Annotated in this window: 54 protein-coding genes (1 of these 54 running past the window's edge); 45 read left to right on the forward strand and 9 right to left on the reverse strand. The window is 39.6% G+C overall.

What is annotated here, in order from left to right; translation table 11 throughout:
- The first annotated feature begins 415 nt into the window (after nt 1-415).
- The 19 genes from E6139_RS08350 (at nt 416) to rsgA (ending at nt 25,860) form a co-directional block, all read left to right on the forward strand.
- Nucleotides 416-3,172, forward strand: coding sequence for an SHIRT domain-containing protein (locus E6139_RS08350; protein ID WP_316402602.1), 2,757 nt, complete (start codon nt 416-418; stop codon nt 3,170-3,172).
- A 496-nt stretch (nt 3,173-3,668) separates the two neighbouring features.
- Nucleotides 3,669-6,143: a LuxR C-terminal-related transcriptional regulator gene (locus E6139_RS08355; RefSeq protein WP_316402603.1), complete on the forward strand. Its 2,475-nt coding sequence runs from the start codon at nt 3,669-3,671 to the stop codon at nt 6,141-6,143.
- 409 nt (nt 6,144-6,552) lie between these two features.
- Complete coding sequence (locus E6139_RS08360; RefSeq protein ID WP_316402604.1) at nt 6,553-9,351, forward strand: leucine-rich repeat protein; 2,799 nt, start codon at nt 6,553-6,555, stop codon at nt 9,349-9,351.
- 70 nt (nt 9,352-9,421) lie between these two features.
- Nucleotides 9,422-11,893: a LuxR C-terminal-related transcriptional regulator gene (locus tag E6139_RS08365; protein WP_316402605.1), complete on the forward strand. Its 2,472-nt coding sequence runs from the start codon at nt 9,422-9,424 to the stop codon at nt 11,891-11,893.
- Nucleotides 11,894-12,062: 169 nt separating this feature from the next.
- The gene (locus tag E6139_RS08370; protein WP_316402606.1) at nt 12,063-13,010 is read left to right on the forward strand and encodes a LacI family DNA-binding transcriptional regulator; all 948 of its coding nucleotides are present in this window, start codon (nt 12,063-12,065) and stop codon (nt 13,008-13,010) included.
- A 40-nt stretch (nt 13,011-13,050) separates the two neighbouring features.
- A complete protein-coding gene (locus E6139_RS08375; protein ID WP_316402607.1) occupies nt 13,051-13,431 on the forward strand; it encodes a VOC family protein in 381 nt (126 codons plus the stop codon).
- Between the two features lie 527 nt (nt 13,432-13,958).
- On the forward strand, nt 13,959-14,987 hold the full coding sequence (locus tag E6139_RS08380; RefSeq protein WP_316402608.1) for a phosphate/phosphite/phosphonate ABC transporter substrate-binding protein: 1,029 nt from the start codon (nt 13,959-13,961) through the stop codon (nt 14,985-14,987).
- Between the two features lie 18 nt (nt 14,988-15,005).
- Nucleotides 15,006-15,758, forward strand: coding sequence for a phosphonate ABC transporter ATP-binding protein (gene phnC, locus E6139_RS08385; protein WP_316402609.1), 753 nt, complete (start codon nt 15,006-15,008; stop codon nt 15,756-15,758).
- Nucleotides 15,759-15,766: 8 nt separating this feature from the next.
- Nucleotides 15,767-16,561 (forward strand): phosphonate ABC transporter, permease protein PhnE, encoded by a 795-nt coding sequence (phnE, locus tag E6139_RS08390; protein WP_316402610.1) that lies wholly within the window; start codon nt 15,767-15,769, stop codon nt 16,559-16,561.
- Nucleotides 16,561-17,448 carry a PhnE/PtxC family ABC transporter permease gene (locus E6139_RS08395; RefSeq protein WP_316402611.1) on the forward strand — a complete coding sequence of 296 codons (888 nt, stop codon included), beginning with the start codon at nt 16,561-16,563 and terminating at the stop codon, nt 17,446-17,448. Before phnE ends, E6139_RS08395 begins: the two co-directional genes overlap by 1 nt.
- A gap of 34 nt (nt 17,449-17,482) precedes the next feature.
- Complete coding sequence (locus tag E6139_RS08400; RefSeq protein ID WP_316402612.1) at nt 17,483-17,914, forward strand: phosphonate C-P lyase system protein PhnG; 432 nt, start codon at nt 17,483-17,485, stop codon at nt 17,912-17,914.
- Between the two features lie 2 nt (nt 17,915-17,916).
- Nucleotides 17,917-18,483 (forward strand): phosphonate C-P lyase system protein PhnH, encoded by a 567-nt coding sequence (phnH, locus tag E6139_RS08405; RefSeq protein WP_316402613.1) that lies wholly within the window; start codon nt 17,917-17,919, stop codon nt 18,481-18,483.
- Complete coding sequence (locus tag E6139_RS08410; RefSeq protein ID WP_316402614.1) at nt 18,484-19,575, forward strand: carbon-phosphorus lyase complex subunit PhnI; 1,092 nt, start codon at nt 18,484-18,486, stop codon at nt 19,573-19,575. It abuts the gene before it with no gap.
- Nucleotides 19,575-20,411 (forward strand): alpha-D-ribose 1-methylphosphonate 5-phosphate C-P-lyase PhnJ, encoded by an 837-nt coding sequence (locus E6139_RS08415; RefSeq protein WP_316402615.1) that lies wholly within the window; start codon nt 19,575-19,577, stop codon nt 20,409-20,411. The genes E6139_RS08410 and E6139_RS08415 overlap by 1 nt, the downstream gene beginning before the upstream one ends.
- Nucleotides 20,408-21,259, forward strand: coding sequence for an ATP-binding cassette domain-containing protein (locus tag E6139_RS08420; protein ID WP_316402616.1), 852 nt, complete (start codon nt 20,408-20,410; stop codon nt 21,257-21,259). Before E6139_RS08415 ends, E6139_RS08420 begins: the two co-directional genes overlap by 4 nt.
- 15 nt (nt 21,260-21,274) lie before the next feature.
- Entirely contained in the window at nt 21,275-22,456 is a 1,182-nt protein-coding gene (phnM, locus tag E6139_RS08425) for a phosphonate metabolism protein PhnM (protein WP_316402617.1), read from the forward strand.
- A complete protein-coding gene (locus tag E6139_RS08430) occupies nt 22,434-23,192 on the forward strand; it encodes a phosphonate C-P lyase system protein PhnL (RefSeq protein ID WP_316402618.1) in 759 nt (252 codons plus the stop codon). Before phnM ends, E6139_RS08430 begins: the two co-directional genes overlap by 23 nt.
- 38 nt (nt 23,193-23,230) lie before the next feature.
- Nucleotides 23,231-24,061, forward strand: coding sequence for a PHP domain-containing protein (locus tag E6139_RS08435; RefSeq protein WP_316402619.1), 831 nt, complete (start codon nt 23,231-23,233; stop codon nt 24,059-24,061).
- Between the two features lie 458 nt (nt 24,062-24,519).
- Nucleotides 24,520-25,860 carry a ribosome small subunit-dependent GTPase A gene (gene rsgA, locus E6139_RS08440; protein ID WP_316402620.1) on the forward strand — a complete coding sequence of 447 codons (1,341 nt, stop codon included), beginning with the start codon at nt 24,520-24,522 and terminating at the stop codon, nt 25,858-25,860.
- 41 nt (nt 25,861-25,901) lie between these two features.
- On the opposite strand, the gene E6139_RS08445 is transcribed toward rsgA, so the two are convergent.
- Complete coding sequence (locus E6139_RS08445) at nt 25,902-26,318, reverse strand: Lrp/AsnC family transcriptional regulator (protein WP_316402621.1); 417 nt, start codon at nt 26,316-26,318, stop codon at nt 25,902-25,904.
- Between the two features lie 142 nt (nt 26,319-26,460).
- Between E6139_RS08445 and E6139_RS08450 the strand changes: the two genes are divergently transcribed.
- Together E6139_RS08450 and E6139_RS08455 are read left to right on the forward strand one after the other, a co-directional pair.
- Entirely contained in the window at nt 26,461-27,051 is a 591-nt protein-coding gene (locus tag E6139_RS08450; protein WP_316402622.1) for a DJ-1/PfpI family protein, read from the forward strand.
- Between the two features lie 91 nt (nt 27,052-27,142).
- Nucleotides 27,143-27,607, forward strand: coding sequence for a VOC family protein (locus E6139_RS08455; RefSeq protein ID WP_316402623.1), 465 nt, complete (start codon nt 27,143-27,145; stop codon nt 27,605-27,607).
- A 291-nt stretch (nt 27,608-27,898) separates the two neighbouring features.
- Here the strand turns inward: E6139_RS08455 and E6139_RS08460 are convergent, their stop codons facing one another.
- A complete protein-coding gene (locus tag E6139_RS08460) occupies nt 27,899-28,507 on the reverse strand; it encodes a PadR family transcriptional regulator (protein ID WP_316402624.1) in 609 nt (202 codons plus the stop codon).
- A gap of 29 nt (nt 28,508-28,536) precedes the next feature.
- Complete coding sequence (locus E6139_RS08465) at nt 28,537-28,908, reverse strand: hypothetical protein (protein ID WP_316402734.1); 372 nt, start codon at nt 28,906-28,908, stop codon at nt 28,537-28,539.
- A 171-nt stretch (nt 28,909-29,079) separates the two neighbouring features.
- Here E6139_RS08465 and E6139_RS08470 point away from each other — a divergent pair, with 171 nt between their 5' ends.
- Both E6139_RS08470 and E6139_RS08475 read left to right on the forward strand, forming a co-directional pair.
- A complete protein-coding gene (locus E6139_RS08470) occupies nt 29,080-29,892 on the forward strand; it encodes a MerR family transcriptional regulator (RefSeq protein ID WP_316402625.1) in 813 nt (270 codons plus the stop codon).
- Nucleotides 29,893-29,962: 70 nt separating this feature from the next.
- Nucleotides 29,963-31,009, forward strand: coding sequence for a BtrH N-terminal domain-containing protein (locus E6139_RS08475; protein WP_316402626.1), 1,047 nt, complete (start codon nt 29,963-29,965; stop codon nt 31,007-31,009).
- 47 nt (nt 31,010-31,056) lie between these two features.
- Here E6139_RS08475 and E6139_RS08480 read toward each other — a convergent pair whose 3' ends face one another.
- Nucleotides 31,057-32,532: a helix-turn-helix domain-containing protein gene (locus E6139_RS08480; RefSeq protein WP_316402627.1), complete on the reverse strand. Its 1,476-nt coding sequence runs from the start codon at nt 32,530-32,532 to the stop codon at nt 31,057-31,059.
- A gap of 176 nt (nt 32,533-32,708) precedes the next feature.
- Between E6139_RS08480 and E6139_RS08485 the strand changes: the two genes are divergently transcribed.
- A complete protein-coding gene (locus tag E6139_RS08485; RefSeq protein WP_316402628.1) occupies nt 32,709-33,440 on the forward strand; it encodes a TraX family protein in 732 nt (243 codons plus the stop codon).
- 19 nt (nt 33,441-33,459) lie between these two features.
- Entirely contained in the window at nt 33,460-33,936 is a 477-nt protein-coding gene (locus tag E6139_RS08490) for a GNAT family N-acetyltransferase (protein ID WP_316402629.1), read from the forward strand.
- 157 nt (nt 33,937-34,093) lie between these two features.
- Here E6139_RS08490 and E6139_RS08495 read toward each other — a convergent pair whose 3' ends face one another.
- Nucleotides 34,094-34,483, reverse strand: coding sequence for a helix-turn-helix transcriptional regulator (locus E6139_RS08495; protein ID WP_316402630.1), 390 nt, complete (start codon nt 34,481-34,483; stop codon nt 34,094-34,096).
- 254 nt (nt 34,484-34,737) lie between these two features.
- Between E6139_RS08495 and E6139_RS08500 the strand changes: the two genes are divergently transcribed.
- The 9 genes from E6139_RS08500 to E6139_RS08540 all read left to right on the forward strand — a co-directional run bounded on the left by E6139_RS08500 (nt 34,738) and on the right by E6139_RS08540 (nt 43,429).
- A complete protein-coding gene (locus E6139_RS08500) occupies nt 34,738-35,322 on the forward strand; it encodes a PepSY domain-containing protein (protein WP_316402631.1) in 585 nt (194 codons plus the stop codon).
- Between the two features lie 162 nt (nt 35,323-35,484).
- The gene (locus E6139_RS08505; RefSeq protein ID WP_316402632.1) at nt 35,485-36,102 is read left to right on the forward strand and encodes a TetR/AcrR family transcriptional regulator; all 618 of its coding nucleotides are present in this window, start codon (nt 35,485-35,487) and stop codon (nt 36,100-36,102) included.
- A gap of 6 nt (nt 36,103-36,108) precedes the next feature.
- Nucleotides 36,109-37,209, forward strand: a complete 1,101-nt coding sequence (locus tag E6139_RS08510; protein WP_316402633.1) for an alpha/beta hydrolase family protein — start codon at nt 36,109-36,111, stop codon at nt 37,207-37,209.
- A gap of 353 nt (nt 37,210-37,562) precedes the next feature.
- Nucleotides 37,563-38,384, forward strand: coding sequence for a PRD domain-containing protein (locus tag E6139_RS08515; RefSeq protein WP_316402634.1), 822 nt, complete (start codon nt 37,563-37,565; stop codon nt 38,382-38,384).
- Nucleotides 38,385-38,489: 105 nt separating this feature from the next.
- Nucleotides 38,490-39,254, forward strand: a complete 765-nt coding sequence (locus E6139_RS08520; protein WP_316402635.1) for a carbohydrate deacetylase — start codon at nt 38,490-38,492, stop codon at nt 39,252-39,254.
- 18 nt (nt 39,255-39,272) lie between these two features.
- Nucleotides 39,273-40,688, forward strand: coding sequence for a PTS transporter subunit EIIC (locus tag E6139_RS08525; protein WP_316402636.1), 1,416 nt, complete (start codon nt 39,273-39,275; stop codon nt 40,686-40,688).
- Between the two features lie 14 nt (nt 40,689-40,702).
- The gene (locus E6139_RS08530; protein WP_316402637.1) at nt 40,703-42,031 is read left to right on the forward strand and encodes a maltose-6'-phosphate glucosidase; all 1,329 of its coding nucleotides are present in this window, start codon (nt 40,703-40,705) and stop codon (nt 42,029-42,031) included.
- A 13-nt stretch (nt 42,032-42,044) separates the two neighbouring features.
- Nucleotides 42,045-42,503: a PTS glucose transporter subunit IIA gene (locus tag E6139_RS08535; protein ID WP_316402638.1), complete on the forward strand. Its 459-nt coding sequence runs from the start codon at nt 42,045-42,047 to the stop codon at nt 42,501-42,503.
- A 68-nt stretch (nt 42,504-42,571) separates the two neighbouring features.
- On the forward strand, nt 42,572-43,429 hold the full coding sequence (locus tag E6139_RS08540) for a GRP family sugar transporter (protein WP_316402639.1): 858 nt from the start codon (nt 42,572-42,574) through the stop codon (nt 43,427-43,429).
- A 59-nt stretch (nt 43,430-43,488) separates the two neighbouring features.
- On the opposite strand, the gene E6139_RS08545 is transcribed toward E6139_RS08540, so the two are convergent.
- The 3 genes from E6139_RS08545 to E6139_RS08555 form a co-directional block, all read right to left on the reverse strand.
- Nucleotides 43,489-43,941 (reverse strand): VOC family protein, encoded by a 453-nt coding sequence (locus tag E6139_RS08545; protein ID WP_316402640.1) that lies wholly within the window; start codon nt 43,939-43,941, stop codon nt 43,489-43,491.
- Nucleotides 43,942-44,054: 113 nt separating this feature from the next.
- On the reverse strand, nt 44,055-44,258 hold the full coding sequence (locus tag E6139_RS08550) for a helix-turn-helix transcriptional regulator (protein WP_316402641.1): 204 nt from the start codon (nt 44,256-44,258) through the stop codon (nt 44,055-44,057).
- Nucleotides 44,259-44,261: 3 nt separating this feature from the next.
- Nucleotides 44,262-44,903, reverse strand: a complete 642-nt coding sequence (locus E6139_RS08555; protein ID WP_316402642.1) for a DUF3796 domain-containing protein — start codon at nt 44,901-44,903, stop codon at nt 44,262-44,264.
- A gap of 481 nt (nt 44,904-45,384) precedes the next feature.
- On the opposite strand from E6139_RS08555, the gene E6139_RS08560 reads away from it, so the two are divergent.
- From E6139_RS08560 to E6139_RS08575, 4 genes are all read left to right on the forward strand, one after another.
- Nucleotides 45,385-47,259, forward strand: coding sequence for a glucose PTS transporter subunit IIA (locus tag E6139_RS08560; RefSeq protein WP_316402643.1), 1,875 nt, complete (start codon nt 45,385-45,387; stop codon nt 47,257-47,259).
- A 21-nt stretch (nt 47,260-47,280) separates the two neighbouring features.
- Complete coding sequence (locus tag E6139_RS08565) at nt 47,281-48,000, forward strand: glucosamine-6-phosphate deaminase (RefSeq protein ID WP_316402644.1); 720 nt, start codon at nt 47,281-47,283, stop codon at nt 47,998-48,000.
- 23 nt (nt 48,001-48,023) lie between these two features.
- Nucleotides 48,024-48,869, forward strand: coding sequence for a PRD domain-containing protein (locus E6139_RS08570; RefSeq protein WP_316402645.1), 846 nt, complete (start codon nt 48,024-48,026; stop codon nt 48,867-48,869).
- Between the two features lie 525 nt (nt 48,870-49,394).
- Nucleotides 49,395-49,952, forward strand: a complete 558-nt coding sequence (locus E6139_RS08575) for a TetR/AcrR family transcriptional regulator (protein WP_316402646.1) — start codon at nt 49,395-49,397, stop codon at nt 49,950-49,952.
- Nucleotides 49,953-50,092: 140 nt separating this feature from the next.
- On the opposite strand, the gene E6139_RS08580 is transcribed toward E6139_RS08575, so the two are convergent.
- Complete coding sequence (locus E6139_RS08580; RefSeq protein ID WP_316402647.1) at nt 50,093-50,533, reverse strand: Lrp/AsnC family transcriptional regulator; 441 nt, start codon at nt 50,531-50,533, stop codon at nt 50,093-50,095.
- Between the two features lie 305 nt (nt 50,534-50,838).
- On the opposite strand from E6139_RS08580, the gene E6139_RS08585 reads away from it, so the two are divergent.
- The 7 genes from E6139_RS08585 to E6139_RS08615 all read left to right on the forward strand — a co-directional run.
- On the forward strand, nt 50,839-53,157 hold the full coding sequence (locus E6139_RS08585; protein ID WP_316402648.1) for an ABC transporter permease: 2,319 nt from the start codon (nt 50,839-50,841) through the stop codon (nt 53,155-53,157).
- A gap of 14 nt (nt 53,158-53,171) precedes the next feature.
- Nucleotides 53,172-53,927, forward strand: a complete 756-nt coding sequence (locus E6139_RS08590; RefSeq protein WP_316402649.1) for an ABC transporter ATP-binding protein — start codon at nt 53,172-53,174, stop codon at nt 53,925-53,927.
- A 75-nt stretch (nt 53,928-54,002) separates the two neighbouring features.
- Nucleotides 54,003-54,692, forward strand: a complete 690-nt coding sequence (locus E6139_RS08595) for a response regulator transcription factor (RefSeq protein ID WP_316402650.1) — start codon at nt 54,003-54,005, stop codon at nt 54,690-54,692.
- The gene (locus E6139_RS08600; RefSeq protein WP_316402651.1) at nt 54,679-55,587 is read left to right on the forward strand and encodes a HAMP domain-containing sensor histidine kinase; all 909 of its coding nucleotides are present in this window, start codon (nt 54,679-54,681) and stop codon (nt 55,585-55,587) included. Before E6139_RS08595 ends, E6139_RS08600 begins: the two co-directional genes overlap by 14 nt.
- Nucleotides 55,588-55,617: 30 nt before the next feature.
- Nucleotides 55,618-55,920, forward strand: coding sequence for a DUF6506 family protein (locus tag E6139_RS08605; protein WP_316402652.1), 303 nt, complete (start codon nt 55,618-55,620; stop codon nt 55,918-55,920).
- A 306-nt stretch (nt 55,921-56,226) separates the two neighbouring features.
- Nucleotides 56,227-57,411 (forward strand): PLP-dependent aminotransferase family protein, encoded by a 1,185-nt coding sequence (locus tag E6139_RS08610; protein ID WP_316402653.1) that lies wholly within the window; start codon nt 56,227-56,229, stop codon nt 57,409-57,411.
- 129 nt (nt 57,412-57,540) lie between these two features.
- A protein-coding gene (locus E6139_RS08615; RefSeq protein WP_316402654.1) for a GNAT family N-acetyltransferase crosses the window boundary here: on the forward strand, nt 57,541-57,671 show its beginning. It continues 619 nt past the right edge of the window; the window shows 131 of its 750 coding nt (coding positions 1-131); its start codon is at nt 57,541-57,543; the stop codon falls past the right edge of the window.

Raw genomic sequence — 57,671 nt, forward strand, 5'->3', positions numbered from 1 at the left:
GATTGCCTCCTGGGTATGTTTTTAGTGGTTAAAAACATTGTACCGTAAAGAGGCGTTCATATGGCCTTTTTGCTTTTACACAATTATATGGACTTTATCTATTTTGGATAAAGAGAAAGCTAAATAAAAGTTACTATTATCAAAAAGATAAATTTAATTTAAAAAAATAGAACTTATAAAAAACAACAAACTAAGCCCTTTATATCAAGGCTCATTTTTTCATACTATAAATCGAGGAAGATTCAGATTTCTTGAATCCTTATACTGACGGTGAAGGAAGGATAAATATGAAAAAGCGAGGGTGATGATGATGAGAGAAGGAAAAGCTAGAAAAAAACATTTGTTTATAATTAACAATTTATTGGTCATTTTTGTCATGACTATTCAAATACTCCTTTTCACAGGTGTAGAAGTGATGGCCAATAATAATAGGACAGATGAAACACGGAGTTCAGTCAAACTGGAATGGGAGTCCAATTCAAGTCAGCAAGCTGAAAAAGCCGCAGTAAGAAAGAAAAAGAAGACTAAATCAAACAGTCATACTTCGGATGATAAAGATGAAGAAATTAGTGGATATTCAGAGCAAGAAAAAAGGTACACAGCTAGTAAAACGTTAAAAACAGACAGTTCTGCTGATAAAAAAGTACCCAGCCAAGCTTCAGATGAAAAAGACTCAAGTGATATAAAGGAAACACTCAAGTATATGAAAGAAGATCCTCCTTTAGAAGAAAACTTTATAGCTGAAAAGCTCAAATTTTCCACAATGTCATCCGTGGTGGAAGAACTGACTGTTAATGGGGCTCTTTATCGTTGCTGGTCGGATGGAAAGGCCGGGCTAGTCAATGGAAATGGGATTGCTCAAGGAATATTTACTGTTCCAAACTCAGTTGGCGTAGCCGGAAGAAATTATGACGTGGTTCATATTTATAAAGAAGCATTTGAGGGCAACACTAAAATAACTGGGCTACAATTCAATGCAAATTCAAATATAGAGTTAATTGAAGAAGCTGCGTTTTTCAATTGTCCGAATTTGGCAGGAACAATCTCGTTTGCAAATTGTCCTAAGCTAAAAACGCTCCAAAAACAGGCTTTTAGTGGTTCTCCAAAAATAACGGGAATCACTTTCGGGGCTAACTCAGCTATGCACACTGTTGGTGAATATGCTTTTCGGAATTGCGATGGACTAGAAGGTAAAACTGTCACTATTCCCGATAGTATGAGGAATATGGGTTATTATGCCTTTGTTAATGATACGAATAGGTATAAAGAACTATTGCATAAAAAAATTGCTAAGTTGACAGGGTCACTTCCTAATTTGGAGGTCGCTTCAATTCCATTACCAGAAGAAGCAAAGCAGTACGAGAGCAAAGTGGATAGCACGGAAGACAAGACATTATTACATAAGGGTGCTAAATGGACAAACGAAGATCGTACGACGGCTGAAATTCGGTTGGACTATGGCTATAACTATGATCGATTGGCAAATCTAGATATTGTATTTGTAGTAGACAATAGTGGATCAATGACTTATCCAACACCAGTAAAGGATGCTAACGGAGTTCTACACAATTTTCCACAAGCGTTCCTGACTGAAGATATTCTAGGTGATGCGGCAAAGATGCTCTTAGAAACGGATAAGTCTGGATATGATAATCGGATGTCATTAGTTGCATTTGGTGGAGGAAATACACCAATTTATAAAACGGGCTTTCTAACAACTTCTACAGAAATAAAAGATCAATTACGAAAGTATCCCGTGACGAAGCATGAAATGACGAACTATAACGCAGGGCTACAGGGTGCTATCGATGTTTTGACAGCGGCAAAAGATCCGAATCGTTCTCAAGCAGTCATATTCTTAAGCGATGGTGCTCCATCAGACGGAAATACAGGGATTAGTCAGGCTGACAAGTTGAGAGAGCAAGGAATCAATGTCTATCCTATTGCCATGTATTTTGAAAAAGAAATGTCACCACAATCATTAAAAGATATTTCTTATGACAAAAAGACCACCTATATTGCCAATGATACTGAATCCTTTGAAAAAATCATGGCTGAAGTAATTGAGGATGTCGTAAATCATGCGGAGCCTTTGGATGTCCAAATCGAGGACATCCTCTCCGACAAGTTTGAGGTTCAGACGGGGAATGATGATCTGGATTATGAATTGTCACCAGATGGAGGCAAGGTCACACGTCAAGGACAAAAGATAACTTGGAATTTGGAAGGCTGTGCGCAAGGTGTTGCTCATACGTTAAAAATCAAAGTAAAAGTCAAAAAAGGAACGGAATTGTCTGCAACTGGCGTATTAGCGACGAATGACTCTATGGGGGCTACAAATGGAAGTATTGAGTCGGAGGAACAACCGCAACTGGATCGATATTTGGCTCATCATCGCTTTGAAAATGATGCTGATCCAAATGCGAGTCTGCCAGAGGAAGTGATGGAAATACTTCCAGGCACAAAGGGTGGATATGGAAAAGGTCAAAGAATTTTAGCGACAAGCATTGGTCAAAGTGAGGTAAAAACGAAAGATGGACGAACCTGGAAGTTTGTTGGCTGGGACGAAGACGATAAAACAATTGTCGATAGGGATGTCACTTTTGTTGGTAAATGGAAATTTACTGGGTATGATTTTAGCTTTATCAAACTAGATAACGACGGTCAGGGACTGCAGGGAGCTGAATTCAGTTTATATGCGTGGAAAGGTATCAATGATCCGAAAGATAGTGACTTAGCCATCGCAGAAACGATTGCAGCTGGTAAATGGAAACTGCTTGATACGAAGGACAGTCAGCAAAATGGGCGTGTTGATTTCTATGTTCCAGCGGAAGAAGGAAAATACTTCCAACTAGTGGAGACGAAAGCTCCGACTAGCTATGCGCGGCCGCAGGGGCAGTGGCGCTTCACCTTCGATGTAACGGGCTACATTGAAAACAATCAATTGGTTGGTATTGGCGGACAGAACAATGCGTTGCCGCCGCCTTTTGAAGTCATTCAAGAAGGTGATTTCAAAGGATTTCTTGCAGTGAAAAATGAAGCTGTCGAAGGTCAATTGCCGGCAACAGGCGGGGAAGGACTAGTGACCTTCACAAAAAAAGCCACCACCATATGTTCTTTTGGCTTGGTACTGTGCTGCCTATATCTGTTCATCAACAAAAAGAAAAGCTAAACCTTTAAAAAGAAAGTAACTTGATTTGCACTAACTTGTTGCTTTCTTTTTCTCTTTATCAAGAATTTAGGAATGAGAATAATAGAACCTGTAAAGCAAGGTTCTTGGGACCTTCCTACAAATCGAGGAAGATTCAGATTTTTTGACTTCGTATACTAATATTATAGAAGCAATCAGAACAGGAGAGTGAGAAAAGTAGAAAACCTGATTAATAAAATACAAAAAACAAATTGATCTCTAGAATAGAAAAATTGATCTTTAGTTAATGACACGTATCCACTAATAACTCAATCATCAGTAAAAAAACAGATAAAAGATAATTAGATAAACTTTCTTTTAAGTACATATGTTATCAGCCATTGAGGAGTAATTTTGTGTAGACACGATGTTTTTTTTTAGAGAAAATGGAGTATGTAAATAATTATTTTGTTATATATCTACTGATTTAAATTATAACCATTAACAGTTGCTATTTTCAAAAGAAAGGGGAGAGACGATGAAACTAGTAGAAATCCATAAACAGAGAATTGCTTCATTGCTGGATGAAGGATTAAAGAATCCTGTTGTATTAATCGAGGCCCCCCATGGCTATAGTAAGCGTGAGCTTGTTTATCAATATGTTCTGGAAAGAAAGGTCAATTTTGCTTGGTTGCGTCTGCGCCAAATGGACAATTGGTTGTTTTTTAACTGGAAACATTTGATTAAGGAACTAAATAAAACTCTGGCTAAGCACGAGGGTGACGATGTTAAGTTGGATCAACCGGCATCAATCGGGCAAATCCCTGAGTTTATAGACGGGTTTGAAAAAGCGTTGGTTAATAGTCTGCCGATCGTACTGGTAATCGATGATTACAGCATTCTGAAGGATGAACAAGTTTGCTTTTTCTATGAAAGCTTGATCGAAGCAAACATCTACAATTTGCATTTGCTGATCATTAGCAGTGAAAAAATTGCGTTAGAGGATCATTGCTCGAAAAGTAGCATAAAATGCTTTTTTATTGGAAAAGATGAACTGAAACTCACACCGTTGGAAACGAAGGAGTATTTCGCGAGCAATCAAGTATGTTTGACCATCCAACAAGCAGAAAAACTAACTGATAAATGGCAGGGCTGGCCGCTGCCGATCTTGATGCTGGCAAAAGATCATCGTGGCATCGCTGAGCTGGAAGAAAGTCCTACCGATAAAGTACAACTGTTATTCTTTTTCCATTATTTTAACAGCTATTCAAAAAAAGTCAGAAACATGCTGGTACGGATGTCGTTGATCATGGAAACACCATTGGAGGTTTTCGATTTTTTGGAAGAGGATGAAAAGAAAATGATCGAGAATAATCCTTTAATTTATTGCGATACCGTCAATGGAATCTTCACCCTACAAATTGATTATAAGAAATTTTTGGAGAGTCGTCAGATATTGTTAAGTGAAGAAGAGAAGCTGGACACTTACCAGAAGACTGGACTGATTTTTATTGAGCGGGAGCAGCTCGAGGATGCTATCCCGCTATTGATCCAAGCCACCGATTATGATCGTGCAATTGATCTGATTTGGCAGCTGTTGAATCAATACATTGATTTCTCCAGAATTCAATTTCTCTTTCAGCAATCGAGTCAGCTACCGCAGGTTTATTTGTCTGAACATCCACGAGCTATTTTACAGCAGGCATGTCTGCTGATCTTTCTTGGCGAGCAAAAAAAAAGTCAAAGCCTTTTGCATTCACTTATTAAATCTTTTGACTCAGGAAAATTTCAAGACAGTGAAGTAGTCGGTGAGGCTTATTATCTGCTGTTTCAAATTGCACGGATGGATGGAATCGAAAACATCGTTGACTACGCTCAATCAGCTAGTCATTATTTACCAAACGGTACTCGTTATTGGAAAGATCCTGTGGCGGTCCTGATCAAAGCGTTAAAAATTCGTTTTCCAGCCTATGATGAAGACCAACCTAATCAGCTGTCAATGGCAAAAGAAACTTTCAAGACAATCAATCCATATATGACTAAGATATATGGTGGCAAAAATGTTCATTTGGACCTGCTTTGTGAAGCTGAAATAGATTTTTACACGTATCGACTAAAAGATGCACGAATCAAACTGCTGGAGTTATTACATTTAGCTGAAAAAGAGCAGATCATCGAAATGGTTCTTTTGGTTCGGCAGTATCTATTGCGAATCGATCTGCTAAAGGGGAATTTGACTGGAGCAGATGAACAGATGAGTCAGATCGAAGCGTTGATCAAAGAAGGAGAGCGGTATCAATATAATGGTTTCATGGCTCGTTCAAAAAGTATGATGGCCCTGTGTTTGCGTGATCCCGACAATGTCCATATTCGCATCAAAAAAAATTCCATCAAGCAAGAATCAAAATGGGAGCTTACGCGGAATGGTTTGACGCAGGCCCGCTATTTAATCCATGATCATCGCTATGAAGACGGGATCGCTTTGCTGAATTATCTTCAAGACGCTTATGGTCCATATGATGGCTATTGGATGGCGATCCTGTATGTGAAGATTTTTCGTGCGATTGCTTATGCACGGATTGGGAGACAAGATCTGGCGATAGGCGACCTTCATGACGCGTATCGCATGACCAAAGGGTACAATGTCATCACTCCTTTTATTGAAGGTGAAGTAGATATGCGGTATCTGATTGATATTGCAAGAGAAGAGGCTGCAGACCGATTTGATAAAGAATGGTTGGATACCATCTTTACGAAAGCAAATAATCTTTCACGGCAAATCACGCAACAGCGCAAACAAAAGCATGCAGCTGAAAAGACGATCGAGTTAACACCGCGAAGGATTGAGATATTGCAGGACCTGTCCAAGGGATTGACTGCAATCGAGATCGCTGATAAAAGGAATATCAAAGAAAGCACTGTACGCACACACATTAAAAATATCTGTAATGATCTTGGTGCAATCAATCGGACCAATGCCGTCCAAATAGCCGCATCTAAAGGAATAATTTAAATAACAAAAAAGGAAAAGAATCTCACGCTGGATTCTTTTCTTTTTTTACGTAGATTTGAGAAAAACTTAAGGAATAAATAGCTTCTTTTTGTAACTATACTTAAGAGTCTAAGTCATTGATTTAGTAATATTACTGTTCTTGTTAATCATGGTAAGAGCCTTTTTAATTGTAAGTCTTTCAAAAGGTTAAATAATTAATAAAAAAACATTATTGTGACTAATTAAACTACTTTGTTGTCAAAAACGAATTTTTATTTAAAAAAAAAGAATAGATAAATAATGTGATTATAAAGCCTTCTCAAGAAAAAAATAATAGATCGTCACCCGAATGGATGAAGAGATTACATTACTATTTTTTTATACTGTCATTAGAAAGGAATAAAAATTGAAAGAGAGAAGGGGATGAAAAATGAAACAAAAAAAGAGAAATAGAAGATTTTTCGAGTCTTTTCTCGTAGTGGCGGCAGTGATACTGGCTGCCCAAATATTACTTTCTTTTCCATTAGAGACTTTAGCAAAAAAGACGACCTCGACAAGTACGGAGAGCATCTATTTACTAGATAATAAAGCAGACTCCGCATTAACTGAAAAGGGAGTAAATGGTTCGAAAAAAGGAATCATATTACAAAGAGAGCAGTCGAAATCTACAAAAACCGAGAGTGAAGAATCGAAAAGTTCAAAAAAAGAAGAATCAACTGGAACCTCAGAAACAAAAGAAAGTAATACAAAGGAAAGTACGAAAGAAGAGAACAAAGAAAAAAGCAGTAAAAATGATATCTCTTTATTTGCAGTAAGCGAGCCCACAGATTGGAATTATGGAGGATTAAAATATCAACTTTGGCCTGATGGAAATGCTGGAGTTAAAGGTTTTAGTGGTAGTCCGACAGCGACAGTTACGATACCGCCCACTGTTTATTACAATGGAACGACTTATAAAGTGGTAGATATTTACGAATATGCCTTCTATAACCTGACTCAAGTTACAAAACTAACTTTTCAAGCAGGAAACAATATTCGAAGTATACATAAATTCGCATTTGCTAATACAAAATTGACAAGCATTGATCTCTCAAACTGTCTTAATTTGTTGGAAATTCGAGATGAAGCTTTCTCTGGTTGTCGACAAGCTACTTCATTAAAATTTCCTACTGGAGCAAAATTATGGGAAATCGGGGTACAGGCTTTTCGTAACTGTGATGGTTTACATAAGAAAGTTTTGACAATTCCCGATACGGTAAGAAGCATTAAAGGTGGAGCCTTTATGCTGGACACTGGATTCTCTTTCGGAGAAGTTCACCATAAAAAGGTCGCAAGTGTAACAGGAGACCTTCCTAGCTTAGAAGTTGAACCTGTCGACTTGCCAGAAGAAGCGAAGACTTATGAAAGTAAAGTAGATAGTAGTCAAGATAAAACATTGCTGCACAAGGCTGCAAAATGGACAAATGAAAAACGAACAACCGCCGAAATCCGTATAGATTATGGATACGACTTTGATCGTATAGCAAATTTAGATATTATTTTTGTAATAGATGGTAGTTCTTCGATGACAGCCCCAACTAGGGCAACAGATTCACAGGGAGTTGAGTATTCGTATCCCCGGGGATTTTTGACCGATGATATTGTTTATGATGCCTCGAAGATGCTGATGGATAAGAAAATGAATGGGTATGATAACAGAGTAGCACTGGTTGGTTTTGAAGAGTCAGACACTCCGATATTCAAAAGTAATGGATTTATTGACAATTCGGATGATGTTAAACAGTTTATCATTGAAAATAATGCCATTACTAACGGATTTACAAACTATAACGCTGGTTTGCAGGGAGCGATTGATATTCTGGATCAATATCAGACTGAAGGTCGCACACCAGCGATAATTTTTCTGAGCGATGGAAACCCAGATCCGAGTCACTTAAATGGTATTACACAAGCCAATGCATTGAGGGCTAGAGGTGTGAACGTCTATCCAGTAGCAATTTATACAGGCGGTACTGTTACACAAGCGTTAAAAAACATCTCCTTTGATGGAGAGACTGCTTATATCGCTGATGATACTGAAGCTTTTGAAAAGATCATGAAGGAAGTTTTGTATGATGTCATCAATCATGCGGAACCGCTAGAGGTTCAGATCGAGGATGTTCTGTCAGAAGAATTTGAACTTCTGACTGGTGGACAGGCAGATTTTGATATTTCCCCAGATGGCGGACAAGTTAGTGTAAACCCTAATGGTCGAAAGTTTACTTGGGACCTGAGAGGTTGTGCTCAAGGAGTCGCCCATACGTTAAAAATCAAAGTCAAAGTCAAAGAGGGAACAGAACTAACGGCAACGGGTGTCTTGGATACAAATGATTCGATGGGAGCAACAGATAATAGCATTAGATCTGTCGAGCAACCTAAGCTGGAACGTTACTTAGCTCATCATCGCTTTGAAAATGCGGATGATCCGAACCTATCATTACCAAGTGAGGTGATGGATCTGCTACCTGGAACAACAGGAGGCTATGGGAAAACTGAAGAGGCGACGGCAAGCACGATAAATCCAACCGAAGTTAAAACGGCAGATGGTCGTACCTGGAGATTTGAAGGATGGGATACTAACAAAAAGGAGATTGTAGATGGTGATGTGACTTTTGTTGGGAAATGGAAGTTTATCGGCTATGATTTTAGTTTTATCAAGCTAAACGATGAGTATCAAGGCTTGGTAGGGGCAGAATTTAGCTTGTATGCTTGGAAAGGAGCGAATGATCCGACCGATAGTGATTTAGCCAATGCGGAATCCATCGCGGCTGGGAAATGGAAACTGCTCGATACGCAGGTCAGTCAGAGTAATGGTCGTGTGGATTTCTATGTGCCAGCTGAAGAAGGTAAGTTTTTCCAATTAGCTGAGACCAAAGCACCAACTAGCTATATGACACCTCAGGGTCAGTGGCGCTTTACTTTTGATAATAACGGCTATATCACAAATAACACGTTAACTGGCATTGGTGGTCAAAATAATAATCAGCCGCCGCCATTTGAGGTGATTCAAGCAGGAGAGTTTAGCGGATTCCTAGGAGTCCATAATGAAGCTTCTGGTGGACAATTACCTGCGACCGGCGGATCGGGAACTCGATCAGCATTTACTATTAAAGCAATTGCATTGTGGGTGATCGGAACTATATTTAGCGGCATATTCTTATTTATCAATAGAAGAAAAAAAGCAGCTTAAACTGCGCAAACTTAAGCTTCCCCATTGATCTTATGCTAAAATAAAACTAGAGGAAGGTGGTTTTTTACAAGTGGATAATCAGCGTAAAAAAAGAATAGATGCTTTAATCGAAAAAGGCTTAAAAAAACAGGTAGTCTTAATTGAAGCTGCTCCTGGATATGGCAAAAGTGAGTTAGTACGCCAATTTTTGAAAGAAAAAGCGATTGACTATTCTTGGTTGCGCTTAAGGCAGATGGACAATTGGTTGTTTTTCAACTGGCAACAGCTGATTAAATCTTTAGTAAAAATATTGCCTATGTCTCAAAAATTTCTGCAATTAGAAGTACCTACAACAGTCGGTCAGATTGCTGAATTAATCGAACTGATTAAACAATTCGGCAACAAGAGACGAGTGCTGGTGATTGATGATTATAGTATTTTACAGAACAACCATATTCAGTTTTTATATGAAAGCTTGATCGAAGCTAATTTTTCCAGCTTGAGCTTGATTATCATCAGTAGTCGAAAAACGAATCTTTCAGCAGTCTGTAATCATAGTAATGTCGATTATTTAAGTATCAACGATCAGGATCTGTGTTTCACACCAGAAGAGACCAGACAGCTTTTCGAGGATAATCAATATGAATTTTCTCTTCAACAATTAAATGGAATCAACGAGCGATGGCACGGATGGCCGTTAGCGCTGTTAACAGTAGTTGACGATAACCTACCACTTGAAAAAATCTTGTCAAAGTCCAACCCATTGAAACCAATCAACGAGTTATTCTTTACACAGTTCTATGAAAATTACCCGAAGTCAATCAGGAGTGCATTAATCAAATTATCATTGCTGGAAAAAATTCCGCTAGAGCTTTTATCCGCATTACAGTTGTCTGATGAGGAAAAAGAGATCATTAAGCATAATCCATTCATCTCTCATGAACTTGAATCAAATGGCTTAGTTCTTCATAATGCCTATAATGATTTTTTAAAGGAATGGCAAAATCTACTAACGGAAGAAGAACGGCGAGAAGTTTTTAAATTTGGCGCTGAGATTTTTAGTCAACGTGACCAATCGGAAGAGGCATTGCCGCTTTGTTTGGAATGTGGAGATTATGATTTGGCTATCACACTGATCTGGAAAATGCTCTCAATGTTTTCAGATTTTTCAAAAGCACAATTTCTTTATCATTATATTATGCAGATTCCTACAAGTTATTTTGCTCTTCGTCCAACCGCAGAGTTATTACAAATATATCTGCTTTGCTTAATGAATGAAGTAGGAAAAGCTGAAGAACTATTGAAACCATTGATTGAGCGGATGGAAAAAATGGAAAATTTAGATACAGAGATTTTAGGAGAGTGTTACTTTTTACTTTCGCAAATAGAACGTATGAACGGTGACGACCATCATATAGAATTGCTGCGTCTTGCTAGTTCTTATTTACCCAATGGTAGTCAAATTTGGGGGGATCCGATCCCAGTGCTTTTGAAGGCTCCTTGGGTCCGATTTTCACATCACGCTGGCAGTTCAACGAACAAATTAGAAAAGACGAAGCAATTTTATGAAGAAGCTAACTCATATTATACCAAGATTTATCGCGGAAAGAATACTCATATAGAAAAGGTCAGTGCTGCCGAAATTGCTTATTATCACTATGATTTAGAGGAAGCACGTGTGAAGTTGTTAGAAATACTTTACGAGAATGAATTTAAGGAGGCTTATGAGGCTCAATTCTTGGCTCGATACTATTTAGTAAAGATCGCTCTGTTACAGGGAAATCTTGATGAAGCGAATAGACAAGCCAAAATGATTTACAATGTGATTCAAAAATTCAAACTCTACCAATGCAATGGCTTTTATGCACGGGTGATGGGCTTGATTCAGCTCTACTTAAACAACCTGAAGGAAATGCCCATAAGAATTGTCAATAATACGCTTGATGAGGCTGCTAGATGGGAAGTTACTCGGAACGGTCTGATACAATCAAGGTATTTGATCCAGAAAGAAGAATATAATGAAGCATTGGCCTTACTTAATTTTTTAGAGCAAGCATACAAGGTCTATGACGGTATATGGATGAATACGATCTATGTAAGAATTCTTAGGGCTATTACTTACTTGAAGCTGGGAGATACTTCGGCAGCGATAAAGGATATGCTCGTTGCTTATGAGATGACTTACGAGAACAACCTTGTAACTCCATTTATTGAATTTGGTAGTGATACGCAGCATCTTATTCAGCTTATTCGTGATGAGTGCCCGGATCAGGTCGATATGGAGTGGTTGGATTATATTTATACTAAATCGAATAGTTTTTCTAGGCGAGTAAAGCAAATAAGAAAGCAGAAAATGATTGAAGCAAGTAGTATTCAATTAACTTCTCGGCGCAAGGAAATATTGAAAGATATCGTTGAAGGCCTTTCGGTTAAGGAGATTGCAGACAAAAGAGAGATATCTGTAAATACGGTGAAAACGCATATTAAAAATATTTACACGGACTTGGGTGCTGCGAATCGCTCTGATGCCATACGAATCGCCCTGTCGAAGAAGATTGTCTAGTAATAATTGTTGAAGAAATGTTTTATAAGCATCGCAGGACTATTAAAATTAGCTGCGGTGCTTTTTTTGTGATGAAAAAATTGAAAAAGATGATTGACATGGGACGCGTCCCATAGTTTATATTCTATGTAGAGGAAGTAAGGTATGATAATGGGAGGAGGGGATTCATTTGGCAAATATTCGCGATATCGCTGAAATGACCGGCGTATCTAAGACCACTGTTTCAAGGGTGATCAATAATCATCAATATGTTTCAGAGGATATCAGAGAGAAGGTTCAGGCAGCGATCGAGAAGACCGGTTATGTGGTTAATGGCAATGCGGTGAAACTGAGTATGGGAAAAAATTACACGCTGGGCGTTACGCTGCCTTACAACAGCTCCTGCTATGATCGTCTCGTTAACAGTTTGCTGTTTCATGCGCGAGAAAAGGGCTATCAAGTTCTACTTTTGCCTACTTATTATGATGAAAAGACGGAGAACGAGTATTATTCCCTGCTGGAAAAACGAATGATCGACGGTTTGGTTTTGTCTTCCCGCGCGAGTAATTTAGACAATTGGACCAAGCTTAAATCACGAGGACGGATCGTCTCCACAGAAAAGGTCGCGAATCCTAAGATACCCATGATCTATCCCGATCGAAAGAAGGCCTATGATGCTTTATTTCAGGATTTAGCGGAACAGGGCTTTACCAAGGTTGTTTTCACAAATAAACGAGATCTCTCTCAAAGCACCAGTGCCAAAGATAAAGCTGAATGCTATGAGAAGTATTTTGGAAAAGTAGTGGAAGGACAGAATTTTTTTACGGGTGTTGAAGGCTATGACAGCGGCTATTATTGGGCAAAGGAAACCTTTAAGGTCGTGCCGATTCCTGAAGTAATCTATGCGAACGCTGATGACACAGCGGCTGGGATGATCAGCGCTTTGCAGGAATTAGGATTTACTCATAAGCGAGACTATCAAATTATTGGCGAAGGCAACCAGCCATACAGTCAGCTGCTGAATTTTTCTACGATTGATTTTTTACCGAATGAAGTGGGCTCAGCGGTGGTCGATTATATTTTATCAGATCAAGGGATGGTAAACGTGGCGCTGGAGCCACGCTTTATTAGAAGATAGCTTTTAACCAAAAAATGGATTCAAGAAAGGATAGTTAACGATGCATATTGAACACGTAGCAGTTTACACAAAGGATTTAGAAAAAATGAAGGCGTTCTATGAAAAATACTTTAACGTCAGCAGTACCGAGCTTTACCACAATAAAAAGACTGGCTTCAAATCATACTTTGTCAGCTTTGATTCAGGCAGCCGCTTGGAGCTGACGTCTAAACAGCATCTATCGAATCGTGTAGCAGAAAGTTTAGGCTATACTCACATGGCAATTTCTGTGGGAACAAAGGATGATGTCGATAACTATGTCGAACAATTCTTAGCTGACGGTTTCCCATTATTGAACGGACCGAGAACCACTGGTGACGGCTATTATGAAGCGGTGATTCAGGATCCGGAAGGCAACTTGATTGAATTGACAACAGATTAAAACTACGAGCAGCAGTCGAAGAACAATCGGCTGCTGCTTTTTGGTCGCAGAACGAGTTTAAAAATTAGTTGATAGAGATCCGAATAGTAATAGTAGTTGATAGGGGAATCAATAATTGTTAGAAGAGCTATTCAAGCTGTCACATTTTTGTGCCAGCTTATTTCTCGTGGGAAAATCCAACTGAATGATGGGAGCTTTCAACTTGCTAAATTTACAGCAATTATTAAAAGGTTGAGTAAGAAACCTAATTATACTGAAAATACGAGCTGGAAATGAAAGCCTATTCATCGCTACATTGTTAATTTTCGGTCTGGCTTATTCAGTCTGTTTTGTTTGTTTTTATAAAAATCGTTATTTAACCAGTCGATTTAAGTGATTAGATTAGTAGTTTTACCAATAATCCGTGTCGTATTTCTATTTACATAAGATTTACATTGTTTACAAAAATAAAATTTGAATCATATTGGACCTACACAATGCTTACATATACTTTAACTTGTACCAAAGAAAATTAAGGAGCTGTAATGATGAAGAAAATTTTTTCAAAGATGATTTTAGTGATGGTGGCTGCTTTAGCTGTAACAGGATTAGCAGGCTGTGGGAATGGCAATGGCAATGCGACAGCAGAACAAAAGAAAGACTCACCCTTGAAAGTTATTTTTTATCCAAATGAATCGGCTGCAGAGTTTGAAAAATCCCGGGACGCGTTAAAAGATATTATCTCTGATGCAACGGGACGCAAAGTAAAAATTGTTACGACAACGGATTACAACATTGTTATCGAGTCAATTGCAAATGGCCAAGCGGATTTGGCGTTAATGGGAGCGGAAGGCTATATCCAAGCCCACAAGAAAAACCCTGATGTGAAACCGATCGTTACCAACTCAGGCGCAAGTGGGACGCTGGAAGATGCGCTGTATTACAGTTTTATCGCGGTTAAGGAAGAAAATGAAAAGAACTATCAATCTGGCGACGGTTATACGATTGATCCTATTAAAGGAAAGACCTTCTCATTTGTTTCGAACAGCTCAACTTCAGGATTCAAGGTTCCAAGCAGCGCTATTGTAAAAGAGTTTGGCTTGAAGGACTCGGATGAGCTGATCAATGAAGGAAAATTCTTCGACAAGGTATTGTTCGGCGGTTCTCATCAAGGATCGGCTGTCAATTTACTAAAAGGCGATGCGGATGCTGCTGCATTTATGAACCTGCCGCAATATTTTGATGTGGCAGATGGTGAAGAAAACAAAACAGGAATGCTTTACCAAGTAAAAGATGATGCAGAGGCACCATTTGATACCGTCAGAGGTGAGAAAGCACGAGTTATTCTATCTACGCCAGTTCTGAATGCGCCAATTGCGGCAAATACAAAAGTAATGAGCCAAAAAGAGATTGATCAGGTAGTAGAAGCATTAACCTCAAAAGAAGTTGCGGAAAATGAAGATATCTTTGCACCAAAGGATTCAGATCAGGCAGCACTTTTCGTCAAAGAAGGCGATGAACGTTTCTTAGAGGTACAAGACAAGTTTTATGATCCCATCAGAGAACTATCAAAATAATCAGGAAGAAGTGAAAAGATGCTTTTGACAGTGAAGGATATCTCTAAGACATACAGCAATGGAAAACAGGCGTTGAAGGACGTCAGCTTTTCCGTTCATAAGGGTGAATTTGTTTCGGTGATTGGACCCTCTGGTGCCGGAAAATCCACGATGCTACGCTGTATTAATCAGCTGGTGGTGCCCGATAAAGGAGAAGTTCGGTTTAATGGAATAGATTTAATGAAAAACAACAAGAAACAGCTGCGAAAAAATCGCTGCAAAATCGGCATGATTTTTCAGCATTACAACTTAGTCAGTCGTTTGACAACGATTGAAAATGTGTTGCATGGGAGACTTGGCTATAAGTCAAGTCTCAGTGGTTCTTTAGGACAATATACCGAAGATGAAAAGAAGCAGGCCTTTCGTTTATTGAAACGAGTTGGCTTGGACAAATTCGCTTATACCCGCTGCGATGAATTAAGCGGGGGACAAAAACAACGGGTCGGGATCGCGCGAGCATTGATGCAGGAACCCGAATTGATTTTATGCGACGAACCGATTGCTTCACTAGATCCGAAGTCTTCTAAAGTGGTCATGGATTATCTAAAAAAAATCACAACTGAAATGAACATTACCTGCTTGGTCAACCTTCATCAGGTAGAGGTCGCGATCAACTACTCAGACCGCATTATTGGTGTAACGGATGGTCGGATCGTTTTTGATAATCTGCCTGAACACTTAGATTCAGAGCAAATCAACGAAATCTATCTATCAAAAGAACTACTAGTGTGAGGAAAACGATGGAAAAAGTGCAAAAAGATATTTTTACTCAAAGAAAGAAGATGATGATTTGCTTGCTGCTTTTCATTTTGATCCTCTACAGCCTTTCTGCAATGGGGATCAATTTTGATTTGCTTACATCACTTCCTTCGATCCCAGCCGGCTTTGGCTGGTTGTTTACGAATTTTATTCCCACAGAAGAATCGGTGAGCTATTTGCCAATGATAGTCTCGCGATTAATCCAGACGATTCTTATGTCTATTACAGCTACGGCAACAGCGGCTGTTTTCGCATTATTTATGGCGATTTTTGGGTCTCGAGAAACAGGTATCCATCCTGTAGTAAAAGCCTTGGCACACATAGTAGCAAGTTTCTTTCGGAATATGCCGATCGTGGTTTGGGCGATGATTTTACTCATCAGCTTCAAACAAAGTGAGTTCACTGGGTATTTAGCGATTTTCTTTTCTACCTTTGGCTATTTGACTCGTTCATTTATGGAGACGATTGATGAGGTGGCCGGCAGTACGATTGAAGCATTAACAGCAACAGGCGCATCCTTTTTTCAAATTGTTTTTCAAGGTGTTTTGCCGATGGTCGGCAGCCAGCTGATTAGCTGGGTTCTTTTTCTAATTGAAAACAATATTCGTGATGCTACCCTGGTAGGAATTTTGACTGGTACGGGAATCGGCTTTTTGTTTGATCTCTACTACAAGAAATTCGAATACGATATTACAGGAATGATCATATTGACAATCATTGTCGTGGTGATCGGGCTTGAACTATTTTCAAATACAGTTAGGAGGATCATTATCTAATGGAAACACCTCAGGAAGAAGCCGTTTATCCGTTATCCCCAAATTTAGCGGAGAGTATCCATATTCTTCGCAGTCGCAGGAAAAAAATAAAAATTCGTCTATGGGGAAAGAATCGTTTGATTCTTTGGGGATTGATGCTGGCACTTTTAGTCATTTCTGTGCTGACATTTGCCACGATGGACTATGGCGATGTTGTTGTGATTGAGGCGATCAAACAGTTTTTTGCCGATATTCGACGCATCTTTCTTCAGCCTCATTTATCTGGCCGCTTTTCATTGGTATCGCTGGTTGAAGCGCTGGGTATTACGATCGGTTTGTCGATTGTGACAACATTGTTGGGAGCGATAGTCGCGTTCTTTCTCAGTCTACTTGCCGCCTGCAATTTGTCATCGAAAAGATTATCGACTGTGATACGAGTGGTGATGTCCTTTATTCGTGCAGTTCCCACTATATTATGGGTATTGATTTTCTCGATTATTATCGGACTGGGTTCCAATGCGGCAGTCATCGGGATGCTTTTTCACAGTGTTGCTTATTTAACGAAGGTTTATTCAGAAAGTATCGAGGAGATGGACGAGGGAGTCATCGAAGCGCTAAAGGCTAGCGGTGCGACTTGGTGGCAGATTGTCTTTCAGGTGGTTCTGCCATCCTGTATCACGGCTTTGCTTTCTTGGACATTCATTCGCTTTGAAATCAATTTTACCAATGCAATCGCAGTCGGAGCGGCAGCTGGAGCTGGCGGATTAGGGTTTCAATTAGCGATGGCTAGCGGCTTCTACTTTGATTTGCACGAAATTGGTGTCATGGTCTACATGGTGTTAATCGTGGCTGCGGCATTAGAGCTGATTTCTATGAAGCTTCGATCCAATTATATTGTGAAAAATTAGGAAAGAACGAATCAGGATAATGAAAGGATATTGTATGAGACGAAAAGAACGAACATGGGTACTGGTGGAGGATCAAACAACGATGACTGAAGAATTAGCTGCGCAGGCAAGAGCTCTTTTTAAAGTAGAGATCCGCGAAACACCACGATTAATGCTGATTATGAATAAGGTCAGAGAGTCTGCTCAGAATTCGCTATTTTATGGCGGAGAGACTTTGGTTACCAGAGCCAGGGCGAGCATTCAGAATAAAAACGGCTTAGGAATCATTTGCGGAGAAAATTATCAAAAGGCGCTTGACCTAGCGGTTATCGACGCAGCATATGATCAGCTCTCCGATTCGGTAAAGGCTCAATGGGATACACTCATCCTACAGCATAAGGAGCTGATTCTAAAAGAGCTGAAGCATCAACAATATTTGATTGATCAAACAAAAGTTTCCTTTGAAGTGATGGAAGTGGAGGAGTAGACATGATTCATGAGACACAACAAGTATTTCGAACTTTGGTCCACTTAAACTCCTATGTTGGTGAACGCGGACAACTAGAAGAGCTTCAGGCTACTGAACCAATTACATCAGGCATATATCTTTTAGCAGCCACCCTTCTAGATCAGGAAGTAAGCTTTTCTACTTTAGGGATTGATGCAGCAAAGGAAGCCTACATCCAGCAAGAATTTCGCAGTTATCCGACTACAGTTTCTGATGCGGATTTTATATTTGTTGGAGCGGCGGCTCTTGATGAAAAGATAGTAGAGCTGCGACAAGCTAAGATTGGTGATTTGATTGATCCGCAAAAATCAGCAACGATCATTGTTGAGCTGGACTCGCTGTCGACTGAGGGAATTCACTATCAGATTGAAGGCCCCGGAATCAATGATCAAAAAAATATTGAGCTGCCTGCACAATTGACAGAGCTATTGCGTGTTCGGAAAGAGTTGAATCGGGAATATCCTTTAGGGGTCGATTTAATTCTGATTGATAAGCAGCTGGTGATCATGTGTATTCCCAGAACCACATTGATCAAGGAGGTAGCGTAAATGGCTTATGTTGCAGTCAAAGGTGGACAAGAAGCGATCGAAGCAAGTCTCAAGCTGCTGGAATACCGCAAAATCGAACATGGCGATCAGCTTCAAATCGCAGCGATCGAAGCAAATATGAAATTATTGGTCGACCAGGTCATGAGTGAGGCGTCACTCTATGCCCCTAATTTAGCCGCACGTGCTCTACGGCAGGCAGAAGGCTCTGTTGAAGAAGCGGTATTTCTGCTTAGGGCTTATCGTTCCACCTTAGAACGGATGGGGTATTCAGAAATTATTGATACTGCTAAAGATATGCTGGTTCAGAGAAGAATTTCAGCGGCCTTCAAGGATATTCCCGGTGGTCAAATGCTGGGGGCAACCTATGATTACATGCATCGTCTAATCGACTTTTCGGATGAGGATGAGCATCACGAACAGGTGCAGCAGCTGCTTGCCGAATTTGCTTCGGAAGGGAATGACTTCAAAACAGCAGAGCTAAGAAAATATGAAAAAGTTTCGGATTATTTGCAGAATCAGGGCATACTGAATAAGCTGCCAGAGGATAATACTGAACCGATCGATATGACGAAAAAGGTCCTGGAATTTCCAACCAAGCGAAGCGAACGGCTGCAAATTCTCAGCCGAGGAATGTCCCAATCCTTAATGGCCTTCGCGTATTCGATCATTCGCGGATATGGTGCTGCACATCCGACTGTCGGCGAATTACGAGTTGGGAATGTTCCTATTTATTACGCGGATGAAAATGATTCAGATGATCCTTACTATCTCGGAAAAGTAGAAATAACCGAAGCTGAGATGTATATCCCTAAGACCGTTAAGAAAAACGGTAAGGAGGAAATGGAGATTGAAATCGGCTATGGATTTGTTTATGGCAGAAATGAAACAAAGGCTATCTCAATGGGAATATTGGATTATGGATTAGAAGAAGGGAACAAGGAACTGCCGACAGGTGATGAGGAATTTGTTCTCTATCACATTGACAGCATTGAATCGACAGGCTTTTTGTCCCATTTGAAGCTTCCTCACTATGTCACCTTTCAATCCAAACTGGATAGTATTCGTAAAACGCACGAGCGAGGTGAGGACTGATGGAACAACAGTATAATTTTGCATTCTTTGATGAAGGGTCAAAACGTGAAATTCGTCGCGCAATTTTAAAAGCGATCGCTATTCCTGGTTATCAAGTCCCTTTCGGTTCAAGAGAGATGCCAATTGGTCGCGGATGGGGAACAGGTGGACTGCAGGTAACTCTATCACTAGTCGGGAAAACGGATATTCTAAAAGTTATCGACCAAGGAAGTGATGAGAGCGTCAATGCAGTTAATATCAAAAAGTTAATTCAAAAAACAACAGGAATTGGCTTAACCTCCGATACTGAAATGGCCTCTCTCATCCAATCGCGTCACCGGATTCCAGAGAAGAAGTTGAAAAAAGGACAAATCCTAGTTCTTCAGGTTCCAGTATGTGAGCCGTTGCGTTCCTACGAACCAAGTGAATATATCACCAAGCGGTTGCATGCTGATAAGGAGTACACCGGTGCTTGGCTGATGCTGTTCGATCAAATCATGCGCTATGGTGTCACGACGACTGGAGCGGAACATCCTGTCATTGTAAATGACCGTTACTTGATGACTCCTTCGCCGATTCCGCGTTTTGATAATCCTAAAATGCTGGAGAATGAGGGGTTGATTTTATTAGGTGCAGGTCGGGAAAAGAAGATTTTTGCTGTTCCTCCCTATACAAAAGTGAAATCGATTGATTTTGAAGATCGTCCATTCGCGATTGAAGATTTCTCTGAAATAAGTTGTCATTTATGCGGAACAAAGGGTGTCTTTATGGATGAATTGTTCGATGAAAATCATCAGGTGGTTCATCAATGCAATGACACGAGCTTATGTACTGAGAGGAGAAATCGAACACGATGATTATTCACGACTTTGAACGCGAAGAACCGATTTTATCGATTGAACATCTGAATAAACAGTATGGAAAAGGCTGTTCTCAATGTCAGAATGCTGCAACTAGAAAACTAGAAAAAAATTATTGTCCAGCATGCGGAACCGTTTATGCCTGTCGAGATATTTCCATTGATCTATTCAAGGGAGAAATTGTTGGAATCGTAGGTGAATCCGGATCAGGAAAATCAACTTTGATGAGATGTTTGTACTTTGATGAGGAGCCTACCTCTGGGACCGTTTCAATCAGTGAGCCTGAGATAGAGAATATCTATGCATTATCCTCTCAGGCGCAGCGTAAATTAAGAAATGAGTTCTTTGGGATGGTCTATCAAAATCCCTATCTTGGATTAAAAATGAATTTCTCTGCGATCGCAAATGTGGCAGAAAAAATGATCGCCAGTGGAAATCGCAATGTATCAGAGATGCAACAGATCGGCGGCAATTTACTAGAAGAGGTCAATATTCCGCAGTTTCGGATGAAGGAAGCGCCAAAGGCTTTTTCTGGCGGCATGCAGCAGCGAGTCCAAATTGCCAAGGCACTTTCAACCAATCCACCGATTCTTTTTCTGGATGAGGTAACTACCGGGCTGGACCTCTCTGTTCAAGCGGTAGTATTAGATATCATCAAAAAAATCCAACAGGAATACCAAGTCAGCATGTTGGTTGTCTCCCATGATTTAGGTGTGATTCGGATGCTTGCGCAGCGGACCTATGTCTTGCTTGGCGGAGAAGTGATCGAAAGCGGCTTGACTGATCAGATTCTTGAAGATCCGCAGCATACCTATACACAGCAGCTTGTGTATTCATTACTTTAAAAAAGGAGCAGGACGATGTATGTAATAACAAATGGAAAAATTGTCACTCAGGCAGGAGTGGTTGAACATCATTCCATTCTAATTGAAAATGAAAAAATCATTGATATTAGAAAAGATAGCGCGCTGCCTAAAAAAGATTGCAACCTCATTGTTATTGATGCAAGAGGTGGGTGGATTATGCCGGGATTTGTAGATCTCCATTCCGACTACATTGAAAAAATCGCTGCTCCGCGACCAACCTCCTTGATCGACTTCGAGCTGGCTCTATACGAGGCAGAGCGAGAACTTTTGACTCATGGAATTACAACGATGTTTCATTCCTTAAGTTTAAGCGGAAAAACAGTATTCAAAGAAAATCCAATCCGCAGCAGCGATAATGTGATCAGATTATTGGACCTGATCAGTGAGAGCAACCACAAGGCGCATCTCATTCATCATCGGATGCATCTACGCTATGAGATTGATAACTTTTCACAGCTTGAATTAGTCAAATCACTTTTAAAAACAGGTAAAATACAGCTTTTCTCGCTGATGGATCATACTCCTGGTCAAGGGCAATACCGTGACTTGGAAACCTATCGCTTGATTCTGGCGGGATACCATGACGGAGATACTCAGAAGACTAATCATATTCTAGCCAATGCAATGACAGCAGAAAAGCTGACACTGGAGGATTTGACGGAGCTTGCGGCAATTGCTCATGAAAACGAGATCCCTGTTGCCTCACATGATGATGACTCGTTAGAAAAATTAGACATCGTTGAGCAGCTTAACAGTTGTATTTCCGAATTTCCGATTACCTTAGAAATAGCCGTGGAAGCAAAGGCTAGAGGGCTGTCTACTGTTGGCGGTGCACCGAATGTTCTGCTTGGAAAATCCCACGCTGGCAATCTGTCAGTCAAAGAAGCGGTCAAAGTAAACTTGATCGACATTTTATGCAGTGATTATTATCCCGCAGCCATGCTCCATGCAGTATTCACTTTATGGAAAGAAGGAATCGTGGAACTCCATGAAGCTGTCAAATTAGTGAGTGAAAATCCAGCGAAGGCCGTCGGTATTGATCATGAGGTTGGGAGCATCACTACTGGAAAAATGGCGGATTTGCTGATTGTTGATTACGCCGGAAACAAGATCCCAGTAGTTACACATACATTTGTAAAAGGAGTTTTAGTGAATGAAACAACTTACAGAATATAGAACCGAAACAAAGGCTGGCTCAGTGGGCGACACAATGCTGACTACTCCGCTTATACAACTAAAGAGTGTTTCAAAAAGCTTTATTTTACACAATGTAAATAAAAAAGTCTCCGGCTGCCAAAACATCAGCTTCGCAGTCGAAAAGGGTCATTTTGTCGGTATCACAGGAAAAAGCGGCAGTGGTAAATCAACGATTTTACGTTGCATTTATCGCACCAATCTGCCACAAGCAGGGCAAATACTTTACCAATCTCCGCTATTTGGTTCGGTCGACTTGGCTCAATTAGATGAACGCAGGATTTGTCAAATCAGGCAATATGAAATCGGCTATGTATCGCAATTCTTACAAACATTGCCCCGCATCACAGCGTATGATATTGTATATCGTTCCGCATTAGAAGCAAATGATACTGAAAAGAATGCACACAATGAAACAAAGAGAATTCTGAACCATTTTGAAATCAAAGAAGAGCTTTGGCCGCTTTTTCCCAATACATTTTCTGGTGGCGAAAAATTGCGCTTGAACATTGCAAAAGCGATGGTAAAACGACCGAATCTGCTTTTACTCGATGAACCAACGGCGTCATTGGATCAGCATTCAAAAGAAAAAGTTAGAGAACTGATTGAACAATTAAAGATTTCTGGTACAACTATGATTGGTATCTTTCATGATCTGGAATTTATGGAAGGCTTATGTGATCAAGAATTTAATATTCAAGAAGGTTCATTTATTTAGTTATTAATCAAATAATCACACTTTAAGAGGGAGGAACTATGAAGGCCGATCTTCATGTACATAGTTGCTATTCAGATGGGACGTTTTTACCTAGCGAACTATTAACTGTAGCAATTAAAAATAAAATCTCCGATATTGCAATAGTGGATCATGATACATTCGCGGGAACAGACGAATTGAGGGACGTTTTTGCTCAATCACCAGTCAATTATATAGAAGGAATCGAGATTAGTGCCTACGATTTCAAAAGAAATCGGAAAGTTCATATCTTAGGATATGGAATAAAATTTCCTGAATACGTCGAAAAAATTTGTGCCCCTTTGCTGGAAAGACGTACTGCCAACACACTAAAGCAAGTAAAAAAGATTCAATCTGTCGGGTATGAAATCGAATTAGAAGAAGTGATGAAAAAAGCGCAGAATTCAACGGCTGTCTATAAACAGCATGTTATGGATACATTAATAGATAAAGGCTACGAGACAGCCATTTACGGGCCTATCTATTACCAGTTATTCAAAAATAATGGGGTAGCTGAAATGGACATCGAATATGTGGATGTTTTCAAAGCGATTGAGGCGGTCAAATTAGGCGGCGGCTTAGCAGTCGTAGCCCATCCAGGTCAATTAGATAGTTATGATCTCATTGAAGAGCTAGTTTCTTTTGGCTTGGATGGAATCGAGAAATATCATCCAGATCATAACCTAAAAGATCAACGCAGGGTCCAACAATTGCTTGAAAAATACAATCTGAAATGCTTTGGCGGTTCTGATTTCCATGGAGAGTACGGACCAGACTTTTTTGGTGAATCTCAAATTAATGATGCTCGTGAGTTTCCTGAATGTCTGCGGTTGAATAGCTATGTAAAATAATACAACAGCTTTGGTTAATCATAACAATAAAGTTAGCCATTCCAAACGTTCATAAGAGAATCATCTTTGGACTACGATGAAATTAAAGTTGATTTCTCTCTCTTCGTTTTGTTATACTGTTGGGGAAAATAAATCAAACACCTATATAACGAATGGAGTATGTTTTGTGAGTGTCACAGGTATCTAATCAATAAGCTGAATAGCCGAATGAACGTTGTTTTATTTGGTGTGCTTGTAGAAGTGATATCTGTCGAATGAATCGTATTTTTGTATTCTCAAGGCGATAGTATGACTATCGTCTTTTTTGTCTATTTTTTAGGTGAAGAATTTATTTTCGAGGCAGATATCTCTGGAAAAAACGAATATCTAAAAAGGAGAATGGTCTATGCTATCGGAAGTAAATGTATTTCACATGAATAGGAGAAAAAAGAACATGAAATTAGGAGAAAAACAACTATATGAATTCAAACACTATCGGAAACGACCCAGCTGAAACAATCGCACAAATTACAGCTGTTTATAAAGATTTATTTGAAATCTCCACTGAAAAAGGTCAAGGCTTCGCCAGAGTCAAGCGTGGACGCTATAATAATAAACAAGAAGCTTATCCAACTACTGGTGATTATGTCGCCGTTGATTGGCGAGGAGCGGATCAAAGTATTATTTTACGAACGCTGCCGCGAACGTCAGCGTTGTCCCGGCTAGATTCTTTTAATGGCAAAGAACAAATGATCGCGGCCAATTTTGATTATATTTTCATCATGCAATCGTTGAATCATGACTTTAATCTACGGCGTATGGAACGCTATCTGACACTTGCTTGGCAATCAGGCGGAGTACCAATTATCTTGTTAACTAAAATGGATCAGGTAAAAGGTTATTCTGACCAACTCAAGGCGACACAAGAGATTGCCTTGGGAGCAGATGTTCACGCAATCAGTGCGCAAACAGGTGAAGGAATTGCCGAACTAGAGCCATATTTTCAATCAGACAAAACAATCGTATTGGTAGGTTCCTCTGGAGTAGGAAAATCTACCTTAATCAATCGCTTATTAGGAAAAGAAGTGATGGAGACACAGACGATTCGCGAAAAAGATGGCCGCGGCCGTCATACGACGAGCCATCGCAAATTATTTACGTTGGATAATGGAACGAAATTGATAGATACTCCCGGGATGCGTGAAGTTGGCATGTGGGATGTTCGTCAAGGTCTGGAAGAAAGCTTTGCGGATGTTGAAGCGTACTTTGGCAAATGCAAATTCAACGACTGTCGCCATCAAAGTGAGCCGGGCTGTGCCGTCAAAGAAGCGTTGCGTAATCAAGAACTATCGCCAGATCGTTGGGAAAGCTATTTGAAGCTTCATGCAGAAGCAAAATATACTAATGATAAAACGGCTTATTTACGAGAAAAAGAGATCTGGCTGAAAGATATCAGTAAATTTGTGCGCCAATTAAAAAATAATTATCAAATGAATGCCTGTACCGAAAGTTTTATTTGCCAAGAATGTGGCATGTCGGCGAATCCAGAAAGTGCCGGCAGTCAGCATCGCAACCACTGTCCACATTGTTTGGTTAGTCTCCATGTAGACAACCGGCCAGGCGATCGTTCCTCTTTATGTAAAGGAAAGATGGAACCGATTAGTATTTGGTCAAAAGCAGATGGCGAATGGGCCATCATTCATCGCTGCCGAGATTGTGGGACGCTAAAAACGAATCGCGTTGCTGCGGATGACAATCAGAAGTTGTTGATCGGCTTAGCTGAAAAAGCCTTGAAGCATCCGCCGTTTAAATTAGGATAAGAAGAAGCCACTCAGATTTTTTTCTGAGCGGCTTCTTTTTTCTAAATAGAGTCATTGGCGGCAGAGGAGAAAACGATATGAGTGGAAGGCGTACCAAAACGCATCGTTTCGTCAATGAATTCCTCTAAATGTTCCATGTTATCAGCCACGACCTTTACTAGATAGCTATAATGCCCAGCGATGCGGTAGTATTTCAATACCATTTTTTGTTTGGCACAAAATTCGCGAAAGGCTTTGCAATTGACCGTTTCAAATAGGATGAAAGCCGTAATGCTTTTTCCCATCTTCTGATAGTTGATATTAATGGTGTATTTGTCGATGATGCCCTGTTCTTCCATTTTAGTGATGCGTTCTTTTACAGCAGGAGAACTAAGGGAGACTTGCTGAGCAATTTCGCTATAGGGAGCACGGGCATTTTCCTTCAGCAGATTCAATATTTTTTTATCTGTTTTATCCATTTTGCATCAACCTTTCATATGTTAAGTAAAACCCCGAAAAACTTTCTTTTTGTAAAGTGATTCGCCTAAAAGACATTACAAACTGACTGTCGATTCAATTATTTATACTTTATCATAGATGAAACGAAAGGGAGGAAGTCAAATGAAAAAAGTCTTATTATTATTAGCCAATGGTTTTGAATCTTACGAAGCGAGTGTTTTTACCGATGTGTTTGGCTGGAATCTTTATGAAGGGGATCAGAGCACGGAGCTTGTTTCGGTTGGATTGCATTCTGTTTTAGAGTGTACTTGGGGACACTCTTGTATCCCTATGCGTCAGCTTGATGAAATTGATTTGAAGGAGTTTGATGCGTTAGCGATTCCAGGAGGATTTGAGCAAGCGAACTTCTATGAAGATGCGTTTAGCGAAGAATTTTTGGCCGTTATCCGTTATTTCGATCAACAGGAGAAACCAATCGCAGCTATTTGTGTAGCGGGGTTGGCTGTCGCCAAAAGCGGTGTTTTAACGAATCGAGCAGGCACGACCTATCGCTTCGAAAATAATCCCCGACAGGATCAAATGCGAGCATTAGGGGTACAGGTTAAGTCAGATGAGCGAATTGTCGAAGATCGCAACATCATTACTTCCTCCTCTCCTGAAACGGCATTAGATGTTGCTTTTCTTTTATTAGAGAAGCTGACTAATCAAGAAAATACACAGGAAGTAAAAAGAAGAATGGGCTTCTCTCGTTAAGAACTCGCAAATTCGGGCAAAATTGGCGAGCATTTGAAAACTCTGTCATGATAAAATTATTTTTGTACTAAAGATGACAGGAGGAAACCGAATGAAATTTAAAGGACCAATGCTAGTAGTCAAGGATATGGAAAAAGCCAAAAAGTTTTATACCGAAGTAATCGGGGTTCGTGTAATTGCCGATCTAGATGAAAATGTCACGTTAACTGGTGGACTATCTTTACAAACGGAAAGCTCATGGTCGACATTCACAAATTGTACCAGTGATTTTTTCACGTATCATGGCAATGATGCCGAGATGTATTTTGAAGAGGAAGACTTCGACGGTTTTCTAGAAAAAATTGCCTCTTTGGATGTCGAGCGTGTGGGTGAAGATATGGAAATGCCGTGGGGACAAAAAGTAGTCCGGCTTTATGATCCAGATAAGCATATCATCGAGATCGGGGAAGACATGAAGGTCATGATGAAACGACTGCATGAGACTGGTTTAACGGTCGAACAGCTATCTGAAAAAACATTCATGTCGCCAAAAATGGTGGAACGGCTGTTGAAATAAAGCGAACAATTTAAATACTTTACATTTGGAAAGAAAAACTACTCAACACTTTACTATTGGAAAGTATTGAGTAGTTCTTCTAATTTTTAAATCATCGTTCATCATTTTATTTATCTTCGGTAGAGTCTCATAGCAGTAAAAAAAGCGGCTGCTGATAAAATTCTACACCAAATAATCGCTAAGAATAAGTGGTTTGAGCTAATAGTAATCGGCGAACAGTTTCAACAACCAGTTAAAACGGGTTTTCTTCTGAATGATTTTTTAAAGCCTTTAACAGAAATGGCTATTTTCTTATTGGTCATTGGCAAAATCCTCCGAGCGTAGCCGTTCTCTAAATTTCTTGAACCATTCGATCTCAAATTGTGCTTTTTCAATTCCTAGATCCAATGTCGCATATTGAAAATGAGCAATCTCTTTAACGTTCTCCAAATTCATATATTCAATAGCGCCGCCGCGTTCTTTCAAACTTTGCAAAACAGCCTCATCAAGTTGATAACGAGTACCAATCGTTTCATTGATCTGTTCTAATGAAGCCAACTCATTTTTCAACACGTCAATATAATCAGCCAGCATTTTATCTCTTTCGTTCTTATCCGTAAATCCCATAAAGAAGAATTTGCTCAATTCCATATTTTTTTCCTTATAGAGCATCGGTTGGGAGATGGATTTGTGGAAATACTCTTTTCCCGCATCCGTAATAAAATAAACCTTTTTGTTCAATCCGCCTTCAACTTGCTCTTTATAGGTAATCATGTTTTTACTCAGTAATTTTTTTAAAGCCGCTTGAATACTGCCGGTGCTATCACTGCTGACGGTCGATAGAGAATTTTTGATTGATTGACGTAATTCGTAAATCGTCGAACCTTGAATCATTAGAAAACCTAAAATGATAATGTCCATCGTTTTTCACTCCCTTTAAAAATCTTCTATTATAAAAATGCTGTTGCAAAAAAGCAGATCGACCCGATCAAGGCCAATGGTGTCATCACATACTTCTCCTTTTTACTAAATGACATAAGGTTCATACCCGTATTTAACAATAAATAAAATCCGAAGAAAATACATACTCCGCGAGCAAGTGAAAAGGGAATACTCAAGGAAATTATTTCACCAACATACAGCACACTTAATATGGCAATTATTTGAAAAATGAACGCACTTCCGCTAGCAAAACGCATTTGAATCGGAAGTACCTTGTGTTTTCCTCCCATGGTAAATTCACCCAATGGCAGACCTACTGTCACTAATAGTGTCAATACCGTCATCATCCCAAAAATCATCGCCCCAACAATTGAAAAAATATTCATTTTATATTCCTCCTAAGTTCATTTTCTATATTACTAATAGTAACATTACTAAAAGTAATGTTCAAGAACCTGTGAAAACTTTTTTTGATTTTTGATTGACTCCCACGTTACGTGTGACTCTATACTATAAGTAAGCTAGCGAAACGAAAAAAGGAGATCATTTATATGTTTAAAATTGGAGAATTCTCAAAAATTTCAAATACCACTGTTCGAACATTGGATCACTACGCCGCTCTAGGTCTTTTAATACCAGAAAAAACGGACCAGCAAACCAATTATCGTTACTATTCAGCAGGTCAATTGTCTCAGTTAAATCAAATTAAACTGCTTCAGCAAACGGGCTTGCCGCTAAAAACAATCAAGGAAATCATCGATACAAATGATTTAGACTTTTTAGAAAAGCACTACAATTTTCAAGAAGAGAAGCTGCAGGAGGACCTGGATGAACTGTTGAAAAAACAGCGGATGGTCTCACTGCTCAAACAAAACATGAGAGAAGGAAAAAACATGACTAAATATAATGTAGTAGTAAAAGAAGTCCCAGAAAGAAATGTTCTTAGTGTACGTGATGTAATCGCGGATTATACTTTGGAGGGAGAACTGTGGCAAAGGCTGCAGCAGGGAGTACAGGAAGCAAACGCCAAAATGACTCAGCCGCCGTTAAATATGACATTCTTTCATAATGTTGAATACGTTGAAAAGGATGCCGATGTAGAGGTTCAAACAAGTGTCGTTGGGGAATACCCAGCTGCACAAACTGCTGAATTTAAAAAAGCTCCCGCTTTTATCATGGCGTCAGTCACCTTCAGCGGCAGCTTTGATCAAATGCCGAAGGTGACTCAAGCGATCGGGGAGTGGTTGGAGGCAAACAATTATAAAATTGTGGGTCCGATGATTAATATTGGTCACGTATCACCAGGAGAGGATCCTAATCCGGATAATTGGGTGACTGAATCTGGTTTTGTCGTATCGAAGTAACAAAATGAATCTAATGGCAGTCATTTATTCACGGATGGATGACTGCTTTTTTATCGAAAGGAGCAGTAGTATGAAACACGTCATTGAGAATTTTAAACCAACGGGCGGAAAGCATTGCATTACCCATTCTTTGAAGCAAATCTTTGTCTTTGAAGGGTATCCTCTATCAGAAGCTATGCTTTTTGGATTGAGTTCGAGCTTAGCCTTTACCTACATCAATTTGGCTAGCTCACCGATGGTTTCAGGCAGAACGAAATCTGTTGAAGCAGATAAAAAGCTGGCAGAACGTTTGAAGATCAAAGTAAGCTGTCGACAACCGAAGAACTACGAGACGGGCTTCGTGAAGGTAAAAAAGCTGATCCAGCAGAATCATCCAGTCATGATCTATGTGGACATGCCGTATCTGAGTTATTTAGGAATGGATCAAGCCAGTCACTTTGGCGGACATGCCGTGGTTCTATTTGGCTATGATGATGAAGAAGCAGTTTTCTACGTCAGTGATCGGGATCATTCGGATTATCCAATTCGGACGCCACAGGGTGAGAGTGCCAATGATTATCATTTGGTGAGTTATCAAGAGATGGAGCGGGCTCGAAGCAGCAGGCATCGTCCCTTTCCAGCAAATAATAAATTTATGGAGTTTGATTTTTCTAATTATGTAAAGCCGAATCGAGAGACGATCACTGCTGCCATTAAAGATACCTGTGAGACGATGTTGAATCCACCAGCGAAGCTATTGGGCATCAATGGGATCACGAAGTTTTCAAAGGAAATCATCAAATGGAGCTCCTTTGATCAGCGGAAATTGAAAACAGCGGGCATCACCAATTATTTTCAGATCAGTAAAGATGGCGGAACGGGCGGCGGAATTTTCCGAAGGCTGTATGGAGAGTTTCTATTAGAAGTGGCTCCGATTTTAGCTGATAGAGAGATTGCAACTATTGGATCTGCCTTCATAAACCTAGCGAAGCAATGGGATGAACTAGCCGCCGTGTTTTGGGCAATCGGAGAAAGTGGCGATTCATCATTACTGCAGCCGTTAAGTGAACAAATCGCGGAACTGGGAGAAATTGAAAGAGGTCTATTGGAAAGACTGCGTACAAAGCTAACAGATTAAACTAAAAAGGTTAGAGCAAACGTGGTTTGTTTGTTCCAACCTTTTTCTTAATTTAAGTAGGATAATTGTTTGATCAGAGTATTCATCCGGTATTCTTCGATTTTTCTACCCAAAGCGGACAAGCTTTTAGTAGAAGGAACATCCTCGACGACAAATAGTCGTTCCTCGGGAATGATCGGAGTAGAAAAATTCGTCACATAGAGATCTGAAACGAGTGATTCCGGAGAAACCTCAGAATAGATCTTATCCGGCTGCAGATCGACCAAAATTTTATTGTGGTAGTTCTTTTCCAGATAATAAGCCAGCAGCTGCGCGTGCTTCATCCCCAAGTCACTACATATCTCGGTAGCGACTGGTTTGCGCAGGGCATCTAATTGCTCTGGCAGCTCATCCCAATAGATGAATAATTCGAATAAAATCAAATGGAAGTACATTGAATGCCACGGGAATCGGCTCTTTGCTTCTTGATCTTTTAAGGTTTTTTCCAAAACTTTTGTGAATACGGCGAAATCTCTTTGAATCGTCAAACTGTTATACAATTCGCGATTATAAGCGATATATTTCTCATAAGGATATGTTTTATAAGACGTATAGATTGATTTCAACAAGGCAAGGCAGTTTTTCTGACTCGAATCAGAAATAGTGATCCCCAGCGCATCAACAATCAAGGTAATAGTTGTATTACAAACCCGTTCAATTCGAGCTTCTTCTTCCGGATTGTCCCAGGAAAAATCGTAATAGAAAATACTTTGAATCAGGTCGTTTCGGATCTTTTCAGTGTTGGGCAGCGTACAACTAGTCAACAGCTCATTGATCGTTTTTTCATATCTCGCTAAATGTGTACTCGTTAAAAAGCTCCGTTTAGGGGTAATGAAAAAGTCTTGAGCTTGACGAATCAAACTCACAGCGATTAAATAAGTAAACTCCGTTTTTTGGTAGAAGCTTAGTTTTAAATCTAGCTCTTTGTCTAGGTAAGTGACAGATTCCCAAATCGCTTTTTGATCTAGTTCGAAGGGCCATTCGTAAACATCGTAGACTTCTAAGAAATAACCAGCCATGAAGATGCGGACCTGCCGTTCATCTTCACCGACGAGGGTCAAACGATTGCGATCGACCTTCAACCCGCGTTTTTCTAAGCCATCATTCAACTTAACGATTCGCCGATACAGGCTAGATGAACTCAAATACAGTTCCTTTTCAAGATCACTCCGTAATTTTCCAGGATGGAAAAAAAGAATTTCCAGCAGCTGAAAGGTTGGCGACTCTTTTAAAATATCTGAAAAAATCTCTTGGATCGTATGGTTATCTTTTTCGGTTAGATGCAATTCACCAGAGCTGTTTTTTTCAATTTGAACGATGTCGTTCCACTGGTCTTCAATTTCCAGACAATCATTTATTACAGTTTTGGGAACCGCATCGACTTTTTCTGCTAATTGTTTGACGGATACATAATTACTCGCTGTCCGTAAAAGTTCAATTAATTCGATTTGACGATTTTTGGTAGAAGACAAGGCATGTCGCATGTTAAACCTTCTTTCAATCGATTGATACTATCAGTATAAAGGAAATAATGTTGACTGAAAATAATAAACTGGTTCAACATACAAATTATATTCTAATAATTCAGACTAATGAAGGAGGAACTGACGAAAGTTTTATGTCATACTGACTATATTACTATTTTGAAGGGATGGGTGAGATGCTTCGATCAATTGACGGCTTCAAGTTGAAAGTAATCGCGATTGTTGCGATGCTGCTGAATCACATCGGCAGCGGTTTTAGTCTTTATGAACAATCCAGTGGGCTTTATTTCTTTACAGAGTTTATTGGCAAGTTAACATTTCCAATCATGGCTTATTTATTAGTAGAAGGGTTTTATTACACACGCAATCGCAAGAAATATGCAGGAAGGATGGCGGTCTTTTGGCTAATCTCGATTTATCCTTTTCACCTGTTGTTTCGAGGAAACCATCCTTTTGGTCCGCTCGAACTGGTAAATAATATTTTCTTTACCCTGCTTATGGGACTGCTGCTGATGATAACTTATGAAAAGGTGAAATCACCGATTTTAAGAAATCTATTGGTTCTTTTCTTCTCAGTGATCACGATCACATCGGATTGGACCTTGATTGGTGTCCTGTTGATTTTCGGTTTTTACAAATGGAAGGGCCAGAAAAAAGGAATTTGGTTACCCGTTCTTTATACAACGGCCTTTTTGGTACTGTTAATGGGAATGATGTATTCTACTGATTCTCAGGCAGTTCCGCTTTATCAGGTGTTCACGGGATTGGGGTTATTGCTGGTAATACCCTTGCTTCAGGCTTATAACGGAGAAAGAGGCTATTCGCCAAAGTGGGTAAAATGGGGCTTTTATGGATTTTATCCAATCCATTTAGTCGTCTTAGCAGTGATTCGTATGTTGCTTCAATAACAGAACTGGAGGAAAAATGATGGACTATTCAATTCGTGAAATGAGAGAAGCAGAGTATCCTCTCTTGGAAGAATTTTTGTATCAGGCCATTTTTCAACGTGATACGAAAAAGCCTATTCCAAGGTCGGTTGTTAATGATCCGAACATCAATGTTTATATTCGCGATTTTGGTAATTATCCGGAAGATTTTTGCTTGTGTGCAGAAACGGTTGCTGGAATCGTTGGAGCGGTCTGGATCCGAAACATCAAGGGCTTCGGCTCGATCGATGATCAGACACCAGAGTTTGCAATTTCGCTGTTGCCTGATTATCGCGGCTATGGGATCGGTACAGCACTGATGCAAGCGATGATTGAAAATTTGAAAACCAAGTCCTACAGCCAGACTTCATTAGCCGTTCAAAAAGACAATTACGCACTGAAAATGTATCTGCAGGTCGGGTTTGAAATCATTGATGAAACTGCCGAAGAATATATTATGAGATATCGTTTCAAATGAACATCGCCCACACTCGTAAAGTCCTACTTTACTGAGTGTGGGCGATTTTTAATTAACTGCCAAACGATATTTGTCGATTAAATAAAAGAACAGCCACGGGATGAAGCCAATGATACCAGTTGTAGCAAGCCAAACAATTGTTAGCGGCTGAAGAATATCAAGAACTCCTGACAGACCTGAATTCAGATTCAACACTGTGTTGATTATCATAAGCATGAAAAAGAATGCTGTGGAAAGAATAGCAGAGGCAACGAAGAAAACTTTTTCCTCTTTCGGCTTTCAAAATGGAAAGTTTTTTTCCAGTGGACTTTTCGTTCGTAAAGTTTTTATCAGATTTTCTTTCTAAATGCTGTAAAAGCTCTTCAACACTTGTCTCTAAGGCTTCCGCTAATAATGGTAAGGTTGTATCCTCTGGACAGTCGATTCCACGTTCCCACTTCCAAACAGCTCGATTCGGTACAGCAATTTTTTCAGCCAGGTCTTTTTGTGTCAAGCCTTTGGCTACTCGCAGCTCCTTTATGTAAAGCCCAATCGGTTTTTCCCGCATATCCTTTTCTCCTTCAGTCTTTTCTTTAGTCTAACCAAAATAGGTCCCTTTTTCGTCCAACTTAAGCATGATTTTTTAATAATCTTTGATGATAAACCAACAACTGACCGATACTCGCTCATGATGGAGTGCAGTTTAAATAAGTTTACAAATCTTAGGCTGAATGGGATGATAAAGTTATTAATAGCAGGTTTATGGATTTATTTCGTACGATAAAAATAATAGCATTCGACAAAATGAAGGAGCGGATAATCGTGAAAAGAACCATTATTTTAGGCCTATCACTTGCACTTTTAGGAGGTCTTACTGGCTGTAATTCAAACTCAGACAATGCAAATAATGCCAGCTCCACTTCACAAAAAGCAAGCCAATCCAGCAGTGAGAGGAGTACGAATTTTAATGTTAGTGTAGATGATGCAATCAAAGCATATCAGGAAGCTTATCCTGATAGTGATATTACATCGCTTGATCTGGAAACCTCCTTTGAAAAATATTTATACAAAATCGAAGGCGTCGATGACAGTAAAGAATATGAAGTAACAGTCGATGCTGACACAAAGGCAGTTTCGAAAGAACAAGAAGAATCACTAGATATGGAAGATAAAGATGGCGTAAAGCGAAGAGAAGATAAGCTGGCTCTGGAAAATCTGCTGAGCGTTGAAAAGGTTTCTGATATCGCCATAAAACATGTTGGAAAAGGAAAAGCTACCGATTGGAGTTTAGACAAAGACTTGGGAACGACTTATTGGGAAGTCAAAGTCATGGATGGTCACAAAGAAACCGAAGTGAAAATCGATGCGAAATCAGGAGAAGTACTAGAAAGCGAAACCGATGATTAACAACAGCCTTACGGAATATCACTAAGAAGCTTATATTGGTTAAGTCCACATAAGCTTTTTTTTTTGATTCGAAATCAAAGCTGTCTTGACACCGATAAGCTAGCAATCTATAATATAAATAGGATTATATAAATGCGTTTATATAATGTAGGAGGATATTATATGGCAAGAAGAACGGAAATATCAAAAGAATTGATACTACACGAAGCTTTGCAACTATTGATCAGGGAAGGCTATTCCGCCGTTAACATCAAAACATTAGCCAAGCAAATCGGCTGCTCTACTCAGCCAATTGTTTGGCAGTTTGAAAATATGGCAGGGTTTCGCCAGGCACTTGCTGAATATGCCTTGGACTATGCAAATAGAAAGATGGCGCCGACTTCGGATAATGGTTTTGAAGCATTTACTGAGGTAGGTGCAGCTTATGCAGATATCGCCTTTGATGAGCCAGAGCTATTCAAGTATCTATATTTAAATGGCGGAAGCGAGTACTATATCGGTGAGATAGATATGATTGCCGCGATGACGGATAACCGAGAGCTGGTGGAAAGTATCGCAGAGGACTTCAATATTCATATTGACGATGCGGCGGCTTACCTCACCAATTCGATCATCTACTCCACAGGTATTTTATCCATGATCGTATCAAAGATTATGAAATGTGAGAAAGCAAAAGCAAAGCAGATGATCGATTCCGCTGGGTATGCGTTTCTTTTACAATATGGTGTTGATACAACCAAGGCAAGGGAGTTTGGGAATAAGCTCACTGGGAAGGGCTGATAAAAAATGAGAAATTGGATCTTGCTTTCGATGATGTTTTTTGAATTGTTTTTGATGGTCTATTGTCTTGCCCGAAAAAGCAATCATGTGCCCGCAGGATATCTCTGTGCTTTTTTGTCTTTGCTTTTATTGATTGCAACAGGCTGGCTCTTATTGTTTCCTAAGGTCGAGCCCATCGCGACAACTGGTGATTTCCAAGTAGGACACCTTGTTGATTATTATACGGATCAGCAACGAGTAGAGACATACAGAAATGATGGGAAAAAGCGCGAATTACCTGTCGCTTTCTGGTATCCTAAAAACTACTCCCGCACTCAGAAACTCCCGTTGGTCCTTTTCTCTCATGGAAGCTTCGGGATGAAGGAAAGCAACGAAACACTTTTTCGTGAATTGGCTAGTCATGGCTACATCGTCTGTTCGATTGATCACACCTATCAGTGTTTCTCTACCAGATTATCCGATGGTAAAAAGGTTCGTTTAAGCGGTCAGTTTATGAAGGAAGTAAGTGTTGATGAACCCAAAAAAAAGCCTAAACAATCACTAGTAAATTTTGAAAAATGGATGACGATTCGAACAGATGATTTAAATTTTGTTTTGGATACGATTTTGGAGAAATCGAAAGAAGGTGATTCAGCGGTCCCGATATTTGATTCGATTGACCGATCACGGATTTGTGTGATGGGACATTCTTTAGGTGGTTCCGCAGCCTTAGGTATCGGCAGACAAAGAAAAGATATCGCAGCTGTCATTTCTTTAGAAGCACCGTTTTTATGTGATATTCGAGGAGTGGATGGGAACGGTCAATTTATTTTTGATCAGTCAGAATATCCTGTTCCCGTGCTAAACGTCTACTCCGACGCAACGTGGAGTCACTTAGACGAATGGAAACAATACGACGAGAATGTGCGACTGCTTAAGATGTCATCGAGCAGATTTCAGAATATTCATTTCTCAGGTGTTGGTCATTTTTCTTTGACTGACTTATCGTTAACTTCGCCATTTTTGACAATGATTTTTGATGGAGGCAATCCAAAAGAACAGGCGCAGACAACATTGAAGAAGATCAATCGAGCCTGTCTAGCATTTTTAGAGGAACAGATGAAATAGTTCCATTATTTTGCTTGGTAAAAAAGACTGTTCTTTCTTTTTTTTAGATATAAAGAATTATTATTTTAATGCATTTATTGTTAATGCGTTATTTAATGAAAGGTAATCAAGAAATTGAATGACTGTTTGTATTATTATTTCTATTCGTAGTTGTTATTCATTGTGCTGTTGATTGAAAAAATAAGTTTTGAAATTTTATTGACAGCGCTTTTTTTATCTGCTATATTGAGCGTGTAAACAGATAGGGTGTAACTATTAAATTAGGCACGACCTAGGAAAGACACTTTCCTTAGGTCGTTTTTTGTTGTTTTATAAAAGGCTGGAGTATTTTACAGAGAGGACCGGTACAGCATATGAAGGTTGTCAAAAAAATCAATCACAACGTAGTTCTAATTGATGATGATGGAATAGAAAAAATCGCGATGGGTAAAGGAATTGGTTTCTCTGCAAACGTCAATCAGGAATTTGATCCAGCTCTGGCAGATAAATTCTTTACTTTAGATTCCAAAGAAAAAACGAAAATGTTTAGTGAGATGGCTGCCCAGATTCCGATTGAATTTATCGATTTTTCAGAAGAAATCATTCAACTTATTTCTAAGAGAATTGCTTCACCATTAGATTCAAATATCTATATTGCCTTAACCGATCATATATATTTTGCTATTCAGCGGCAAAAGGAAGACAGTCAGGTAACTGCGATCATGTTGCCGGAAATGAAATTGCTATATCCTGAGGAATATACAACAGCAAACGAAGTCGTGAACTTGATCAATCAGCGTTACAATACAGAATTAGGGGCGAATGAAGTTGGATTTATTACGATGCATATTATCAATGCAGAGCTGGGGGAGCGAAACAGTCTAAATAGTTTAAAAATCCTAGAGATGACCAAAACGATTTTAGCGGATTTGGAAAAGACCTACGGGTATCAATTTGATAAGGAGTCTCTGACGTACCATCGTATGATGATCCACATCAAGTTTTTGGTCAAACGTTTGATTTATCAGGAGGAGTCTCCGACAGAAAATATTGGTTTTTTCACTAATACCTTCAAAGAAAGTGAACCGTATCGAACAGCTGTTGCAATAAAAAATATGATCGAGAAAAAATTCCATTTAGCTGTTCAAGAAAATGAGGTCGTTTATCTGGCGATTCATTTGGCTAGAATTCAATAATAGGGCGTAACTATTTGGTAGGCGCAACCTTTTGATCCACAGAGAAATTTTCTGTGCTCATTAGGTTGCGTCTATTTTTAGTATAAAAGAGAAAGGAAGAAAGAAATGGGAAAAGTAATATTCAATTCGGATGATTTCGGCTATAGCCATGGTGTGAATTATGGGATCGTGGATGCTTATCAACACGGTATCCTAACATCAACCACTTTAATGGCAAACATGCCGGGATTTGAACACGCGGTCAAGTTAAAAAAAGAATTACCAGATCTTGGAGTAGGAGTCCATCTGACACTGACCTGCGGGAAGCCGTTGTTGAAAAATGTTGATAGTTTGATGGACGGGGGCAAGTTTAAGCAATTATCATTTTATACACAACCTTTTGAAGTAGATGGAGATCAGCTCTATCAAGAATGGAATACACAAATTCAAAAGATTTACCGAGCAGGAATCATTCCAACTCATCTAGACAGTCATCACCACACCCATACATTTGGAATGAATCAGGAAATTGTCATCGCACTGGCAAAAAAATATGATCTCCCAGTTCGAGGCAATTTTGAGAGAAAAGCAGAAGTGCGGCACGTTGATTATTTTGAACCTTATTTTGATGATGTTGGTGAAACAGTTATTGAGAAGCGCCAGATCGATTGCTCGATTGAAAAATATTTAGAAGGCTTACTATCAACCTTACGTGAGGACAAAACAATCGAAGTCATGTGCCACACCGCCTATCTTGATCAGGCCTTATTGAATGGATCAAGCTTTGTTTATCCACGATTGAATCAAGTTGAATTTTTGATTCATTCAGAATTTGCGCAATTAGTTAAAGAGGATCGTTTGATTGAGTTAATAACCTATAAAGATATTTAGACCAAGGAGGAGTAAACAATGTCGAATTTCAAAGCAAATATTCAAAAATTGGGAAGAGCGATGCTGCTTCCAGTAGCCGCGATGCCACTAGCCGGGTTGATCATGCGTCTTTCAGCGGATGACATGCTGAACATTCCAGTCATCGGTGCTGCCGGAAATGCTGTATTTGGCAATTTAGATATTCTATTTGCCATCGGTGTAACGATTGGGTTTGCCAAAACAAAGGATAAGGGGATTCCCGCACTTACCGGATTTCTAGCAATTGCTACATTGAAAAAAGGATTAGAAATCATGAATCCAGCGGTTAATATGGGGATTTTCGGCGGGATTATTTCCGGATTGATTGCCGCCTGGACCTACAACCGCTTCAAAGAACAAAAACTGCCAATGGTGTTCTCGTATTTTGCAGGTGAAAAATTCCCACTGACGATGGTCATGATTTTACAGACGATTACTTCAGTCGTATTTGGTATCTTATGGCCCTTCGCTCAAGCAGGAATTGATAGCTTTGCCAGATTATTAGTAAACATGGGCGCTTTTGGGGTTGGGATCTTCATGTTCCTGAATCGGTTGTTGATTCCATTTGGCCTCCATCACGTATTAAACACCTATGTTTATTATGACTTAGGCAGCTATACTGCGCCGAATGGTGAAGTATTCCGCGGTGAGATGACACGTTTCATTAATGGTGATCCGCAAGCAGGACTATTCTTATCAGGTTTCTTCGTAGTCATGATGTTTGGGGTGCCAGCAATTTGTTTAGCAATTTATCGAGCGGCGTATAAAGAAAACAAAGATATGGTCAAAGGGATCATGGGAAGTGGAGCCGCAACTTCATTCATCTCAAATATCACTGAACCTGTGGAATTCAGTTTCATGTTCCTTTCTCCAATGCTATACGTGGTACACGCTGCTTTTGCAGGACTTGCTGGAATTGTCTGCTATTTATTGAATATTCGAATAGGATTTACTTTTGGTGCCTGTATCGTTGATTATCTGATTAATTTTAGAATAGCAACAAACGCTATTCTGATTATTCCGATCGGTATCGCCTTCTTCGCACTCTACTACTTCACTTTCTATTACTTGATCAAGAAACGGGACATCCACACTTTAGGAAGGGAAGTAGCAACAGAGTATGGAACAGAAGTTGTTGAAGAAGAAGCGGAATTAGATTTAGCTAGCAAGAACTATGAATATATGGCTAAAAAAATGCTGCAAGCTTTTGGTGGAGCGGATAATGTCTCAGATGCCTATAGCTGTAACACTCGTCTGCGAGTAGAAGTTGAAGATGCAGCCATCGTTGATGAACAGCGGATTAAGCAATTAGGTGTCAGTGGTGTGATCAAACCAACGGAGAAAAATTATCAAGTTATTATCGGGCTAGAAGTTACTTATGTAATGGCTGAGTTTAATAAATTATTGGAGCAGTAGGAAGGATGAATACAATGACCAAAAAACAAATTATCACGATTGCCGGTGGAGGAAGTACTTATACACCGGGAATTATTCAAGCAGTCTTAAACAATGCGGATCGTTTACCACTTTCGGAGATTCGCCTGTACGATATTGATGCACAAAGAAATGCTGATATGTATTTGATCATCCAGTATATGTTGAAAAAGGAAGGCTTTAAAGATGTATCGATTTCTTCAACGGAAGATCCAGCAACAGCTTTTACCGGCTGCGACTTTATCTTCTCGCAAATTCGCGTTGGCGGAATGAAAATGCGGGAGAAGGATGAAAAGATTCCATTAAGTCATGGCCTAGTGGGACAGGAAACCTGCGGACTGGGTGGATTTGCTTATGGGATGCGATCCATGAGTGGTTTATTAGAGATCGTTGGTTACGTGCAGAAGTATGCGCCTGAGGCCTGGATTCTGAATTATACGAATCCTGAATCAATTGTTTCAGAAGCCGTTCGCAGACAATATCCAACAGCGAAAATGATCAATGCCTGCGATATGACGATTTCAATTGAAGAGACGATCGCTGTTAATTATGGTTATGATCGCAAGAATTGGATTCCTACTTACTATGGCTTAAATCATTTCGGCTGGTATACTTCGATCTACGATAAAGAGTTAAAACGAGATGTGATGCCTGAGATCATTGAAAAATTAACAACACAAGAAATGGAAGTGGCCGATTTCAATGCAGGTGACAAAACCTGGCAGGAAGCCTTCAGCATGATGTCAGTGATTACGAAAAACTTTCCACAAAATATTCCTAACAATTATTTGGAATATTACTTATACCCGGATATGGTGGTGGAGCACACAGATAAAGACTATACCCGTGCCAATATGGTGATGGAAGGCAGAGAAAAGAATACCAAAGAGATGGCGAAAAAAATTCGCGGTGGAGCGACTGAAGATGTGCTTAACTTCAATTTCGGCGAACACGGACAATACATCGTCGACATGGCAACCTCTTTATTAAATGATGAGCGTCGGCGCTTTATGCTGATCGTACCAAATCAAGGAGCTATTCCAAACCTACGGGAAGATGCAGTTGTTGAAGTGCCAGCTTATGTTGGAGCGACAGGAGTCGAGCCGATTTCGTTGAGAAAACCGATCAGTGATTTCCATAAAGGCTTGATGGAAGCTCAAGTAGCAGCTGAAAAATTACTGGTGGATGCTTATTTTGAAGGTTCTTATCAAAAAGCTTTGCAGGCATTCACGCTTAATCAAACCGTTCCTAATGCCAGAGTGGCAAAAAAAGTTTTAGATGAAATGATCGAGGCCAACAAAGAATACTGGCCAGAATTAGTTTAGAGGTGATGAGAGGATGCTCTTTTTTAAAACAAAAAAAGTCCTGAAATCTGTTGCGAATGGTCAAGTTCTTCCTTTAGAAGCAGTAAATGATGAGGTTTTCTCCTCAAAAATGATGGGCGACGGCTTTGCCATCAGTCAACATGACGGCAAAATCTATGCTCCGATTGAGGGAATTGTTGAGAGCATTTTCCCAACACTGCATGCGATTACGATTGAAAGCAAAACAGGAGAAAAAATCCTGATTCATATGGGTTTGGACACGGTCGAGCTTAAAGGGAAACCGTTCTCGATTAAGGTGACAGCAGGGCAAAAAGTAAAGGCAGGAACCCTGCTTGCTGTTATTGATTTGCCGCAATTAGAAAAGTCACAAAAAGACGATACGATCATCGTGGTCTTTCCAGAAATGACTAAAGGAGAGCTGCTTTCGGAAAATCAAAGAGTAACCTTGCAAGACGAACTATTTAAATTTTAGAGTTGGAAAAGACTGAGCTGAGTACTCAGTCTTTTCTTAAGTCGATTATTCATATATAGGAGAAACCAATGGCTATCATTTTTTTATTACCAGCTTTAGGCTGGGGCTTCATGCCGATTATCGCAAAACTAACCAACGCTAAACCGATCAATCAGCTTCTTGGAACAACCACGATAGCTTTATTGATGGGAATATTCTTTACTTTGATTATTCAGCCTTCCTACGACTGGCATCATTTACCGGCGGCCTTTTTCTCTGGCTGTTTTTGGTCAGCGGGACAATATCTGCAATTTCAATCCTTTCAACTGCTTCCTGTATCTGAAGCGATGCCGATTTCCAATGGGACACAATTAATAGGAACGACATTCATTGCGGCACTTTTTTTTAATGAGTGGTCGAATATAAACATGGCAGCAGCTGGTGTTGGAGGAATTCTTTTAATTATTTTGGGGATTTATTTGACCTCCTACTTAGAAAAACAGTATCAGGTACAACAATCAGCTACTGTAAAAAGGAAAGCCATTTTTTGTCTGCTATTATCGTCGCTGGCGTTAACAGTTTACGTGACATTGCCGCAGGCTTTCCAAGTTAACGGTGCAGTGGTGCTTTTCCCGCAAGCAATCGGGATGTGGTTGTCGTCGCTAGTTCTATCAATCGTTAAGCGTAGTGAAACGGATTGGCACGAAGCGCGCAAAAACTTTGGAACCGGAATGGCTTGGAGTATTGCTAATATCAGCCTATTTCTCGCTATACCGATACTTGGAGTAGCTAAGAGCTTTACCTTCTCACAACTCGCGGTTTTGATCTCTATTTATGCCGGACTTTTCATTTTAAAGACGCAAAAAACCAGAAAGGAGTTGCAAATGATTAGTATAGGAGCCGTGCTTATTACAGCAGGAATCCTTTTGATTGGCTCAGTCAAATAAAAAAGCAAACGATCTAAGCAGAATGTTGCTAAGATCGTTTGCTTTTATTAAGTGAAAGTTTATTTTTCCCAACTCTGTAATTCAATGATGTTTCCTTCGATATCTCTTGCATAGGCAAAAGTGCCAATCCCTAATTCACCGTAATCTTCACTTACGACTTCCCCGACAAGACTGCCCCCAGCTGCTAGTAATTGATCAACAGTATTGTTAACATCATCGACTTCAAAAGCAATATGGGAGAATCCGCAATGATTCAATGCTTTTTCAGTTTCCTGCATTTCTTGATAGCTGAATATTTCTAAGGTAGGACCGTGGTCGTCATAACCGGGTAAACGCAGATGTTCACCGACAATATGGACTTCGGGAATGCCTGTTAATTCTTCGAGCCATTTTCCGTGAAGATTTCGTTCTGGTGGTACAGGTTTGCAAGCAAAAACAGCTTGATAGAAGCGAGAAAGTGCCTGCCAATCTAAAGCAATAATATTGGTGTGAGCATAGCGTATAAAGGTCAAAGTGATCAATCCTTCCATAAAAGTTTGTTTGATTATTCTACCGGATATCAGTTTCTTATGAAAGCTTATACAGAAAAAACAGTCGAAGAACAATTCTCGGACTGTATTTTCTTCTATTCGAAAATAAACAACTCAGTAACTGGGACATCTACAACTTTTGCAATATCTAGCGCGAGTTTTAGTGAAGGATTGTATTGGGCTTTTTCTAGCCGCATGATCGTTTCACGGCGCACGCCGACCAGCTCCGCCAGCTGTTCTTGCGTCAAGCCCTTCAAGGTGCGGTACTTTTTTAAATGACATTCGAATTTTACATTCATTGGCTAAGCCTCGGATTCAAATTTGTATAAGAAGTATTTGCTGAGAAATAAGACGATTCCATAGATCAGCGACATTGAGCTTAACATAAAAATCGCGCACCATTCAAGATTCCAAGACAGCATGCCGCGAGCGATTGCCCAAATTGACAAAAATAGAAGAAGAAAGCCAATTTTATAAGCCTTCAATTCTGCTTTCTTTTCATTTTCTTCGTAGAGTTCATCCTTTAGGGTATCAGATAATTTCCCTTCAAAAAAGAAACCGAAAAAGCCAAAAAAGATAAAAGCAAAAAATGGATAAATTATTTCCAACTCGCTATAAGTCCAAAATCCGAAAAAGCCCAAAAAACCTAAGAATCCCAAAAGCCCCAGCATAGGATGGATCTTTCTTGTCCGATTCTTCGGCAAACTTTTATTCTGCCATAGGGATCTGAACAAAGTCACTACCAAATAAAGGACATAGACTGTCACAAGTACTAATGAAATCAGCATGGGCAAGTCTTTGAGCTGGAAAACATACTCAGAAACAACGGTAGGCTTTATCAAACGACTGTCATTATACAAAACTGAATGAACCGATGCGACCGCTAAAACCAACGCACAGAAAATACCCGCTAACACTAAATTTTTAATTTTATTCTTTTTCATCTTAAAATCCTCCCATGTGACAAATTCATCTCTTTATGAGATAAATATATCACATAAAAAAAGAAAAGCAATAGAAAAGAGATAAATAAATCACTTTTCTAATTGTACCGCTTTAAAACAAAGCTAAATCGACATTAAATAATCGATCAGTACTTTTTAATGAAAAATCACGGTGTAAACAAAAGTGTGCATCTGGTTATTTAAAAATAGACTAGAATAAAAATATAGTATAGAGATGATAGTAGAAATCAGGTTATATTAATTGATCGTTTTACGAGGAATAAGGAAAGCAATCTTTATTATCGTTATTAAAAAAATGACTGCTTGACGTAATGGGGGAATGCATGCTACGCTTTATTCATCAAATATTAATCAAGTAGGATTCGTTACAGGTCGAGCTGGCAATGCCTAAAGAAAGTGTATTCACTACACTCTCTTTGGGCATTTTTTTATTGCAATTTTTAAAGGAGGAAAGAGTGTTATGAATAATCAAGAGTTGGCAGAGGCGATTTTGAAAGAGGTTGGCGGTAAAAAAAATATTCAAAACTTTACGAATTGTATGACGAGATTGCGTCTTCAGGTTAAAGATGAGAATAAAGTCAATCAAAAAGCAATTGAACAATTGTCTGGAGTTTTAGGAACACAGCTGCAAGGAACTCAGGTTCAAGTTATTCTTGGAGGAAAAGTTCTTAGTGTAGCAAATGAATTTAGCAAGTTAGTGCCGATTAATAATAGCGGAGGTCAGGAAGATGACAGCCAAAATAAAGGCGGTATTTCTCATGTGCTAAATACGTTATCGGCAATCTTAACACCAGCCTTACCGCCAGTTATAGCCGGAGGATTGATGAAAGGTCTTATTTTCATGTTTATCAATTTTGGCTGGGCTGATGGTGCAAGTGATACGATCATCTTTTTCAATGGTTTAGCGGATTGTATGTTCTATTTCTTTCCATTTCTATTGGCAGTCAGTTCTGCCAAAAAATTTAAGACAAATGAGTATATTGCGTTAGCATTAGCTGGTTTATTAATGTATCCGTTTGCTATCGCGGATGGACAGCAATTTATCCAGCTTTTCGGGATTATCCCAATCGCTGTAGTAAATTATAGCTCATCTGTATTGCCGATCATTTTTTCGGTTTGGCTCTTAAGTCACGTCCTGCGTTTCTTTACGGCTCGTGTTCCTGAGATGGTAAGCATGATCTTTTCACCATTGCTCTCTTTAGTGATCACGGCTCCGATAGCTATGTGTCTGCTTGCTCCACTTGGTTATTATATCGGGGAGTATCTGGCGATTGCAGTGAAATGGTTAATTGATTTTTCTCCATGGTTAGCCGGTTTAATTGTAGGCGGAACCAGACCAATCCTAGTTCTAGGCGGAATGCATCATGCAATGAATCCGATCATGCAGCAAGAAGTTGCAAGTTTTGGTTATTCGCAAATGTTGGCAATGGTGCTGATGAGTACATTAGCTCAAGCTACTGCTCCGTTAGTAGTCTACTTTAAAGCAAAAAAAGTGGAGGAAAAACAAGTCGCTCTTTCGGCGGTAATTCCTGGATACATTGGGATTACAGAACCGGCAATCTATGGTGTATTAGCGAAATATCGAGGTGCTATGATTGCTGCTTGTCTTGGTGGCGGTATCGGAGCGGCAGTTAGTACGATATTTGGCGGACGCTCCTTTGGCTTTGTAATGCCAGGCGTATTATCGATTCCTGCGTTCATAGGAGAAGGTTTTCTGGGAATTGTTCTGGGGATCGTGACAACGGTCATCGTGACAGCGGTGCTAACATTTGTCTTAATGGATCGTTTCAATGCGAAAGAAAAAAAAGAGAAGAAAAAAAATACTAGGCCATTAGAAAATTCTGATATAGAGGCGGTAACAGCGAAACAAGTGAGTGATTTAGAGATTCAATCACCAGTTATTGGAGACATTATTCCACTGGATTCGATTGAGGACGCGACTTTCTCAAAAGAGATCTTAGGAAAAACAATCGCAGTCTCCTCTACTGATGAAACGATTTATGCACCATTTGATGCAGAAATAAAAGCTGTTTTTCCAACTAAGCATGCAATAGGGATCGAATCTTTAGAGGACGGTGTAGAGCTGCTCATTCATGTTGGTTTAGATACTGTGTCACTTGAAGGCCAAGGGTTTAAATTGAAGGTGAAGCAGGGGGATCGTATTAAAAAAGGTGAGACAATTCTCTCATTTAATAGAGAATACATTCGTTCTAAAAATTTAGAGGATGCGGTCATCGTTGTTGTGACGAATTCAGAGACATTTAAAACGGTAGACAAAGTTCCAGAATTAGGATCTATAGATTTACAAAATAATTTATTTAGTATTACAAAATAGAAATCTAAAGGAGAGCTTAAAATGAAATTAATCGTAACAAAGGACTATCAAGAAATGAGTACAGTAGCCGCGCAACAAGTATTAGGACAAATGCACAGTCAATATCGTACCAATATTTCGATTACTGCTGGATCAACCCCAAAAGGAGTTTATGAAATTCTAATTCCGTTGGTTAAGGGAAAAAGCTACTTTGATAATGTGCATTATTACAACTTTGATGAGATTCCCTTTAAAGGTGAGGATAATGATTACGGTGTGACCATGCGTAACTTAAACAAAGCATTTTTTGATCCTGCTGAAATTGACCGCAAGAACATTCATGTCTTGGATTGGACTAATTATCAAACACAAGATGAACGAATTAAGGAAGACGGCGGCTTAGACTTTGTGTTACTTGGTGTAGGAGCAGATGGTCATTTTTGTGGAAATTTACCAAATACTACCAAGTTTGGTGATTTGACGAGTCGGGTTGATGAAAATGACACGCCAGACATGAAAGCAGTATTACTTGGCGAAGTTGGCGGAGTTGAGGAAAAACGCCCGGATCATTATGTCACGATGGGACCTAAAAGTATCATGCAGATCAAAAAGTTAGTGATGATTGCTAGTGGAGAAGCCAAGGCAGGAATCGTAAAAAGTTTAGTAGAAGGTATTGTTACAGAGGAGAAACCGGCGACTCTTTTGACAACGCATCCAGATATCACATTGATTGTTGATAAAGAGGCTGCGTCGCTGTTATAGTAATCATAACGGAGGAAAAGCTGATGCAAGTAAGACAGAGACTAAACAATAATGTCGTTTTAGTCGATGATGCGGATCAACAAATGATCGTTATGGGAAAAGGCATTGGTTACAAGGCTTATCCTGGCGATCAGATCAATGAATCATTGATTGAGCGAACATTTATTCTGAGAAATAATGCTGAAAATGAAATTGATCAAGTGAAGGCTTTGATTAATGAAGTTCCGATTGAATACATCATTTTAAGCGATAACATATTAAAATTTGCCAAGGAAGAACTGAATGCAGATTTCGGTGTGGGTATGCTAGTTTCACTGGCGGATCATATCTTCTCAGCCATTGATCGGAAAAAGAAAAATATTCAAATGATCAGTCCATTGCACTGGGATATCAAACAGCTCTATCCAACAGAAGTAAAGATTGGAGAGCAGGCTGTTAAGTACATTGCTCAAGAGTTGAAGGTTGATTTAGAGGACACTGAAGCAACCTCGATCGCGATGCATTTTATCAGCAGCGGAAATAATTATGACTCGATCCAGCAGGCAATGAATTTTACGAAGATTATTTCAGATATTATTACGATCATTCAGTATCATTTTCAAATCAAGATCGATCAGAACTCAATTGTTTTTTCCCGTTTGGTCTCACATCTTCAGTATTTTTTGATTCGTCAGGTCAAAGAAATCAGCATGATGGATTTGAGCGATGAGATGATCAAAATCGTTATCAATCAATACCAATCCTCCTTTCAGTGTGCTGAAAAGATCAATAATTATTTGCAGCAGAATCACCAGATAAAAGCCTCTTTGCAAGAAGAGATTTATCTAACGATGCATATTGAACGCGTCCATCAAATTGACGAAAACTAAAAAGAGAGACAAGATCTGTGCATCTTGTCTCTCTTTTTGGGCTTTTCGGAATCTTTTCAAATCAGGAATAGTTAGTAAAGAAAATGCGACAATAAGTAAAAAAAGGATGTCGGTCAAGGCACCTCTGACATAGCTGAGGGGTGAAAGATGTACGAGAAGAAATCCCGCACTCGAAAAAAACTATGGTGATCGATTTTCGACACCAATCGGTTCATTCTAGCATAGAAGTTTACATAGTCAATTTGCAGATTGACAGCTTATCAAATGATTTATACGCCGGAGAAATCGTCGCGAGCGTATGGTTTTCAAATTTCAAAGTATTTTCCTCCAAAGATGACTTCATTTATTTTTTCTAGTTGGTATACTATGTTAATAATAAATAAAAGATAAGCGCTGTTAGCTCCTAACAGGTATTGAAGAAAGGCCTCTTTTTTACTATTTGGAATAATAAAGCGATGCAAGAAAAAACACTAGTAATGGACAAGTTGAAAAAGATTATCACTATTTCAAGGAAGGACACCAAAAGTGAAAGAAAAGGACTTACGTTATCATCGAACGCGAATCCGTATTTTATCAGCTGTAACGAAACTGCTCCAGACCAAAAAATTTGAGCAGATTACGGTGACAAATATTTGTGAGGAAGCGGAGATCAGCCGAAGTGGTTTTTATCTGCATTATGTCGATAAATATGATTTGGTCGAAGTGAACCTGAAAGAGTTCCGCGATCAGGCCAATCAATTCGTGGAGACCGATGATGGGAAAGACAAAACTCAATTATTCTTCAAGATGCTGACTTATTTACAGGGGGATGGCAAGCTCATCGCTGCGCTATTGTCGGAGAATGGTTCTGTAGAAGTACAAAATTACATCAAGCAATTGATGCAGGAAAATGCTCGTCAGAATATTTTTCCGAAATTGGATCTGAAAATTGAAAATGACATTGAAGAGCATTATGCGCTGCTGTTTCTCAGCAATGCACTCTTTGGTGTGTTGCAGGATTGGATCAATCGGGGACAAAAGGAGTCACCAGAGCAAATGGTCAGTATCATGGCTCGCCTAATCATGGTTGAATTTAAGAATTAAAGAAATACCGGAAGACGCGGGTAAGCGTGCTTTCCGGTATTTTTTTTGCTGCGCTTTCTAAAAGTAAAGAAATGGTTCTTTTGACTTAACGATTGGAAAGAATGTTGCTTATTCGCTTTCTTTTATCAATGAATATGGAATCATCCATGGATATCTTCCTTTAGGTTCTCTAAAGTAATCATTGTTTTTATTTCGCCGACACCGCGAACTTGTTTCAAGTTTTGTGATAAAAATTGATTTAAATGTGGAAGATCGGCTGCCACGACTTTGAGTAAATAATCATACTCGCCTGCCACTTTATGGCACTCTAAGACACTGGGAAATTTAGTAATTGTATTTTTGAAGTTGCTGGTATTTCCAGTGCGATCTATTTTTACTGAAATGAACGCAAGAATACTTTGACCACAGCGCGCCCGATCAACTTTGATTGTGTACTGTTGGATGACCCCGCTGGTTTTTAATTTTCGTACCCGTTCGATCACAGCTGGCTTGGTCAGACCAACCCGTTCACTAATCAGACTCATAGGCTGCCGGCTATCCTTTTTTAGTATATCGAGAATTGTTAAATCTATTTTGTCCATAAAACTACTCCTTTATTCTTTGATGAATTCGGTTTCACTTATTATGCTATCAAACATGTTAGCTGAATTATAATTCAATTTAAGACAGAAAATTAAAAAATAAGCGAAGGATATTTTTTGTAAAGTGAAAACCAAGAACTGCTTTCCTTATGTGAAGCGAAACGCTAAAAAACTTTCCATTTGTTAAGGCTAACGAAAATAAACTTGAATTGAAAATTTTAATCTTAGGTTAATACTTCGTGTACATTCGAGAAATCTTGCTCCCTTATAGTTGATTTAGAACGAAGGGGTAGGAGTGAGTGTGTATGTATTGGAAAATAATCAAAAATGATGTAAGGGAAAGTAAATTGATCACAGCAACAATGACACTGTTCATCGCTGTTGCTGCGTTACTGGTCGCGTTGGCAATGATCTTGAGTGTGAATTTGGCAGGATCGATCGATACTCTGATGGAGAAATCACAATCGCCGCATTACATGCAGATGCATACAGGAGATTTGGATGAAGAGCGGTTAGCAAAATTTGTGAAGGATAATGGCAATGTGGCGACTTATGAGGCGTCTGAGTTTTTGAATCTCAGCGGCTCAGACATTGAGATTGGTGATCATAGTTTTGCGGACAGTGTGGAGGATAATGGGCTGGCTGTTCAGAATAAAAATATGGATTACTTTTTAGATATGGACAATCAACCGATTCAGCCGAAGCCCGGAGAACTTTATGTACCGGTGGCGTTTAAAAAACAAGGATTTGCTAAAATTGGCGATCAGGCAAGAATCGCGGGCAAGTCATTTACGGTTACTGGCTTTTTACGGGATGGCACGATGAACTCGCAAATGGCCGGCTCCAAGCGATTGCTCGTGCATCAACAGGATTATGATGAGCTTTATGCCAGAGGAAGGATGGAATACATTATCCAGTTTCGGCTAAAAGATCCCGATAAACTAAATCAATTCGAGGCTGCATATAAAAAAGCCGGTTTAGAGGTCAATGGACCGAGTGGAACGCATCGATTATTTAAATTAGGGAATGCGATGTCAGATGGAGTCTTGATCGGTATTCTTCTGTTGATTAGTTTATTAGTCGTATTAATGACGTTCATGTGTATTCGCTTTACGTTGCTGGCAAAAATCGAATCAGATTATCGAGAGATCGGTGTGATGAAGGCGATTGGTTTGCAGGTAAAGGCCATTAAGAAAATCTATCTGGCAAAATATGCGGCGATTTCAGTCGTAGGAAGTTTACTTGGTTATTTAATCTCATTACCAATGAGCTATTTATTATTGCAAAATATCAAACTCTTTATGGGAGAGAGCAACAATGAAAAACTGAGTTGGATTTTGGCAGTAGCAGGGGTTCTCGCTGTCATGCTGTTGATCATCGGATATGTCTATCAGCTGCTCAATCGTTTCAAAAAGGTTTCTGCGGTGGAAGCCATCCGCTTTAATGGCTCAAAAGAAAAAGTCAATACAAAGACACGCTTCAATCTCCGTCAATTGAAATTTTTCTCAATTGATACACGCTTGGGAATCATTGATATTTTAAATCGTAAAAAAATTTATTTGACTATGTTATTGGTTTTCATCCTATCGACATTTATCATGATCGTCCCAGCGCTGGTTTATCATACGACTTCTTCAGATGAGTTTGTCGAGAGTATGGGCTTTAGTCATAAGGTGGATATCGGAACGAGTTTGTACCAATCTACCAATAATGCGGAATATGAAAAGAAAATTGAGCAATACTTGAAGCAAGACTCCGATGTGGCGGATTATAGTAAAATCGTCACTAAAAATTTCGCTGTCAAAGACGCGGGAACGACGGACAATGTATTATCAGTTGAGTTAGGTAACCATCAGAAATTTCCGGTAGATTACTTGAAAGGTCGCGGGCCGGTTCGAACCAATGAGCTGGCTTTATCGACAATCAATGCCGAAGAATACAACAAAAAAATTGGCGATTCTATGATTTTGATTCGTGATGGCAAGGAAGAGAAGTTCACTGTTTGCGGAATTTATGCCAATCTGTTTAATGGCGGAAAAACAGCGAAAGCTACGTTCAAAGACAATAAAGCCACCAAAATCTGGACCGATCTCTATATTAAATTGAAGGATTCAAGCAAAGTGGAGCAAAAAATGAGCCAATACAAGCAGGATCTGCCTTTCGCCAAAATGAATAATGCACGGGAATATCGCGATCAAACATTTGGTTCGACGATTCAATCATTATTCTTGGTTTCAATCGGGGCCATACTGGTGGCGCTGTTAATCACAGGAATGATCACTTCCTTATTTATGAAATTATTGCTGGTGAAGGATAAAAAGGAGATCGCTACATTGAAAGCAATCGGTTTTACTAATCGCGAGATAAACAATCAATACCTTTCTCGAAGCGTAACTATGTTGGTCATTGGATTAGGAGTAGGTACGGTATTAGCCATGACATTAGGGAAAGCTATGTCTGGTTTAGTTTCGTCGGCATTAGGTGGCGTTAGTGTCCAGCTGACCGGCAGTTTCCTGATTTATCTCGGATGTCCGCTATTGATGTTGCTGATTACAATTTTTGCGACAAGAGCAGTAACCGCACAAGCAGGTAGGATTGAAATCGCAGAAAATCTTAAAGACTAATGGAGGAGAAAATAATGGATACAATAATTGAAGGTACAGATATTATCAAAGGTTTTGGTGAGGCAGAGGAAAGAATCACTGTTTTAAATAAAGTGAACATTCAGGTCAAACAGGGTCAATTTGTCTCAATCATGGGTCCATCAGGTTCTGGAAAATCGACACTGCTTTATGCTATCAGCGGAATGGATAAGATCGATTCGGGTACCGTCGTGTTTAACCGTCAACGATTGAATCAGCTATCAGAAAAGCAATTAGCTGATGTCCGTCGCGAACAGATGGGCTTTGTTTTTCAACAACCGACCTTGCTAAAAAATCTTTCATTGATCGACAATATTATTCTCCCAAGTCTGAAGGAAAAAAAACAGACTGCTGAGTTGGAAAAACGCGCAGAAAACTTGATGGAGAAAGTCGGGATACACGCCCTGCGCAATCGTAAAATCACGCAGGTTTCCGGTGGGCAATTGCAAAGAGCGGGAATTTGTCGGGCCCTAATGAGTCACCCAAAAATTATTTTTGGAGATGAACCTACGGGTGCACTGAATTCCAAAGCCGCTCAAGAAATCATGGATATCCTCTTGAAAATTAATCAAGAGGGGACAACGGTCGTGATCGTTACCCACGATGTCAAAGTAGCCGCTCAAAGTGAGCACGTTTTCTTTATGGAGGACGGACAAATCATGGATGAACTGCAATTAGGAAGTTTTACTGGTAGCAATCTAGAAGCACGAATCGAACAAATGAATGAAAAAATCTTAGCGGTGGAAATCTAACGACAAAGCAGATTTTTCAATAGCCAACTATGGTAAAATTATTAGTAATAATCGATGACTGAAGAGGGTGGGCTGATGGCATACAATATTTTGCATGTAGATGATGAGAAGGAAATCATCAAGCTTTTAAAAATGTATTTAAAAAGTGAAGCCATCAATCATTTCGAAGCTGGCAATGGTCGGGAGGCTTTAGCGATTTTGGCTGCTGAACCGATCGATCTATTGATCGTTGATATTATGATGCCGGAAATCGATGGCTTTGAATTAATCCGAACTGTCAGAAAAACAAGCAATCTGCCGATCTTGGTAATCTCTGCACGAGTCGAAGCTTCAGATCGGATTTTTGGACTGGAGATTGGGGCCGATGATTATTTGACGAAGCCCTTTGATCCCCACGAGGCAATTGCACGAGTAAATGCTTTATTGAGAAGGTATCATTCTTTAGGAGTTTCAGCAGATGTAGCGCGAGAAGTATTGGAAGTTGGAAATTTGATCCTAGACACCCGTGCGTGTACAGCTTTTGTGGATAAACAGACGATCGATTTGACGGCTGTTGAATTTCGTGTATTGAAATTATTGATGGAGCAGCCGGGCCGTGTTTTTACGAAGGAGCAAATTTATGAGCATGGTTGGCAGGATCCATTAGCAGGCGACAACAATGTGCGGGTCATGATGAGTAAGCTGCGGGAGAAAATCGGGAACGAGCGGATCAAGACTATTCGCGGCTTAGGCTATCGCCTGGAGGTCGTTCATGAAACAGCTTAGAAACGCGATTTTACGATCCTTTATCCTTTATTTTCTCGGACTTTCTGTTACTGGTGGTTTGATCGAAGAATTTTTCAACCAGTTAGAAGAACTATTTTTAGGAGACAGGTATATCATCCCTGTTCAAATAATTAGCGGAACCTTTCAAATTCTTGCAGTCGTGGGTTTCTCTTTCTTATTTTATCGCAGTCTAAACAAAAAAATCGGTCAAGAAAGCCAGAAGTTAGCCAAAGAGCAAAGCACCCTATTTGCGAATATCGCTCATGATCTGAAAACACCGCTGACCAGCATCACGGGATTTTCTAAGGCATTGAATGAAGACGTAGTCGAGCCGGCAGAAATCAAGGAAGTTTCAAACATCATTTATCAAAAATCAATAACTGCCAATGAACTGTTGGATTTGATGTTCCAGTATACTAAATTGAACTCAGCAGAATTCAGCTTAAACCGACAAGAGTGTGTCATTAACTATTTGTTGAAGGAGGCTGTGGCAGATAATTATGATTTGCTTGAGCAGCAGCAGATTGAACTGGTTTTGGATTTGCCTGAAGAGCCGATTACACGACGAATTGATAAGGCTGAATTTCGTCGCGTGTTTAATAATTTGTTGATCAACGCCTGCAAGCATAATCCGCCAAAGACAGAGCTTTTTATTTCTATTAAAAATAAAGGGAAGACGGCTGAAATCATCTTTGCCGATAATGGAACGGCGATTCCACAAAAGGATCGGGAGCAGCTTTTCCAACCTTTTGTCAGCGAGAATGAGACCGAACGAAATTTTCAAGGCAGCGGCTTAGGCTTGGCGATCGTGAAGACGATCGTTGATAAGCACGGTTTTATGATCCAACTGCTTGATGACGAACACTATACGAAAAAATTTGTGATTACCCTGTAATGTTAGGGGCAAAATAAAAGGAGGTTTCATATGTTAAAAGCAGCATTCATTTTTGTAGCAGAAGGTGCGGATGGTAAGAAGGATCGATCAGTGGTGACAACGCCAGCGGTTGAATTGACCACGGTAGGTGTGGTGGATTATGCGGAGGCAGTTGCAGTTTCCAAAGAGTTGGTGGAAGGCGGCGTTCAAGCAATTGAGCTTTGCGGCGGGTTTGGTCATCTAGGGACAGCAAAGATCGTCGAAGCAGTGGGTGATAAAGCGGTTGTCGGGGTCGTTCGGTTTGATAAACATCCGGGACTAGGCAATCAATCCGGAGACAATCTTTATTTGTAGAAACAAATTCAATAAAAGTTATCGGCAGAGGCAGTTTGTGCTTCTGCCTTTTTGTCAGTCGAACTTTTCGCAGTTATTGTAAGTATGAGGTCAAACTAAATAGATAAGCCAAATTAATAAACAAGCAATTTAGTTCGATGATATGCGTGATGAGAATCAGACTCATTTTTCATAGAAAAATGAATCCATTAACCCGAATTAGCTGTCAGTCAAATTTCTCGTAGTTATCACTAACCCAAATTAGTCATACTATACAATTTAAAAGTATTACGATAGAATGAGAAAAAACTTAAAGGAAGATTAAACATGAAATACGCTGATCGAATGGAAAACTTGAATGCCTCAGAAATCCGAGAACTATTAAAGGTTACTGACCGCCCAGAAGTCATCTCCTTTGCGGGAGGCTTACCGGCAGCTGAACTATTTCCGATTGAAGAGATGGCAGCAGCCAGTATGACTGTCTTAAAGAGTAACGGGGAGAAAGCCCTACAGTATTCCACAACTGAAGGATATTTGCCTCTTAGAAAATGGATTGCAGAAAGAGAGAACAGCCGTATTGGGACAGCATTGACTGAAGAGAATATCATAATTACTCACGGCTCGCAGCAGGCGTTGGATCTAATTGGAAAGCTATTGATTAATAAGGATGATGTCGTCTTGTGTGAAAGTCCCACTTATTTATCTGCGCTGAATGTATTCAAAACCTTTGAAGGCAAGATCTTAGAGGTTCAGACCGACGATGAGGGAATGATTGTTAGTGATTTAGAACGTCTTTTGGAAACAACGGAAAATGTCAAACTGCTATATGTAATCCCGACTTTTCAGAATCCATCTGGAAAAACCTGGTCGTTGAAGCGCAAGCAGCAGATATTGGAAGTGGCCAATCGCTATGATGTTGCGATTATTGAAGATGCCCCTTATGAGGAGCTGCGCTATTCCGGGGAATCCACACTGCCAATGTTTAGTTTTCCAAGAAGTGAGAATGTCATCCGAACGGGAAGCTTCTCCAAAATTTTATGTCCTGGATTGCGACTAGGGTGGATCGCTGCTGCTCCAGAAGTTGTTGAAAAGCTTGTTCTAATCAAGCAGAGCACCGATCTGCAATGCAACACACTGGCTCAAATGCAAATCCATCAGTTTATTCAGGACAATGATATCGATGCGCATATTGTAAGATTGATCGAGACGTATCGTTTGCGACGGGATGCAGCCATTTCAGCAATCGAAAAGTATTTTCCGAAAAATATTCGCTATACTCATCCAGAGGGCGGCTTGTTTATTTGGCTGGAATTACCGGAAGAAATCAATACGACCGATTTATTAGAGAAGAGTCTGAAACGAAATGTCGCTTTTGTCAGTGGGGAATCGTTTTACGCAGAGCAGCCAAAGTACAATACCATGCGTTTGAATTTTTCATGTATGGATGAAGAAAAGATCGATGCAGGTATTATGATCTTAGGCGAGTTGGTGACAGAAGAATTAGTAGAATAGTTGAGCAAGGTACTTCATTTGAGGTGCCTTGCTTATTTAATTGTTAGGATTAGAAAAAGTAAAAATATTGAAAGAGGTTACAGTTAACTTAATGCTATACTTGAAGTAATAGAATAAAGGAGGGATTTGATGGTTGAGTATATAAATGTAACGGAAGAAAATGTGGCGAAGGAACACCTGTGTTGCGCGATATCAGGCAAAAAGCATCAAGAAGGTGTCGATATTAAACGAGCGTGGATCAGTGAACGTCTGCCAGAGGG

Source organism: Enterococcus sp., assembly GCF_032555305.1.
Lineage (GTDB): Bacteria > Bacillota > Bacilli > Lactobacillales > Enterococcaceae > Enterococcus_A.

Bases quoted from the DNA above. Each gene is read 5' to 3' on its own strand.
- E6139_RS08350 (WP_316402602.1), top strand. From the start codon at position 416: ATGGCCAATAATAATAGGACAGATGAAACACGGAGTTCAGTCAAACTG.
- E6139_RS08355 (WP_316402603.1), top strand. From the start codon at position 3,669: ATGAAACTAGTAGAAATCCATAAACAGAGAATTGCTTCATTGCTGGAT.
- E6139_RS08360 (WP_316402604.1), top strand. From the start codon at position 6,553: ATGAAACAAAAAAAGAGAAATAGAAGATTTTTCGAGTCTTTTCTCGTA.
- E6139_RS08375 (WP_316402607.1), top strand. From the start codon at position 13,051: ATGCATATTGAACACGTAGCAGTTTACACAAAGGATTTAGAAAAAATG.
- E6139_RS08380 (WP_316402608.1), top strand. From the start codon at position 13,959: ATGAAGAAAATTTTTTCAAAGATGATTTTAGTGATGGTGGCTGCTTTA.
- phnC (WP_316402609.1), top strand. From the start codon at position 15,006: ATGCTTTTGACAGTGAAGGATATCTCTAAGACATACAGCAATGGAAAA.
- phnE (WP_316402610.1), top strand. From the start codon at position 15,767: ATGGAAAAAGTGCAAAAAGATATTTTTACTCAAAGAAAGAAGATGATG.
- E6139_RS08395 (WP_316402611.1), top strand. From the start codon at position 16,561: ATGGAAACACCTCAGGAAGAAGCCGTTTATCCGTTATCCCCAAATTTA.
- E6139_RS08400 (WP_316402612.1), top strand. From the start codon at position 17,483: ATGAGACGAAAAGAACGAACATGGGTACTGGTGGAGGATCAAACAACG.
- phnH (WP_316402613.1), top strand. From the start codon at position 17,917: ATGATTCATGAGACACAACAAGTATTTCGAACTTTGGTCCACTTAAAC.
- E6139_RS08410 (WP_316402614.1), top strand. From the start codon at position 18,484: ATGGCTTATGTTGCAGTCAAAGGTGGACAAGAAGCGATCGAAGCAAGT.
- E6139_RS08415 (WP_316402615.1), top strand. From the start codon at position 19,575: ATGGAACAACAGTATAATTTTGCATTCTTTGATGAAGGGTCAAAACGT.
- E6139_RS08420 (WP_316402616.1), top strand. From the start codon at position 20,408: ATGATTATTCACGACTTTGAACGCGAAGAACCGATTTTATCGATTGAA.
- phnM (WP_316402617.1), top strand. From the start codon at position 21,275: ATGTATGTAATAACAAATGGAAAAATTGTCACTCAGGCAGGAGTGGTT.
- E6139_RS08430 (WP_316402618.1), top strand. From the start codon at position 22,434: ATGAAACAACTTACAGAATATAGAACCGAAACAAAGGCTGGCTCAGTG.
- E6139_RS08435 (WP_316402619.1), top strand. From the start codon at position 23,231: ATGAAGGCCGATCTTCATGTACATAGTTGCTATTCAGATGGGACGTTT.
- rsgA (WP_316402620.1), top strand. From the start codon at position 24,520: ATGAATTCAAACACTATCGGAAACGACCCAGCTGAAACAATCGCACAA.
- E6139_RS08445 (WP_316402621.1), bottom strand. From the start codon at position 26,318: ATGGATAAAACAGATAAAAAAATATTGAATCTGCTGAAGGAAAATGCC.
- E6139_RS08450 (WP_316402622.1), top strand. From the start codon at position 26,461: ATGAAAAAAGTCTTATTATTATTAGCCAATGGTTTTGAATCTTACGAA.
- E6139_RS08455 (WP_316402623.1), top strand. From the start codon at position 27,143: ATGAAATTTAAAGGACCAATGCTAGTAGTCAAGGATATGGAAAAAGCC.
- E6139_RS08460 (WP_316402624.1), bottom strand. From the start codon at position 28,507: ATGGACATTATCATTTTAGGTTTTCTAATGATTCAAGGTTCGACGATT.
- E6139_RS08470 (WP_316402625.1), top strand. From the start codon at position 29,080: ATGTTTAAAATTGGAGAATTCTCAAAAATTTCAAATACCACTGTTCGA.
- E6139_RS08475 (WP_316402626.1), top strand. From the start codon at position 29,963: ATGAAACACGTCATTGAGAATTTTAAACCAACGGGCGGAAAGCATTGC.
- E6139_RS08480 (WP_316402627.1), bottom strand. From the start codon at position 32,532: ATGCGACATGCCTTGTCTTCTACCAAAAATCGTCAAATCGAATTAATT.
- E6139_RS08485 (WP_316402628.1), top strand. From the start codon at position 32,709: ATGCTTCGATCAATTGACGGCTTCAAGTTGAAAGTAATCGCGATTGTT.
- E6139_RS08490 (WP_316402629.1), top strand. From the start codon at position 33,460: ATGGACTATTCAATTCGTGAAATGAGAGAAGCAGAGTATCCTCTCTTG.
- E6139_RS08495 (WP_316402630.1), bottom strand. From the start codon at position 34,483: ATGCGGGAAAAACCGATTGGGCTTTACATAAAGGAGCTGCGAGTAGCC.
- E6139_RS08505 (WP_316402632.1), top strand. From the start codon at position 35,485: ATGGCAAGAAGAACGGAAATATCAAAAGAATTGATACTACACGAAGCT.
- E6139_RS08510 (WP_316402633.1), top strand. From the start codon at position 36,109: ATGAGAAATTGGATCTTGCTTTCGATGATGTTTTTTGAATTGTTTTTG.
- E6139_RS08515 (WP_316402634.1), top strand. From the start codon at position 37,563: ATGAAGGTTGTCAAAAAAATCAATCACAACGTAGTTCTAATTGATGAT.
- E6139_RS08520 (WP_316402635.1), top strand. From the start codon at position 38,490: ATGGGAAAAGTAATATTCAATTCGGATGATTTCGGCTATAGCCATGGT.
- E6139_RS08525 (WP_316402636.1), top strand. From the start codon at position 39,273: ATGTCGAATTTCAAAGCAAATATTCAAAAATTGGGAAGAGCGATGCTG.
- E6139_RS08530 (WP_316402637.1), top strand. From the start codon at position 40,703: ATGACCAAAAAACAAATTATCACGATTGCCGGTGGAGGAAGTACTTAT.
- E6139_RS08535 (WP_316402638.1), top strand. From the start codon at position 42,045: ATGCTCTTTTTTAAAACAAAAAAAGTCCTGAAATCTGTTGCGAATGGT.
- E6139_RS08540 (WP_316402639.1), top strand. From the start codon at position 42,572: ATGGCTATCATTTTTTTATTACCAGCTTTAGGCTGGGGCTTCATGCCG.
- E6139_RS08550 (WP_316402641.1), bottom strand. From the start codon at position 44,258: ATGAATGTAAAATTCGAATGTCATTTAAAAAAGTACCGCACCTTGAAG.
- E6139_RS08555 (WP_316402642.1), bottom strand. From the start codon at position 44,903: ATGAAAAAGAATAAAATTAAAAATTTAGTGTTAGCGGGTATTTTCTGT.
- E6139_RS08560 (WP_316402643.1), top strand. From the start codon at position 45,385: ATGAATAATCAAGAGTTGGCAGAGGCGATTTTGAAAGAGGTTGGCGGT.
- E6139_RS08565 (WP_316402644.1), top strand. From the start codon at position 47,281: ATGAAATTAATCGTAACAAAGGACTATCAAGAAATGAGTACAGTAGCC.
- E6139_RS08570 (WP_316402645.1), top strand. From the start codon at position 48,024: ATGCAAGTAAGACAGAGACTAAACAATAATGTCGTTTTAGTCGATGAT.
- E6139_RS08580 (WP_316402647.1), bottom strand. From the start codon at position 50,533: ATGGACAAAATAGATTTAACAATTCTCGATATACTAAAAAAGGATAGC.
- E6139_RS08585 (WP_316402648.1), top strand. From the start codon at position 50,839: ATGTATTGGAAAATAATCAAAAATGATGTAAGGGAAAGTAAATTGATC.
- E6139_RS08590 (WP_316402649.1), top strand. From the start codon at position 53,172: ATGGATACAATAATTGAAGGTACAGATATTATCAAAGGTTTTGGTGAG.
- E6139_RS08595 (WP_316402650.1), top strand. From the start codon at position 54,003: ATGGCATACAATATTTTGCATGTAGATGATGAGAAGGAAATCATCAAG.
- E6139_RS08600 (WP_316402651.1), top strand. From the start codon at position 54,679: ATGAAACAGCTTAGAAACGCGATTTTACGATCCTTTATCCTTTATTTT.
- E6139_RS08605 (WP_316402652.1), top strand. From the start codon at position 55,618: ATGTTAAAAGCAGCATTCATTTTTGTAGCAGAAGGTGCGGATGGTAAG.
- E6139_RS08610 (WP_316402653.1), top strand. From the start codon at position 56,227: ATGAAATACGCTGATCGAATGGAAAACTTGAATGCCTCAGAAATCCGA.